Origin of the sequence: Micromonospora sp. WMMA1363 (assembly GCF_030345795.1) — a bacterium.
In the GTDB taxonomy this organism is placed as follows: Bacteria; Actinomycetota; Actinomycetes; order Mycobacteriales; family Micromonosporaceae; genus Micromonospora.
Window position 1 is genome coordinate 730,343 of the sequence record NZ_JAUALB010000001.1, and the last position, 57,671, is coordinate 788,013.

General features: G+C 69.1%; 42 protein-coding genes and 4 pseudogenes (2 of these 46 running past the window's edge). 33 read left to right on the forward strand and 13 right to left on the reverse strand.

Annotated elements, in window-relative coordinates; all coding sequences use genetic code 11:
• From QTQ03_RS03385 to QTQ03_RS03405, 4 genes and pseudogenes are all read left to right on the forward strand, one after another.
• Positions 1 to 242: the 3' end of an AMP-binding protein gene (locus tag QTQ03_RS03385; RefSeq protein ID WP_289276676.1), read on the forward strand. 1,312 nt of this gene lie to the left of the window's left edge; 242 of the gene's 1,554 nt are visible here — the last part of the coding sequence; the start codon falls outside the window, past its left edge; it ends in the stop codon at positions 240 to 242.
• Positions 239 to 1,506: pseudogene (locus tag QTQ03_RS30570) on the forward strand (cytochrome P450). The gene QTQ03_RS03385 and the pseudogene QTQ03_RS30570 overlap by 4 nt, the downstream one beginning before the upstream one ends.
• 168 nt (positions 1,507 to 1,674) lie before the next feature.
• A complete protein-coding gene (locus QTQ03_RS03400) occupies positions 1,675 to 2,208 on the forward strand; it encodes a hypothetical protein (RefSeq protein WP_289276679.1) in 534 nt (177 codons plus the stop codon).
• Between the two features lie 1,002 nt (positions 2,209 to 3,210).
• Positions 3,211 to 4,511, forward strand: a pseudogene (locus QTQ03_RS03405) (glycosyltransferase).
• Positions 4,512 to 4,752: 241 nt separating this feature from the next.
• On the opposite strand, the gene QTQ03_RS03410 reads toward QTQ03_RS03405, so the two are convergent.
• Positions 4,753 to 5,190 (reverse strand): hypothetical protein, encoded by a 438-nt coding sequence (locus QTQ03_RS03410; protein ID WP_289276680.1) that lies wholly within the window; start codon positions 5,188 to 5,190, stop codon positions 4,753 to 4,755.
• A complete protein-coding gene (locus QTQ03_RS03415) occupies positions 5,187 to 5,846 on the reverse strand; it encodes a helix-turn-helix transcriptional regulator (RefSeq protein WP_289276681.1) in 660 nt (219 codons plus the stop codon). The genes QTQ03_RS03410 and QTQ03_RS03415 overlap by 4 nt, the downstream gene beginning before the upstream one ends.
• A gap of 25 nt (positions 5,847 to 5,871) precedes the next feature.
• Between QTQ03_RS03415 and QTQ03_RS03420 the strand changes: the two genes are divergently transcribed.
• A complete protein-coding gene (locus QTQ03_RS03420; RefSeq protein WP_289276682.1) occupies positions 5,872 to 6,579 on the forward strand; it encodes a group III truncated hemoglobin in 708 nt (235 codons plus the stop codon).
• A gap of 82 nt (positions 6,580 to 6,661) precedes the next feature.
• Here QTQ03_RS03420 and QTQ03_RS03425 read toward each other — a convergent pair whose 3' ends face one another.
• Positions 6,662 to 7,918: an LCP family protein gene (locus QTQ03_RS03425; protein WP_289276683.1), complete on the reverse strand. Its 1,257-nt coding sequence runs from the start codon at positions 7,916 to 7,918 to the stop codon at positions 6,662 to 6,664.
• A 272-nt stretch (positions 7,919 to 8,190) separates the two neighbouring features.
• Entirely contained in the window at positions 8,191 to 8,358 is a 168-nt protein-coding gene (locus QTQ03_RS03430; protein ID WP_289276684.1) for a hypothetical protein, read from the reverse strand.
• Positions 8,359 to 8,838: 480 nt separating this feature from the next.
• On the opposite strand from QTQ03_RS03430, the gene QTQ03_RS03435 reads away from it, so the two are divergent.
• The 3 genes from QTQ03_RS03435 to QTQ03_RS03445 are packed head-to-tail and all read left to right on the forward strand — an operon-like array spanning position 8,839 to position 11,361.
• A complete protein-coding gene (locus QTQ03_RS03435) occupies positions 8,839 to 9,393 on the forward strand; it encodes a hypothetical protein (RefSeq protein ID WP_289276685.1) in 555 nt (184 codons plus the stop codon).
• 19 nt (positions 9,394 to 9,412) lie between these two features.
• Positions 9,413 to 10,861: a hypothetical protein gene (locus QTQ03_RS03440; RefSeq protein ID WP_289276686.1), complete on the forward strand. Its 1,449-nt coding sequence runs from the start codon at positions 9,413 to 9,415 to the stop codon at positions 10,859 to 10,861.
• Entirely contained in the window at positions 10,858 to 11,361 is a 504-nt protein-coding gene (locus tag QTQ03_RS03445; RefSeq protein ID WP_289276687.1) for a hypothetical protein, read from the forward strand. Before QTQ03_RS03440 ends, QTQ03_RS03445 begins: the two co-directional genes overlap by 4 nt.
• A gap of 381 nt (positions 11,362 to 11,742) precedes the next feature.
• Here QTQ03_RS03445 and QTQ03_RS03450 read toward each other — a convergent pair whose 3' ends face one another.
• Positions 11,743 to 12,948, reverse strand: a complete 1,206-nt coding sequence (locus QTQ03_RS03450) for an IS256 family transposase (protein ID WP_289280611.1) — start codon at positions 12,946 to 12,948, stop codon at positions 11,743 to 11,745.
• A 169-nt stretch (positions 12,949 to 13,117) separates the two neighbouring features.
• Between QTQ03_RS03450 and QTQ03_RS03455 the strand changes: the two are divergent.
• The 4 genes and pseudogenes from QTQ03_RS03455 to QTQ03_RS03470 all read left to right on the forward strand — a co-directional run.
• A pseudogene (locus QTQ03_RS03455) lies at positions 13,118 to 13,480 on the forward strand (transposase family protein); the annotation flags it as partial.
• 117 nt (positions 13,481 to 13,597) lie between these two features.
• The gene (locus QTQ03_RS03460; protein WP_502889681.1) at positions 13,598 to 15,016 is read left to right on the forward strand and encodes an IS1380 family transposase; all 1,419 of its coding nucleotides are present in this window, start codon (positions 13,598 to 13,600) and stop codon (positions 15,014 to 15,016) included.
• A 148-nt stretch (positions 15,017 to 15,164) separates the two neighbouring features.
• Positions 15,165 to 16,343, forward strand: a pseudogene (locus QTQ03_RS03465) (ISL3 family transposase); the annotation flags it as partial.
• 283 nt (positions 16,344 to 16,626) lie between these two features.
• Entirely contained in the window at positions 16,627 to 17,643 is a 1,017-nt protein-coding gene (locus QTQ03_RS03470) for a LacI family DNA-binding transcriptional regulator (protein ID WP_289276688.1), read from the forward strand.
• A 151-nt stretch (positions 17,644 to 17,794) separates the two neighbouring features.
• On the opposite strand, the gene QTQ03_RS03475 is transcribed toward QTQ03_RS03470, so the two are convergent.
• The 5 genes from QTQ03_RS03475 to QTQ03_RS03495 all read right to left on the reverse strand — a co-directional run bounded on the left by QTQ03_RS03475 (position 17,795) and on the right by QTQ03_RS03495 (position 23,193).
• Positions 17,795 to 18,763: a carbohydrate kinase family protein gene (locus tag QTQ03_RS03475; RefSeq protein ID WP_289276689.1), complete on the reverse strand. Its 969-nt coding sequence runs from the start codon at positions 18,761 to 18,763 to the stop codon at positions 17,795 to 17,797.
• Positions 18,760 to 20,037 carry an AGE family epimerase/isomerase gene (locus QTQ03_RS03480; protein WP_289276690.1) on the reverse strand — a complete coding sequence of 426 codons (1,278 nt, stop codon included), beginning with the start codon at positions 20,035 to 20,037 and terminating at the stop codon, positions 18,760 to 18,762. Before QTQ03_RS03480 ends, QTQ03_RS03475 begins: the two co-directional genes overlap by 4 nt.
• A 1-nt stretch (position 20,038) precedes the next feature.
• Positions 20,039 to 20,938, reverse strand: a complete 900-nt coding sequence (locus tag QTQ03_RS03485; RefSeq protein WP_289276691.1) for a carbohydrate ABC transporter permease — start codon at positions 20,936 to 20,938, stop codon at positions 20,039 to 20,041.
• Positions 20,935 to 21,831, reverse strand: coding sequence for a carbohydrate ABC transporter permease (locus QTQ03_RS03490; protein WP_289276692.1), 897 nt, complete (start codon positions 21,829 to 21,831; stop codon positions 20,935 to 20,937). Before QTQ03_RS03490 ends, QTQ03_RS03485 begins: the two co-directional genes overlap by 4 nt.
• A gap of 111 nt (positions 21,832 to 21,942) precedes the next feature.
• On the reverse strand, positions 21,943 to 23,193 hold the full coding sequence (locus QTQ03_RS03495) for an ABC transporter substrate-binding protein (protein ID WP_289280651.1): 1,251 nt from the start codon (positions 23,191 to 23,193) through the stop codon (positions 21,943 to 21,945).
• 334 nt (positions 23,194 to 23,527) lie between these two features.
• Here QTQ03_RS03495 and QTQ03_RS03500 point away from each other — a divergent pair, with 334 nt between their 5' ends.
• Complete coding sequence (locus QTQ03_RS03500; protein ID WP_289280652.1) at positions 23,528 to 27,796, forward strand: GH92 family glycosyl hydrolase; 4,269 nt, start codon at positions 23,528 to 23,530, stop codon at positions 27,794 to 27,796.
• A 177-nt stretch (positions 27,797 to 27,973) separates the two neighbouring features.
• Here the strand turns inward: QTQ03_RS03500 and QTQ03_RS03505 are convergent, their stop codons facing one another.
• Positions 27,974 to 28,660, reverse strand: a complete 687-nt coding sequence (locus tag QTQ03_RS03505) for a Tat pathway signal sequence domain protein (protein ID WP_289276693.1) — start codon at positions 28,658 to 28,660, stop codon at positions 27,974 to 27,976.
• A 796-nt stretch (positions 28,661 to 29,456) separates the two neighbouring features.
• On the opposite strand from QTQ03_RS03505, the gene QTQ03_RS03510 reads away from it, so the two are divergent.
• Both QTQ03_RS03510 and QTQ03_RS03515 read left to right on the forward strand, forming a co-directional pair.
• Positions 29,457 to 30,086: a DUF6230 family protein gene (locus QTQ03_RS03510; RefSeq protein ID WP_289276694.1), complete on the forward strand. Its 630-nt coding sequence runs from the start codon at positions 29,457 to 29,459 to the stop codon at positions 30,084 to 30,086.
• A 1-nt stretch (position 30,087) separates the two neighbouring features.
• Positions 30,088 to 30,525 (forward strand): DUF6114 domain-containing protein, encoded by a 438-nt coding sequence (locus QTQ03_RS03515; RefSeq protein ID WP_289276695.1) that lies wholly within the window; start codon positions 30,088 to 30,090, stop codon positions 30,523 to 30,525.
• Positions 30,526 to 30,680: 155 nt separating this feature from the next.
• Here the strand turns inward: QTQ03_RS03515 and QTQ03_RS03520 are convergent, their stop codons facing one another.
• Entirely contained in the window at positions 30,681 to 31,475 is a 795-nt protein-coding gene (locus tag QTQ03_RS03520; RefSeq protein ID WP_289276696.1) for an IclR family transcriptional regulator, read from the reverse strand.
• 92 nt (positions 31,476 to 31,567) lie between these two features.
• On the opposite strand from QTQ03_RS03520, the gene QTQ03_RS03525 reads away from it, so the two are divergent.
• The 8 genes from QTQ03_RS03525 (at position 31,568) to QTQ03_RS03560 (ending at position 41,782) form a co-directional block, all read left to right on the forward strand.
• Complete coding sequence (locus tag QTQ03_RS03525) at positions 31,568 to 32,674, forward strand: mandelate racemase/muconate lactonizing enzyme family protein (protein WP_289276697.1); 1,107 nt, start codon at positions 31,568 to 31,570, stop codon at positions 32,672 to 32,674.
• Positions 32,671 to 34,167, forward strand: a complete 1,497-nt coding sequence (locus QTQ03_RS03530; protein ID WP_289276698.1) for an aldehyde dehydrogenase — start codon at positions 32,671 to 32,673, stop codon at positions 34,165 to 34,167. Before QTQ03_RS03525 ends, QTQ03_RS03530 begins: the two co-directional genes overlap by 4 nt.
• Positions 34,168 to 34,193: 26 nt before the next feature.
• On the forward strand, positions 34,194 to 35,348 hold the full coding sequence (locus QTQ03_RS03535) for an iron-containing alcohol dehydrogenase family protein (protein WP_289276699.1): 1,155 nt from the start codon (positions 34,194 to 34,196) through the stop codon (positions 35,346 to 35,348).
• Positions 35,349 to 36,121: 773 nt separating this feature from the next.
• Complete coding sequence (locus tag QTQ03_RS03540) at positions 36,122 to 36,868, forward strand: ABC transporter permease (protein ID WP_353890561.1); 747 nt, start codon at positions 36,122 to 36,124, stop codon at positions 36,866 to 36,868.
• Complete coding sequence (locus tag QTQ03_RS03545; protein ID WP_289276700.1) at positions 36,865 to 38,070, forward strand: ABC transporter ATP-binding protein; 1,206 nt, start codon at positions 36,865 to 36,867, stop codon at positions 38,068 to 38,070. Before QTQ03_RS03540 ends, QTQ03_RS03545 begins: the two co-directional genes overlap by 4 nt.
• Complete coding sequence (locus QTQ03_RS03550) at positions 38,067 to 38,852, forward strand: ABC transporter permease (RefSeq protein WP_289276701.1); 786 nt, start codon at positions 38,067 to 38,069, stop codon at positions 38,850 to 38,852. The genes QTQ03_RS03545 and QTQ03_RS03550 overlap by 4 nt, the downstream gene beginning before the upstream one ends.
• A gap of 57 nt (positions 38,853 to 38,909) precedes the next feature.
• A complete protein-coding gene (locus QTQ03_RS03555) occupies positions 38,910 to 39,893 on the forward strand; it encodes a glycine betaine ABC transporter substrate-binding protein (RefSeq protein WP_289276702.1) in 984 nt (327 codons plus the stop codon).
• A gap of 395 nt (positions 39,894 to 40,288) precedes the next feature.
• Positions 40,289 to 41,782: an MFS transporter gene (locus QTQ03_RS03560; RefSeq protein ID WP_289276703.1), complete on the forward strand. Its 1,494-nt coding sequence runs from the start codon at positions 40,289 to 40,291 to the stop codon at positions 41,780 to 41,782.
• 105 nt (positions 41,783 to 41,887) lie between these two features.
• Here the strand turns inward: QTQ03_RS03560 and QTQ03_RS03565 are convergent, their stop codons facing one another.
• Entirely contained in the window at positions 41,888 to 42,808 is a 921-nt protein-coding gene (locus QTQ03_RS03565; RefSeq protein ID WP_289280653.1) for a LuxR C-terminal-related transcriptional regulator, read from the reverse strand.
• Positions 42,809 to 43,341: 533 nt separating this feature from the next.
• On the opposite strand from QTQ03_RS03565, the gene QTQ03_RS03570 reads away from it, so the two are divergent.
• The 10 genes in view from QTQ03_RS03570 to QTQ03_RS03615 are tightly spaced (at most 25 nt apart) and all read left to right on the forward strand, a layout consistent with a single transcriptional unit that may run on beyond the window.
• Positions 43,342 to 43,602 (forward strand): hypothetical protein, encoded by a 261-nt coding sequence (locus QTQ03_RS03570; RefSeq protein WP_289276704.1) that lies wholly within the window; start codon positions 43,342 to 43,344, stop codon positions 43,600 to 43,602.
• A 25-nt stretch (positions 43,603 to 43,627) separates the two neighbouring features.
• Positions 43,628 to 45,436, forward strand: a complete 1,809-nt coding sequence (locus tag QTQ03_RS03575; RefSeq protein ID WP_502889684.1) for an AfsR/SARP family transcriptional regulator — start codon at positions 43,628 to 43,630, stop codon at positions 45,434 to 45,436.
• A complete protein-coding gene (locus tag QTQ03_RS03580) occupies positions 45,436 to 47,619 on the forward strand; it encodes a TOMM precursor leader peptide-binding protein (RefSeq protein ID WP_289276706.1) in 2,184 nt (727 codons plus the stop codon). The genes QTQ03_RS03575 and QTQ03_RS03580 overlap by 1 nt, the downstream gene beginning before the upstream one ends.
• Positions 47,616 to 49,541, forward strand: coding sequence for a TOMM precursor leader peptide-binding protein (locus tag QTQ03_RS03585; RefSeq protein WP_502889685.1), 1,926 nt, complete (start codon positions 47,616 to 47,618; stop codon positions 49,539 to 49,541). The genes QTQ03_RS03580 and QTQ03_RS03585 overlap by 4 nt, the downstream gene beginning before the upstream one ends.
• A 9-nt stretch (positions 49,542 to 49,550) precedes the next feature.
• Complete coding sequence (locus tag QTQ03_RS03590; protein WP_289276707.1) at positions 49,551 to 51,134, forward strand: nitroreductase family protein; 1,584 nt, start codon at positions 49,551 to 49,553, stop codon at positions 51,132 to 51,134.
• Positions 51,131 to 53,860, forward strand: coding sequence for a lantibiotic dehydratase (locus tag QTQ03_RS03595; RefSeq protein ID WP_502889686.1), 2,730 nt, complete (start codon positions 51,131 to 51,133; stop codon positions 53,858 to 53,860). Before QTQ03_RS03590 ends, QTQ03_RS03595 begins: the two co-directional genes overlap by 4 nt.
• Complete coding sequence (locus QTQ03_RS03600) at positions 53,860 to 54,927, forward strand: lantibiotic dehydratase C-terminal domain-containing protein (RefSeq protein WP_289276708.1); 1,068 nt, start codon at positions 53,860 to 53,862, stop codon at positions 54,925 to 54,927. Before QTQ03_RS03595 ends, QTQ03_RS03600 begins: the two co-directional genes overlap by 1 nt.
• A complete protein-coding gene (locus QTQ03_RS03605) occupies positions 54,924 to 56,120 on the forward strand; it encodes a zinc metalloprotease (protein ID WP_289276709.1) in 1,197 nt (398 codons plus the stop codon). Before QTQ03_RS03600 ends, QTQ03_RS03605 begins: the two co-directional genes overlap by 4 nt.
• Positions 56,117 to 57,043: an ABC transporter ATP-binding protein gene (locus tag QTQ03_RS03610; protein ID WP_289276710.1), complete on the forward strand. Its 927-nt coding sequence runs from the start codon at positions 56,117 to 56,119 to the stop codon at positions 57,041 to 57,043. The genes QTQ03_RS03605 and QTQ03_RS03610 overlap by 4 nt, the downstream gene beginning before the upstream one ends.
• Positions 57,040 to 57,671, forward strand: the 5' portion of a protein-coding gene (locus QTQ03_RS03615; protein WP_289276711.1) for an ABC transporter permease. The gene runs 124 nt beyond the window's last position; only the first 632 of its 756 coding nucleotides appear in the window; the start codon lies at positions 57,040 to 57,042; its stop codon lies off the right edge, out of view. The genes QTQ03_RS03610 and QTQ03_RS03615 overlap by 4 nt, the downstream gene beginning before the upstream one ends.

The following is a 57,671-nucleotide window of genomic DNA, read 5'->3' on the forward strand; positions in this document are numbered from 1 at the left end:
GCGAGCCGGACGACGAGTACGGCGAGCGGGTCGTCGCCATCGTCGAGGTGGATTCGGCCCGGCTCGACCCGGAGCGGGGCGGGGAGGTGCTCGCCGCGTTCTGCCGACGTTCGTTGGCCGGGTTCAAGGTGCCCAGGCGGTGGCGTTTCGTCCCGGAACTACCCCGTGACGGCACCGGCAAGCTGCGCCAGGACGTGCTCCGCGGGCTGCTGGGCACCGGAGCGTCAGGAGGCCGGTCATGAGTATGGTCGTCGTGTCGACGGGCAACCGTGCGGACGTCGCGCACCCGGCGACCTACGCCGCCGGGGTGCCGTACGCGGAGTTCGCCCGGCTGCGGCGCGAAGAGCCGGTCAGCTGGGTGCCGGAGGCGGCGCTGTGGCGGCGCTCCGGTGAGGGGCGGATGCTCAGCCAGGGGCCCGGCTTCTGGGCGGTCACCACGCACGACGGGGTGGTCTCCGCGTCTCGGCAGCCGGAGGTGTTCTCCTCCGGCCGTCAGGGCGCCTTCCTGGCGGATCCGCGTACCACCGCGGACCTGGAGCAGGCTCGCCAGTTGCTGGTCAACATGGACGCGCCACAGCACGCCCGGGTCCGTAAGCTGGTCACCGCGGTGTTCACCCCCGGGCGATCCGGGCGCTCGGCGAGAGCGTCACCGCGCACGCCCGGACCCTGGTCGAGTGGGCGGTCCGGCAAGAGGAGTGCGACGTGGTCGCCGACCTCGCGGCCGAGTTGCCGTTGATGGTCCTCGCGGATCTGCTCGGTCTGCCCCGCGAGGATCGGCACCTGCTCTACCAATGGAGCAACAACCTGGTGGGCTTCGACGACCCGGAGTACGGCGGCGGCGACGTCGAGGCGTACCGGAAGACGTTCTTCGAGGCGTTCCAGTACGCGCTCAGCGTCGCCGGCGAGCGGCGTCGTGCGCCGCGCGACGACCTGATGACGCTGCTCGCCACCAGTGAGGTGGACGGTCGACGGCTGACCGACCGAGAGTTCTGCAACTTCTGGTTGTTGCTGGTGGTGGCGGGTAACGAAACCACCCGGCACCTCATTACCGGCAGTGTGCTGGCGCTGGTCGACAACCCGACGCAGCGTGAGCGGCTGGTCGCCGACGACACGCTGCTGCCGTCGGCGGTGGACGAACTGCTGCGCTGGGTCAGCCCGATCATGCAGTTCCGGCGCACCGCGATCGAGGACACCGAACTGTGTGGCACGCCGATCGCCGCCGGTGACAAGGTGGTGCTCTGGTACGCCTCGGCCAACCGGGACGCCGCCGTCTTCGAGGCCCCGGACGAACTGCGGCTGCACCGGAACCCGAATCCGCACCTTTCCTTCGGGATGGGCCCGCATTTCTGTCTCGGGGCGCACCTGGCCCGGCTGGAGGCGAGGACGATGTTGCGGGAACTGGCGCCGCACCTGTCACGTTTCCGACTGACCGGTCCGGTCGTCCGGTTGGAAAGCAACTTCGTCAACGGCGTCAAGTCCCTGCCCGGAAGCTTCACCGGACAGTGAACGTATATCGCGTGTGCGGCGTGTCTGTTGCCTGCCGGCAACGAACATGACATACTCCCGCTGGCCTCTGTCAAGAGGCCAGCCCAATCCGCTAGTCTGAACAAGCCGTTGGGCTGACCACACTGCCGATTGGTGTGCTGCCATGTGACCTTACGTGGAGGGTTGGCGATGGGTGACTACACAATCACCATCAGGGCCGAGGAGTCCAAGACAGAGACTGTCATCTCCGTCGACGTGGACGGTTCGACGCCGCGAATCGTCGAACTGGCCATGCGGGCCGGCAACGGCATCTCGGCACCGACCCTCCCGTCGTTCGATCTCAACCTGCTTCTGCGGGCGCTGTTCCCGTCCGCTACCACCGCCGTCCCACCGACTCCCGTCGAGGATGCCGTCGGGACGCCCAGCGAGGCGGCCGAGTCCGGTGCCGAGCAGGCGCCCTGTCCGGCGCGGAGCACCGACGGCAAGCGTGGGGCCCGGTCGGGCTCGGGCCGTGTCGGTGGGGCCGGTGCCGCACGTCGTCGCGCCGAGGCCTCGGTGCCGGAAGGTCGGGTCTACCGGCGGATGCCGGAGGACGTGGTCGAGGTTTTCAACCGCATCGGCACGGTGACCGCCGTCGCCGAGCACTACGGCGTGCCCCGGCACACCGCCCAGGGCTGGATCGGCCGACTGCGCCGCCGGGGCGACTTCTCCGCGGCCTCCTGACTCCGGCCCTCGTGTTCGAGAAACGCGACAGTGGGGTTGGACCGGATGGTCCAACCCCACTGTCGTCCGCGTGTTCTCTGGTGAACACCGGCGGATGTCCGCACGATGTGGTCTGAGTTGATCCTGGGGCACGGTCGGATCGACCCGGTCCAGTCCACGGTTAGTGAGGCTTCCTGCCCGGACGGTGTTGGGTCGTGTGCCCGGCACGTCCACCGGTGGCTGCGCCGACGGGAAACCTGCCACGGCGACCTTCGGGAAACCTGTCATCCAGCCATCGCATGTCGGCCGCACGCCGGTCACCGTCGCGGGCAGCGCACGGTGCGTCCGGCACCTGGGTTGAGTAGACCGGGGTAGGGGTGTGGGGACACCGCCCGCAGTGGGACTCTGGACAGACCGAGAGGTTTGTTGTGGCATCTCGGCCTCCTGCCGACACGGCGCGTTACGGCCATGATGGTCGTTTACGCGGCGTAGACGCTGGCGCCGACTGAGGGACCGTTTGCGCCGTGACGACGCGCCGTGCGGGTGCTGGTCCGGGCGGTGCGGTGTCGCCAGGCTGTCCGGGTGGCAGAACGAGGAGCGTGTCGATGACGACGTGGGGCGGCGGCTGCGGGTCGTAACATGGAGCGCCGCGGTTGTGCTCGGGTTGGTGGGGAACGAGACGGGGTGACGTGCGCGGCACGGGTGCCGGAGTCGATAGCCCTCCGAATGAGGCGGCTACCTATGGGGGCGACGGCGGTATGACGGCGTGATGCCGGGTGCGGGTTGACGCCGTAGGCGGCGGTCAGTGTGCTGAGCGGGTCGGGGTCAACGACCGGGCTCGGGCTGGCAAGAGCAACGGCGGGAGGTCACGCGCGGCCGTCCGACGGTTTCCCCTTCTCACGGCAGGGAATCCATCGCCAGTGTGAGTGGCCTGCGCCCCAGCATGGGTTCGTCGGGTCGAGCCGTGCTGACCACCGTGTCACTCCGCCGAACGTAGCGGCTCAGCCTGCTGGGAGAAGAGGTATGCGCATCGCGATGATCTCGGAGCATGGCAGTCCGCTGGCCGTTCTCGGTGGCACGGACGTGGGGGCCAGAACGCGCACGTCGCTGAACTCTCGGCTGCCCTCTCGGCCGCCGGGCACGACGTTCGGGTCTACACTCGCCGCGACGACCCGGAGCTACCGGTCACCGTCCACGCCACGGACGGTTACGACGTGGTGCACGTTCCCGCGGGGCCGGCAGAACGGTTGGCCAAGGACGCGCTGCTGCCGCATATGCAGGAGTTCAGCCGGTGGCTCGTCGACCGGTGGCGGAGTGGGGACTGCCAGCCCGAGGTCATCCACGCGCACTACTGGATGAGCGGGCTCGCCGCACTGACGGCCGGTTGGCAGGTCGGCCTGCCTGTCGTGCAAACCTACCAGGATCTCGGGGTGGTCAAACGGCGACACCAGGGGGCGCAGGACACCAGTCCGGCATGCCGGATCGACAGCGAGCGTGAGTTGGGCTGCTTGGTCGATCGCGTGGTCGCGCAGTGTTCAGACGAAGTCGGTGAGCTGGTCCGGCTGGGAGTGCCGCGGTCCCAGATCGTGGTCGTGCCGGCCGGGGTGAACCTGGACGCCCTGGCCGCACGATCGGATTCGGCCGTGGTGCGTGCGACCGGCAGGTTCCGGATCCTCACCGTCGGCCGCCTCGTGCGGCGGAAAGGCTTCGAGACCGTCATCCGCGCGATGGCCCTGTTGCCCGACGCGGAGTGCGTGGTGATAGGTGGTCCGCCGGGTGGCCTGGATGCTGATCCGTCGGCCCGACGCCTGCGGGACTTGGCGGAGACCTGCGGGGTCGCCGACCGGGTCCAGTTGGTCGGCTCGGTGCCTCGAGCGGCGATGGGCGACTGGTACCGCTCGGCGGACGTCCTGGTCGCCGCCCCCTGGTACGAGCCATTCGGGCTCACGTTGCTGGAGGCTATGGCCTGCGGTTTGCCCGTCGTCGGCACGGCGGTCGGGGGCTTGCGGGACACTGTGGTCGACGGGGTGACCGGTGACCTTGTGCCAGCCCGGAGCCCGCGGGCGCTGGGTGTCGCGCTCCGGCGGCTACTCGACGACGAACCCCGTCGATCCGCGTACGCTGGCGCAGCGCGCGAGCGGGCCCGAACGTACTCGTGGTCGGCCACCGCCGGGCGGTTGGCTGGGCTCTACGGCGAAGTCGTGGCGGTGCACCGGCCGGCTACGGGACGACCGTCGTCTCCGACGCGGAGTCGCCGGTCCACCGAGTTTCCCCCCGACGCATGGACAACCTGGTCTTCCTCGGGCCCGGTGGAGCCGGGTTAGGGATGAGGCTGGCCGGCGCGCTCTCCAGGTCTGGTAGCCGAGCTGGCTGGGTGGGGCGGGATCGCGCCACTCGCGCGATCCCAGAGCCGGATCCCGTGCCGGACCGGTCGCGGGGGGCGATGTGATGTTCCACGGAACAATCCGGAGCGGGGGCGCAGATCTCGCAGGGGATCGTCGAGTTGGAGCACGCAGGCCGACCTGCTCACCCTCCTGAGATGCTGACGCCGCCGACGCTCGGGGGTCAGCGCAGCAGCCGCTCGGCCAGCGCCCAGCCGAGAACCAGCAGAACGAGAATCTTGACGACCTCCAGTGCTACGTACCACAGGTGCAGCGACGAAGGGGGCGGCTGGAGTCCATCGATGATCATCTGGGCGCGTCGATCCAGCAGCGGGCGCAGGACGGCGGCCTGGGTGAGCAGAATCAGCCAGAGTGCGCCGATTCCCATCCACCGTCCAGCGCCGACGACGGTTCCGAACGCCGCCACCGTCAGCCCGGCCAGTAGGACGATCTCCGCCGCGTTGAGAGCGCGGAAGACGAGCCGTCCGATGCCCAACCCGATCGGCAGGGTGACACCCGGGGCCCGGAACTTCAGCGGAGCCTCGATCAGTGAGATGGACAGCACCATCCCCAGCCACAGGAACGGCACGGCCACTTGAACGAGGTCCCGGAATCTGGTCATCGGGGCATCTCCTTGTCGACGGCGGTGAGCCGGGCGACACACACGCCCGGGCGCGCGAACGGCACCAGATCGGTGGCGATGTGCGGCGTCACGGTCTCCACGACCTCCCGGAGCAGCCCGCGGTGCATACCGCACACCACGTCAGGGTGCCGCCGAGCGACGTCCTGGAACGGGCATGCGGACAGATTGATCACGCCGGCGTCCCGCGACGGTTGGAAACCCAACTCGCTGAAGACGGCGATGGCTCTCGTGGTGGCGACCTCGACGGTGTCGGCTCCGGGTGGCGGCGGCGCCGGCCGGCCGACGCTCCGCAGCCAGGACCGGCCGGCCTGCTCGGCGAGGTCGCCGGCCCTGCCACGGTCGAGCTGAGCGGCGAGCACCTCGCTGAGGAACTGGTATCCCGTGGGTGGCGCCGGTGGCGTCACCGCGCGGTAGCGGATCTGGGGGCGTCCTCGGCCATCCGGCGCTGTGCGCTCCCGGGTGAGGAGACCGGCGTCGGCCAGGACGTCGAGGTGGAAGCGGACCGTGTTCGGGTGCAGTTCGGTGGCCGCGGCGAGTTCCTTGACGCCCAGCGGGCCGTCGCCGGCGCGGAGCGCGTCGAGAATGTGCCGCCTGCTCGGCACGGCGAGTGCGTGGAAGCTCACGTCTTCGCTCACGGCACTATTTTATACGATGCTGATCGTGGAAATTGTAGACGGCCTGCCCGACATCACCGGCCGCGCCGACATCACCGCGTTGGTCACCGACTTCTACACCCGGGCGTTCGCGGACGACCTGCTCGGCCCGGTCTTCCTCGATGTCGCCCGGATGGACCTGGCGACCCACCTGCCGATCATGTGCGACTTCTGGGAGACCGTGCTGTTCCGCTCCGGTACGTACCAGCGCAACCCTTTGCGCCCGCACGTGGAGCTGAACCGTCGGGAACCACTGACCGAGCGGCACTTCCGCCGCTGGCTCGAGCTGTGGTGCGGCACCGTGGACGACCGGCACGCCGGCCCGAAGGCCGAGCTGGCCAAAGGTGCAGGCGAATCGGATCGCCGGCGCGATGCTGCGGCGGCTGGCCGGCGGCGAACACCACATGATCCGCTCGCGTCCGTCAAGCTGACCATCGTCGTCACGGCTCCGGACGGACGACGGTACAAGGTGCTCGGGAGACACCACAGTCGTCGGTGTCCACATCGGTGTCCGCTTGGACGGCGATGGGCTGCCCCGGCCGCCCTGACCCGCCTGTCTGCCCACCGACGCGGAGATCACCGCCGGCTTCCCCTCCCGGCGCCGAACGAATCCGACGCGGCTGCCGGGGGAGCTCACCGTCCCGGTGTACTCAACCGCGTCGAGGAGATGGTGGCGCCCGTCGGTCCGTACCGACGCGGGGTCTCACGGCACTGACATCGGCGGGTTTCGTGGACCGCCCGGTCCGTGCGTGACGGCGGCACTGGCGATCCGGCCGAGTCCGCTCCGACGACCGGGGTCAAAGTGTCGCCACCTCGGGTTGCGGATGTGCGGCAAGCCACTCGTCCGTCCGGTCGGCCCTGATCGCGGCGGCGAGTTCATCGACCCCTCCGGGATCGAGCGCGACGGACGATCCGGCGTCGGTTCGCATCGTTCCGAGGATCGGTGTGGTGGCGAACTTGATGTCGTTGACATCGATGTTGCGCAGCTCCAGCGCCAGGTCGGTGAGGTCCAGTCCATCATCGACGGTCAGTGATCTGGCGGCCGTGGTCAGCAGTGTGTTGAGTTTGGCCGGGTCGGTGAGCATCGAGCCCTGGTTCATCTTCGTCAGCACGCCGAGGATGACGTGCTGCTGGTTCTTGATCCGGCCCAGATCGCCACCGGGGGTGCCCTTGCGCTGCCGTACGAACTCTCCGGCTTCGACCGCGTCGAGGTCGTGACATCCTTCGTTCCAGGTCCTGCCGCTGCCGGAATGCACGGTGTAGGGTATGCAGACCCGTACGCCGCCAACTGTGCGGACCAGTTCCTGTACCCCGTTCAGATTGACGATCACGGCGCCGTTGAGTGGTATTTTCGTCAGTTGGTAAACCGTTTTCGCGGCGAGGTTGGCGCCGCCGAATGACATCGCAGCATTGATCTTGTTTTTCCCGCCTTTCCAGTTTCCGCCCGCAGGTACGTCGACATAGCTGTCCCGGGGGATGGAGACGACGAACGCGTTCTTGCGGTCGCCACTGACGTGGGCGATCATAATTGTGTCCGATCGCGATCCCCGAGCGTCGGCTGGCGCGGGCTGGTCGACACGGGAGTCGGTGCCGAGGATGAGGAAGTTGAGCGGCTCCCGTCGGCTACCCTGCTTGGACGCGGTGGGCACGCCTTGCAGGATGTCCTCCCGGGCGACCATTCCCTCGTAGTGGTCGCTTGCCAACTTCGCCGCGAGTAGGGAACCGCCGCCCAGGATCAGAGCAGACGCGGCGACGCCGATGGCGAGCCAGTGGTACCAGCGTCGCCGCGGTCCCGACGCGGACCGGGTCTTGGCGGCCGCCGTTTCGTCGGAGTCATCCAGGCTCAATGTGTCGTCCTTTGAGGTCGCTGTCGCGAGTTCCAACAGGTCCGCCGTCCACGCCTGTGGGCGACACGCCGTATTGGTGACCGGACGCCCTGACGAACGGGGCGGCGGTGGACGTCGGACCGGCGTCCGGCAACAGGTCGACCAGGGCGTCGCCGGGTGCTTGCGCGCGAGCGCCGTGCCCGTCGCAGAGTGCCGGATCTCGGGCATCCTATCCCGCGATATGCCATAAGTCCGGCAGGCCACCACCTTCTGCCGGGGCCGGTCGCGGCGGGTCGTCCCGGCGTTTGTGGTGGCGCCCTCGCGTTCCGACTGTGCCTGCCGGTCTGTGCCGTCTCACCGCGTCCTTGGAGACCATGGCGTGGTCACCAGGCGCGCTGCGAGTCGGCGTGGCCGCGGATCGAGGCTTGATCTTCAAGCGGTGGACGGATCGCCGGGGAAGGAATTCCTTCTCCGGCGATCTCATCATTTCGGGTGATCTGTCATGCGTCTCGTCGGCAGGTGTCGGTGATGGTGACGTCCGTGGCGCGGACGAAAGCCTGGCGGTGGTTGAACCAGATCTGGTGGTAGCGGATGCGTCCCGTGACGACGGTGCCGGTGCTGCCGAATGCCGTGGCGTAGTAGTCGGTGGGTACGCGGGTGGGGTCCATCGCGTAGCGCTGTCCCGCGGTGATGAGGTATTGCAGGGGAACGAGTGGCTGGGGGTATACGCCGGTGTCGCGGTAGGCGGCTTTCTCGGGGAACGGCCTGCCGTAGACGGGGATGCTGTTCTGGCCTTCGCGTGGCGAGACGACGAGTCCGCAGGTGGCGACGGCGGTCGGTTTGCGTTCCGGGTCGCGGAGCGCTAATGCGACTTACCGTTCACGTTCACGTTGTCGGAGGAATTACCTGGTGGTGGTCGTCTGCTTCAAGCGCGCATCGCCGAAGCCGTTTGCGAGCACCGCTCAGACGGCGCTCGGGGTGGCCAGGGTTGACCCGGCTGGCCAGGTTGAACGACTCCATCGGTGCACTGTTACGAATGAGACGTTGATTTGTCAGTTGTAAACTCTTCTTGTTGATCTTCCGGGATCTTACAGTGAGATTCGGGCGCCCCGCCAAAAATGTGAACCGGCATCACCTAGGAGGTCGCCGTGCCGTCACTGCAGGATGTCGCCGACCAGATCAACGCCAAACTTGACGAGTTGATCGTCAACACGGCCGTGACCGCACAGGTCAGAGACGGGGTAATCAACCTCAACAACTCGGTGTCCAACCTTGATGTGCACATGCAGGCAGGAATGGCGAATATCGCCGGCGGCCTGCTCGCGATCTGGGAACTGGAAAAGGCGTCACTGGCCGAGCTGCGCCATCACAGCGAGCAGAACGACACCGTTATCTGTCTACTGCAGAACGCCAACGAGCTGCTCTGCGGAATCACCCGCAAACTCACCATGGAGCTCCGGGTCAGCCAGGACACCAACGAGGCTGTGCGACGCATGGAGGGCATCGTGGAACGTGGCATGCCGGCCGCCGCCGGCGACTACGACCGCTTGCGACAGGTCAAGGACACGTTGGCTGAGTGTTGCCCACCGCAGCCCGTCGAACCCGAGCCCTGCCCGGAGCCGTGCCCGGTCCGCCAGCACAAGCCGTACCAGCCCAAGGGGCAGGACTGGAAGCCGGCCGCGCTCCCCAAGCCCGAGGGCTGACCACGATAGGGAGGACGCGGTGACGGTCTTCATCCAGAATGACGCGATCGGGGCCGGTGCCGGCACCATCCAGCCCGACCTGGCCGCGGTGCACCTGCTGGTGATCGCGAACCTCGATACCGGCTTCGGGCTGGGCGCGACCACCGGGAACCTCCAGGAGGTCATCTACACCCGGACCGACCCTGGGATCCCGCCAACCCGACTGGACACGTTGGTAAACACCGACTTCGGAATCAACCCGGCCGGCGTGGACATCATCGTGCTCGCGGTGGGCGGCAACTTCACCCTCAACGATGGCACTCTGATCACCAACAGGGGCGGCACGGCCCTGTCTCCGGCCGGGTCGGGCATGCCCGGGTCGACGCTCAACGGCACCACCTCCTGTCTGGTCATCTACGACACCAGCGACAACAACGGCAACGGCTACTGCCTGGCCCGGGAGGGCACCGGTGGAACGCTGGACCTGCGACTGCCCGTGTCGGTGATGACGTACCACGAGCTGTCACATGCCCTACGCATCGTCACCGACAGCCTGTTGGAGCTGACCGCCACCTGCGATCCAGCCTCACCAGAGGAAAACACGGCGATCACCGATGAGAACGACATGCGTACACAACTGGCCACCCTGCTCGGTGACCCGGTGGTGCTGCGGGATCCGAACATCCACTGCGGGACCAGTTGCGGTGGCGGGGGTGGCGGTTCCTGCTGCATCGTCGCGTCGGTCACCTCGGGCTCCCCACTCTCCGCCGAGGTCGCGGCGCTGCGGTCGCTGCGTGACGGATTCCTGCGTCGCAGTGAGTCGGGCTTCGCCTTCTTCGAGGCCCTACACCACGCCTACTATGCCTTCAGCCCGCAGGTGGTCACCAGCATGGCGGCGGACCTGCAGCTACGGGCGGTAACCCTGGACGGTTTCGTCCGGCCGCTGATCCGGATGCTGCAACTGACCCACGACTACGCCGTCGACGGCGTCGACCCGGTCGAGCTGGGCCGACGCTACCTCGACGGGCTCGGAACCGCCGAGCAGATCCAGGCCACCCAGGCGGTGGGTGAGAGGGTCGAGAAGATAGTTCGCGGCGGCGACCCGGCCGAGCTGAGCCCGACCGAGCAACGGGTGGCGTCGCTGCTGGTCGGGCATGCGCTGCCCGACCCGCACATCCGGTGGGCGCTGATCGAGCCGGTGCGCTCGTACCACCGCCTGTTGCCCGACGCGCTGGCCGGTGAACAGTCACCGCAGTTGGGGCGGCGACTTACCACGATGATCGTCGACTGGGCCGGTCGACTGCCGGTAGATCCATGCTGGGGCAGCATGGATCTACCCACCGCCAGGGCCGAGCTGGAGATGTTGACCGGCACCATGCTGCGGGACGGCGGCGCGCGGCGTCACTTCCTGCACCGGCTCGCAGCCGAGTACGGCTCGACAACCGCTGTACGCACCGCCGTCACCGAGTGCCTTGAGGGAGCGAGATGAGCAAGAGAGACGGGCCTGGCCAGGGCGGGCGCCGTGACCGGCCACGCCTGGAGATCGACATCGACTGGGTTAGGCGCCGCGGCGACACGGTCGAACTCGGCGTGCGGCTCCACAACCGCAACCCAGAGCGCGTCCTGCACTACATCTCGGAGGTACGGGGGATCGTCTTCGACACCGACCGGTTCGTCGTGCGACTGACCGACGAGGGTCGCGAGCTGATCCCGGGGGCGGTGGGACGGCTCCCCGCCATCGGCCGGATCGACCCTGGCGCCAGCGCGGTGCTGGCACTGCGGCTGCCCAGCTCGATCGTGCGGATGCGCACCCCGACGGTCCCGACGGCCGAGGTGGAGCTGGAGGAACACCAGTTGCGGCCGGACGCCGACATCGAGGTAGTGATCGGCTGGAGCGACACGCCGTACTACCCCGACCCACGCGGACGGCGGGAGGCGGCGGGCCTGACCCGCGACTGGGAGCAGGATCAGGCCCGCGCCCGCCGGTGACCAGCGGCCGGCGAACTGGCTGGCTGCCGGATCTCCATCGGCTTACCCACGGCCTACTCGCTGCTGAAAGGCAATCGCTTGTGGTGGGTACCGGCGTTCCGGGATCGGCAGCGTGGCCGCTCCTCGCCTCCGAGCAGCCAAGGTGTGCCGCCGCCGTCGGTGGTCTGCCGGCTGGTCGTCACCCAGGCGCTGTCATCACCACGTCGACTCTCTGTCTACCTGGACCCCGTTGGCGACCGGATCGCCGAGGCGGGGTCGCCGCCACCAGCCGCGCCCGTCTCCCTGCTGTGTTACCTGGGCTCCGCTGGAATTGGTAGGCACCACGACGCTCGCCGTAGGCGGGAGTGTCAAGTTAACGGCTGATCTTGGTTGTTGAGGTGGTCAGTTGTTGGCCGGGGTGAGCCGGCCTTCGAAGGCGATCTGGAAGGCGTTCAGTGGTGCTTTCCAGCGCATGGTCCAGCGTCGGCGGCCGGCTCCGGTCGGGTCGAGGCTCATCAAGGCCATGTAGACGCACTTGAGTGCGGCCTGCTCGTTCGGGAAGTGGCCACGAGCTCGCACGGCCCTGCGGATACGGGCGTTGACGGACTCGATCGCGTTCGTGGAGCAGATGACCTTGCGGATCTCCACGTCGAAGGCGAGGAACGGCACGAACTCCGCCCACGCGTTCTCCCACAGCTTCACGATCGCCGGATACTTACGGCCCCACGCCTCGGCGAACTCGAGGAACCGCTCGGTGGCGGCGTCCTCGGTCGCCGCGGTGTAGACCGGCCGCAGCGCTTTGGCGATCTTGTCCCAGTCCTGCCGGGCGGCGTAGCGGAACGAGTTGCGCAGCAGGTGCACCACACACGTCTGCACGATCGTGCGCGGCCACACCGTCTCCACCGTCTCCGGCAGTCCCTTGAGCCCGTCACAGACCAGCATCAGCACGTCGGCCACGCCGCGGTTCTTCAACTCGGTGAGCACGTGCAGCCAGTACTTGGCGCCCTCGCCGCCGTCACCGGCCCAGATACCGAGGATGTCGCGGTGGCCGTCGACGGTGACCGCCATCGCGAGGTAGATCGGCCGGTTCGCGACCTGACCGTCCCTGATCTTGACGTTGATGGCGTCGATGAACACGACCGGGTAGACCCGGTCCAGGGGCCGGTTCTGCCACTCGGCCATGCCGTCCATGACCTTGTCGGTGATCGTGGAGATGGTCTGCTTCGACACCTCAGCGCCGTAGACCTCAGCCAGGTGCGCGGCGATCTCGCCGTGGGTCAGGCCCTTGGCCGACAGCGACAGGACCATGTCGTCGACGCCGGTCAGACGCCGCTGCCGCTTACGCACGATCTGCGGCTCGAACGTCCCGGCGGCGTCGCGTGGGACCCGCACCTCGACCGGCCCGACGTCGGTGAGCACCGTCTTGGTCCGGCTGCCGTTACGGGTGTTCCCGCTACCCCGACCCGCCGGGTCGTGCTTGTCGTAGCCGACGTGGTCGGTGATCTCCCCATCCAACGCCGACTCGAGGACCCGCTTCGTCAGCTGCTGCAGCAGCCCACCCTCGCCGGTCAGCTTCAACCCGTCACCACGAGCCCGATCGACCAGCATCGCGATCAACTGCTCATCCGTGACCGCACCCACCGGCTCCACGGCCGGCTGTCCCACGGTGGTCTCGGTCGTCATCTGGCGTCTCTCCCTTGATCGGTCGATCAGCCGTTATTTGGGCCCTGTCTCACTTTCGGTGGTGACGGAGGGTGGCGGGTGTCGTTGTTCCTATGTGGAGGATGTCAACAGACTTGTACAGACGGTGTTCTCGGGGCTGTCCCCGCTGGTCATCGAGGACGTGACCGACGAGGGTGAGCGGATCGTGGTGCGGGCCCGGACGCCGCGTGACACTGCGGTCTGCCCGAGGTGCGGGGCCTCGTCCGGACGGGTGCACGGCTATCACTGGCGGACGGTCGCCGACGTTCCGGTCGACGGGCGCCGGGTGGTGGTCCGTGTGCGGGTGCGGCGTCTGGTGTGCCCCACGCGCGGCTGCCGCCACACCTTCCGTGAACAGGTTCCCGGGGTGCTGGAGCGATACCAGCGCCGCACAGCCCGTTTGAACAGGCAGGTCAAAGCCGTCGTCAAGGAGTTAGCCTGGGCCCTTCGTTAAGGGCGGTCCACATCGTGGATCATGAAAGGAAAGGTGCCTTCTGACCTGGGAAGATAGGACTTGCTGAGGGTCTCATCTATCCCGAGGGAAGGCACCTGTCAGGTGAAGAGTACCGGAACACGACCGAAGATCATCGTCAGTAGCGATGGACGTGGCGTGGTCGGCCACGCGGGTGCCCGTTTGCTGGCCGACATCGCGGACGTAACCGGGTTGACCGGCGGGTTCAGCGAGGCCCTGGCCAGGCTGCGGCAGCGGCAGGGCGGGCATGACCCGGGTCGGGTCGCCGTGGACCTCGCGGTGATGATCGCCGACGGTGGTGAGGCGATCAGCGATCTGGCGGTGCTGCGGGACCAAGCGGGGCTGTTCGGCGCGGTCGCCTCGGATCCTACCGCGTGGCGGGTGCTGTCTGGTGTGGATGATGCTGTTCTGGCCAGGCTGCGGATGGCCCGCGCTGCCGCGCGGGAGTTGGCGTGGGCGCAGTCGGCCGAGACCCGCGACGGGCTGCCGGTGTCGATGGCGGCTGGTGCGCCGGTGTCTGGGCTGGTGCTGGATCTGGACGCCTCGATCGTGATCTGCCACTCGGAGAAGGAGCAGGCGTCCAAGACGTGGAAGAAGACCTTCGGATATCACCCGTTGTTCTGCTTCCTGGACAACACCCGGGAGGCGTTGTCCGGGCTGCTGCGCGCCGGGCGGGCGGGGTCGAACACCACCGCCGATCACATCAGCGTTCTCGACGACGCCCTGGCGCAGATCCCCGACGTCCACCGGTACGGCACCGACATCCTCGTCCGCTCGGATTCGGCCGGCTGCACGTACGGGTTCCTGCGCCATATCCGGTCGTTGCGTGAGCACGGTATGAACACGTTCTTCTCCGTCGGGGTGGCCATCGGGGAGGCGATCCGCGACGCGATCAAGCAGGCTGCGGGGCACCCCGAGCAGTGGGTACCGGCCCTGAACGCCGACGGCCAGCCACGCGACGGCGCCCAGGTATGCGAGATCACCGGCCTACTACCGGCCGACCTGCGGGCCAACTACCCCGACGGCACCCGGTTCATCGTGCGCCGGGAACGCCCGCACCCCGGCGCACAACTGTCGCTGTTCGACACCATCGAAGGCTTCCGCCACCAGGTGATGGCCACCGACACCGGCCCCGGCAACGGATCCATCCAGCATCTGGAGGCCCGCCACCGCGCTCACGCCCGCGTCGAGGACCGCATCCGCACGGGCAAGGACACCGGGTTCGGCCGCTTCCCATCCCGGGTGTTCGCCATCAACGCCGCCTGGCTGGAACTCGCCTTGTGCGCCATCGACCTGCTTGCCTGGACCCAACACCTGCTGCTCGACGGCGACCTCGCCACCGCCGAACCCAAGACACTGCGCTACCGACTGCTGCACGTCGCCGCCCGCATCACCCGCTCGGCCCGCCGCACGAAGCTGCGCATCGCCGAAGGCTGGCCCTGGGCCGACCAGCTCGTCACCGCGTTCGACCGGCTGGCCGTGCTGCCCCAGCCCGTCACCTGAACCCCAACCCCACGCCCCGACGAGTACCCCCATGGAGGAACCCGGCCACCGCGTCGGGTCCTCGCCGTGCCCATACCCCGATCGATCACCAAATGAAGATCAACAAATGCAAACAGGGCCTTGATCAACAGTTAGCGAAAGACTGAGGTTAGCGGGCCGGGCAGGGTCGCGTCTGCTGGCGATACTCGCCATGGGCCTGTCCCGTCACACGGCCCTACGCGCCCTGCTGTGCATCCCGCTGCCCAATGAGCGGACGCCTCGGGTGATCGGCGTTGACGATTTCGCTCTACGCCGGCGGCACCGCTACGCCACCGTGGTGATCGACGCCGAGACCCATGAGCGGATCGACGTGCTACCCGACCGCACCGCCGACACCCTCGAAGCGTGGTTACGCGCACATCCCGGCGTCGAGGTCGTATGCCGCGACGGCTCGGCGACCTACGCCGAGGCCATTCGCCGCGCCCTGCCCGACGCGGTGCAGGTCGCAGACCGGTGGCACCTGTGGCACAACCTCTGTGAAGCCGCCCTCAGCGAGGTGAAGGCGCACAGTACCTGCTGGGCCCCCGTCCTGGACGCACCCATCTACGACGGCCCCCGCGCGCAGACGACCCAGCAACGCTGGCACCAGGTCCATGACCTGCTCGACCAAGGCGTGGGCCTGCTGGAGTGCGCCCGCCGTCTGCAGTTGACCCTGAACACCGTCAAGCGCTACGCGCGAGCCGACCGGCCCGAGCGGATGCTCCGCGTCCCCAAATACCGTGCCAGCCTCGTCGACCCCTACCGCGAACACCTACGCAAACGTCGAGCCGAGGACCCCAGCGTCGGCGTCAAGCACCTCTTCGACGAGATCAAGACCCTCGGCTTCACCGGCTGCCTCAACCTCCTGCACAAGTACATCAACCAAGGCCGCGCGGACGCCGACCACAGCCACATCTCCCCACGCCGCCTCGCCCGGATGATCCTCACCAGACCCGACAACCTCAAACCCGAGCGCCGAGATCTACTGGCACGGCTCACCGCAGCCTGCCCAGAGATGACCCAACTCGCCGCCGCTGTCGGACGCTTCGCCGAGCTCCTGACGCCTCAACCCGCAAACACCGACCGGCTCTCGCACTGGATCCTGCAGGTTCGCACGGTCGATCTACCTCATCTGCACGCCTTCACCCGAGGCCTGGAACGCGACCGCGACGCCGTGAACGCCGCGCTCACGCTCCCCTACAGCAACGGCCCCACCGAAGGCGTCAACACCAAGACCAAACGAATCGCACGTCAAATGCACGGACGAGCAGGCTTCACCCTGCTCCGCCACCGCATCCTCCTCGGATAACAGCACCCACCGTCACCACCGAAAGTGAGACAGGGCCGTTATTTGTACAGTCCCCGGATATCCGCGGGTGTACATACTCGTGGCGTGACAATCGGTTACCAACCGTGATGATGACCAGTTTGGCGGCCCGTAGAAGTGCTGTTACAGTGGACAAAGTCCATGCTGCCGACATTCGCGGCGGTCAGCTACGACGCCGCAGGGAGAGTCGGGGTTCAGACGCTCACGAACGCACTTTCGGTCCAGCCCCGCCGATTGGGCGACACGAGGCCGACAAGGACGGCGTATGCTGCATCATTCGGCTAGGCCCACCCCGCCTCGGCGGCCCACGATGGTGGACGTCGCCCGACGCGCCGGCGTAAGCCTCAAGACCGTCTCCCGAGTGGTCAACAACGAACCAGCGGTGGGCCCGGAACTGGTCGGTCGGGTGCTCAACGCCATCTCCGAGTTGGGTTTCCGTCGCAACGACATCGCCCGCAACCTCCGGTCTCGACGAGTCAGTGCGACGATCGGCCTGCTCATCGAGGAGATCGCCAACCCCTTTTACGCGATGATCGCCGGTGTCGCGGCGGAGATCGCGGCGACCCACCAGACGCTGCTGATCACGGCATCCTCGGAGGAGGATCCGGATCGGGAACACGCACTGTTGTTGGAGATGGCGCAGCGCCGGGTGGACGGCTTGCTCGTGGTTCCCGCCGGCATGGACCATTCCTTCCTCCGACGGGAGGTGGAAATGGGCATGCCAGTGGTCTTTCTGGACCGGCCGCCCGAACAGTTGCTCGCCGACGTGGTCCTTCTGGACAACCAGGGCGGAAGCCGCGCCGGAATCCGCTCACTGCTTGCGGCCGGGCACCGACGGATCGGCATACTGCTGGGTTCGTTGAGCGTGTACACGATGCGTGAGCGATTGGCCGGTGCGCAGGCCGAGTTGGCCGGCGCCGGTGTTCCCTACGACGAAAAGCTGGTGCGGGACGGAATAGAGGGTCCCGAACATGCCAGCCGGGCGGTGGCGGATATGTTCGAGCTGACCGACCAGCCCACCGCGTTCTTCTGCACCAACAATCGCATCACGCTTGGTGCGCTCCAGGAGCTCCATCGCCGGGGAAGCGATGCGGCGTTGGTCGGGTTCGACGATTTCGAACTGTCCCACCTCATGCCCCGACCGCTGACCGTCATCGCCTACGACCAACGCGAACTGGCGCGGGTCGCGACGGAGCGGTTGTTCCAACGCATCGACGGAGACCGATCATGGCCCTCGACCACGGTCCTGCCGACACATCTGGTCCAGCGCGGCCTGTGTTGACGAGCAGTCGTGAATCGATCCGGAAGCGCGACCGGCTTGGTCTGTCGGCAACAGCGGCGGGAACCCCGGGGCACCGCCCTGACCGGTGGGCTCTCGGTTCGCGGGAACTCACTGATCCGGGCCGGGTGCCCCCGTGGCCAGCCGGTCCGGATCAGTGAGTGGTCGGTTCGTCGCTCATCGCTGCGGCGGCGTGGGCGAGCGTTGGCGGATCGGCGCCCCGCCGGGCGCAGGTGAGCGCGGCAACGGTGCTGGCCAGGTCGAGGACCTGTCGCCACTGCTCCGGGGCGACGGCCGTGAGGCGGGCGCCGGGTCGGTCCCCCAGCGCTCCGACGTCGGCGAGGGCTGCGAGTAGGCCCCCGGTGAACGCGTCGCCGGCCCCGACGGTGTCGACCACGTCGACCCGCCTGGCTGGCTGCCGGTACAACCGGCCGTCCGGCGCGAGCAGGCAACTACCCACGGCGCCCAGCGTCACCACCGAACAGGCCGCTCCCGCCGCACGCCAGTCGGCCATGACCTCCTCAACAGCGCGGCCCGGGTAGAGCCAGCCGAGGTCCTCCTCGCTCGCCTTGACGATATGAGCGGACCGTACCTGCCGCTCGACCCGCTGCCGCTCACCGTCGCGATCGGCGACGATGGACGGGCGCAGATTGAGATCGATCGACAGGGTGAGCGCACCGCGTCGTCTTTCCCGGGCGAAGAGGTCTTCCAGGACCGTCGCGCCGGGTGGGAGGGCGAGTGCCAGTGAGCCAGAGTGCAGGGCGGTGACCGGTGCGGCGGCCAGGTTCGGTAGTTCCGACGCGGTCCACTGCCAGTCGGCGGTGCCGTTCAGGTAGCACTGGTAGCTGGCCTGACCGGAGTCGTCGAGCGTGGCGACCGCCAGCGAGGTCGGCTCGTCAGCGGACACCGCCCAGGCCAGGTCGACCCCGTTGTCCCGCAGGTGGGCCCCGATCCGCTGGCCGAAACCGTCGCCGCTGAGCCGGGCGAGCAGACGGACCGGCTGCTCCAGCCGGGCCAGGGCCAGTGCGACGTTGGCCGGCGAGCCGCCTGGTACGGCGCGATAGCCACCCACCCTGTCCTCGGCGACCAGGTCGACAAGTGCCTCACCGATGACCGCGATCACCGGTTCACCTCCTCGGGATTCGCTGGCACGGGGTCATAGAGACCCGCGAGGCTCGGCGCGATCGGTGACTGGGACAGGAGCACGGCCTGGTATGCGTGGTAGAAGTCGGGCCGGCCGTGCCAGACCATGCTCGACGGCCGGTTGGCCTCGTCCAGTTCGTGACGCCAGTGTCCGGTGGCCTTGTCGATCAGGTGGCGGACCGCGTAGTCCCAGAAGACGTGGTACCAGTGCTCGTAGAACTCGTCGCCGGTGCGACGCCACAGCGTGGCCGCGGCCCCGATCGCCTCGGCCAGGACCCAGTGCATCCGGGACCGGACGACCGGCCGGTCCGCCCAGTCAAGGGTGTAGACGAACCCGTCCGCCCCGTCGGCCGCCCAGCCTCGGGCGACCGCGGCGGCGAACAGCGCACGGGCGTCGTCGAGCAGCCAGTGGGGCGGTGCCGTGAGAGCGGTCTCGAGGTGAAGCAGCAGTCGAGACCACTCCAACCAGTGGCCGACCGTGGACCCGTATGGCCGGAAGGGGTCCGCAGGGCGGTCCAGGTTGTAGTCCAACCGGGGTTCCCAGGCGGAGGTGAAGTGTTCCGGCAGCCGCCAGTCGTGACGGGCGGCCACGTCGTGCACCAGGTGGGCGCAGATCGTCAGGGCGCGTTGCGCCCAGCGGCGGTCCCCGGTGACGTCGCCGGCGGCCAGGAACGCCTCAACCATGTGCATGCTGCTGTTCGCGCCCCGGTAGGGCTCTGACTCGGACCAGTCCCGGTTCCAGGATTCGCGGGTGCGCCCGACGGTCTCGTCCCAGAACCGGTCGTTCACCACGTTGAGAACCTCGTCCAGCAGGTGCTCGGCACCCGGTCGGCCGGCGCGGGTCGCGCTGCTCGCGGCCAGCAGCACGAAGGCGTGCTCGTACGCGGACTTCCGGTCGGTGACCGGTTCGCCGCGCAGGTCCACCGCCCCGAACCAGCCGCCATGCCGCTCGTCGCGCAGCGAGCCGCGCAGCGTGGCGACGCCGTGATCGACCGCGTCGGCGGTGCCCGGGACCTGTCTGAGCTGGGCGAGGGCGAATACATGGGTCATCCGACAGGCGATCCACGTGTGGAGCGGCTCGCGTGGGTCGGGCTCGCCGCTGTCGGTCAACCACCAGAATCCTCCCTCGGGCCGGATCGAGGCGCGGGCGGCCCGGAGCAGCGCGTCGCCCTGCCCGGTGAGGAACAGTTGGTGGGGGGTGTGCTCGCCCGGACGGGTCGACACCGGTCGTCGGGTGGGGAGCTGTTCGGCCATGTCAGCTTTTCACCGAGCCCGCCATGAGGCCACCGATGAACCAGCGGCCCAGTAGCACGTACACCACCAGCGTCGGCAGCGAGGTGATCAGCGCTCCGGCCATCGAGGCGGCGTAGTCGGGTGATTGGGCGCCCGCGAGTGCGTTCAGCGCGATCGTGATCGGCCCGTTGCGCGTGTTGGACAGGAAGATGGCGAACAGGTAGTCGTTCCACGCGGAGGTGAACTGCCAGATCACGGCTACCACGAAGCCCGGAATCGACACCGGCAGGATGATCGACCAAAAGGTGCGGAGGAGACCCGCGCCGTCGACCCAGGCGGCCTCGATCAGCTCCACCGGCACGGTTGTGGCGTAGTAGTTGCGGAAGATGAGCGTGCAGATCGGGATGCCGTAGATGCAGTGCACGAAGATCAGCGTGGGGATGCCCGGCGGGACTCCGAGGGTGGTGACGACCTCCCGCAGCGGAATCATCACGGCCTGGTAGGGGATGAACATTCCGAACAGGATCAGCGTGAAGACGATGTCCGCGCCGGGGAACCGCCATCGGGACAGTACGAGTCCGTTGGCCGCACCGATCAGGGAGGAGATGAGCGCGACCGGTATGGCGAGCTGGAACGTCCGGACGAACGACGGGCCCAGGGATGCCCACGCCTTCGCCCAGGAGTCGGTGGTCCAGCGATCGGGCAGGTTCCACTGCCCGCTCACCCCGATGTCGGAACCTGACTTGAAGCTGGTCACGACGAGGACGTACGCCGGCAACAGCACGATGAGCAGGAAGAACAGCAACAGCGCGTACCGGATGGTCCGGGCGATCGTAGCTCCGGCGGTGGGGCTTGGGCGGCGCACCCGGGACGGCGACGCGACGGTCGGTGGAGGTGTGCGCTGGATGGTGGTGCCGGTCACGAACGTCGCTCCGTTCTCATCGTATGCACCAGGTACGGCACGATGACCACGGCAACCAGCAGCAACAGGATCACCGAGACCGCCGAGGCCTTGGCGTAGTCGCTGGTCAACAGGGTTTGCCAGACGTAGACGGCCGGTACCTCGGTCAGCCACTGGGCGCCGGAGACTGACATGATCAGGTCGAACATCTTCATCGACATGTGTCCGACGATGATCAACGCAGACAACGCCACCGGTGTCAGTTGCGGGAAGATGACGTGTCGGTAGAGCTGGAAGGTGCTGACGCCGTCGACTGCGGCGGCCTCGCGCAGCTCGGCGGGGATGCCCCGGAACCCGGCGAGGAACAGTGCCATGACGTAGCCGGAGAGCTGCCAGATCGCCGGCACCGCCATCGCGGCCATGCCCCATTCCGGATCGGTCCACCAGGGATTCTGCAGGAAGTCGAGGTGGAGCTGCGCGAAGATGGCGTTCAGCCCGCCGGCGTCGTCGCCCTGGGCCGAGTTCATCAGCCATCGCCAGACCACTCCGGAGGCGACGAACGAGACGGCCATGGGAAACAGGTAGACGGTCCGGAAGACGCCTTCCGCCCGGACCCCGCGTTCCAGCAGGAATGCCCAGAGCAGGCCGAGCAGCATCGTGCCGAGCAGGAACACGACGGTGAAGATCAGCAGGTTCCGCAACGAGTGCAGGAAGCGGCCGTTGATGTCATCGGTGAACAGGTTGGCGTAGTTGTCGAGCCCGACGAACCCGTCCGACTCCGCGGCGGTGTGCCGGTCCGACATCGAGACCTTGATCGTCCAGCCGATGAGGCCGTAGACGAACACTCCAAGCAGGAGTAGCGAGGGGGAGATCAGCAACAGGCCGGGTCCCCATCGTCTGACGCGAGTATGCATGGCAGATTCCTGTGCGGGTGCGGGCGGGCCGGTACGTCGACGAGGCCGGTAACCGCACGGTCGGGTGGGTCACACCACGGCCGTGCGGCTACCGGGGCCGGCGGTTCGTTTCTAGTTCTTGCCGAACTGAGCGGCGGCGGCGGCCATTGCCTTCTGCAACCCCGCCACGTCCTGGTCGCTGGAGAACTTGCCGATCGCGGAGTTCGCCGCCTCGCCGAAGCCCTGCGAGCAGGCGGCACCGTGGGCGCACGACGGCACCTGCTTGGCGGTCTTCCATGCCTTGATCGCGGACTGCTGGTAAACGGGGTAGTCGGACTCGGTCACGTCGGTACGAGCGGGAATGGAGCCCTTCTTGATGTTGAACGCCTGCTGTCCCTCGGCACTGCCGACGGTCTTCAGCCAGCACTTGGTGCCCTCAGCGTTCTTGGCGTCCTTGGGAAGCACGAACGAGTCGGCGAGCCACTGGAAGGTGTCTCCGTTACCCGGGAACGCGACGTAGCCGTAGTCGGTGAATCCCTTGGCGTCGAAGTCGGCCGGGGCCCAGTCACCCATCAGGAAGAAGCCGGCCTTGCCGTCCTTGAGGAGCTTCCCGGCGTCGGTCCAGTCGAACGTGTCCCGGTCCGCGTTGGTGTAGGTGAGCAGCCGCTTGTAGTCCTCGATGCCTTTGGTGACCTCGGGGCTGTTCCAGTCGGTGTCACCGTTCCACAGACCGGTGAACTGTTCCGCGCCGAGGTCGCTGATCAGGACGGCCTCGAGCAGCATCAGCTGGGTCCAGTCCTTGCCGACCGCCAGGGGCGTGCCGACGCCCTTGGCCTTGAGCGCGTCGAGTGCGGTGAAGAAGTCCGCCATCGTCGTCGGTTCCGCCGGGACGCCGGCCTCGCTCAGGAGGGTCTTGTTCGTCCAGAGCACGTTCGCCCGGTGGATGTTCGCCGGCACAGAGTAGATTTTGCCGTCCACGGTCAGATTGTCGATCAGGCCCGGCGGGAGCGCCTCGCTGAGGCCCCACTCCTTGTACAGGCCGCTGAGATCCTCGACCTGGCCGGCCGCGATGTAGTCCGACAGTTCGGCGCCCGCGTGGGCCTGGAAGGTGTCCGGCGCGTCGCCCTGCTGCAGCCGGGACGCCAACACCTGTTTGGCGTTCGACCCCGCGCCACCGGCAACGGCGCCGTTGACGAACGAGTAGTCACCGCACTGGGTGCCGAAGGTGGCCACCAGTCCGTCGAGTCCGGCCTTCTCGCCTCCGTCGGCCCACCAGGTGAAGACCTCGACGTCCTTCTGGTCGGCGCCGCTGTCGGCGCCGCCGCACGCGGCGGGCGACAGCAGCGCGAGCGCCCCAACCGCGGCGACGGCTGCCCTTCGCACCTTGCCCATGCTTCCTCCCGCTGTGTCGGTATGACATCGTTGTCTCGAGGTCACTCACCCTCCTGCCCGCGCTGAGGTCCCGTCAATATTGCCCTGGTAACGAAACAATAACGACCATGTTTCGGGCGACTGGGCAGGCGCTGGTTGATCTCACGGTGGGCGCCAGCGCGTTGTCCCGAGTGTCGATCTGGGCGCCACCCGATTGATCACCCCTGCCGTACTTGATGTTGACAACGTTGTCGCCCGCACGACACGCTTGCGCAATCTCCATCCGAGCGTGGCCCCCATCACGTTCGGCCGACCCCCGGGAGGACCTCACGTGGGCAGACACAGAGTGGCGATCGCAACCGCGCTCGCTGTTGGCCTGGCGGTTTCGGCCACGGCGCTGCCGGCGGCGGCGGCGCCGACGCCCGACACCGACTTCTTCTCCTCGTTCGAAACCGACGACCCGCCGCTGACGTGGACCAACGTCGTGGAAACGGATGCAGGCGGACGTCCCAAGATGTCCGGCGTCACCGGACGACCGCAGTCCGGCGGTATCCCTGGCAACATCAGTGACAAGATCATCGAGGTCACCGCCAACGGCGACAACCCCCCGAACGAAACCGTCCAGCGCGTCGTCGACGGCGACGAGAACACCAAGTGGCTGGTGTTCGAATCCACCGGCTGGGTGCAGGTCCGGCTCGACACACCCGTGGCCGTGGTGCACTACGCGCTCACCTCCGCCAACGACGTACCGGACCGTGACCCCAAGGACTGGACGCTGCAGGCCTCGACCGATGGCCAGACCTGGGTCACGCTCGACACCCGGACCGGTCAGGACTTCACCGACCGGTACCAGACCAAGGAGTACCGGTTCAGCAACGACACCGAGTTCCTCCACTACCGTCTGAACGTCACGGCCAACCACGGAACGGACATCGTCCAGCTGGCGGAACTGCAGCTGTCGGACGGTGACACCACCCCCAAACCGCCGGCACCCATGTACAGCCTCGTCGACAACGGTCCGGGTGGGAGCCCCACCGCCAAGGCCAACGCCGGTTGGAGCGGGCGGCACGCGCTGCGGTACTCAGGCGGACAGACCGTCGACGGACGTGGGTACGCCTACAACAAGGTCTTCGACGTCGACATCGCGGTCACGGCGCACAGCGAACTGTCGTACCTGGTCTTCCCGGAGCTGACCCAGAGCGATCTCGACTATCCGAGCACCTACGCCGCGGTCGACCTGGCCTTCGACGACGGGACGTACCTCAGCGACCTCGGCGCGGTCGACCAGTACGGCTTCGGTCTCAGCCCACAGGCGCAAGGCGCCAGCAAGTCGCTCTACGCCGATCAGTGGAACCTCAAGCGATCGTCCATCGGTAAGGTGGCCGCCGGCAAGCGGATCGACCGGATTCTGGTCGCCTACGACAGCACAACAGGCACCGGCTCGTTCAAGGGCTGGGTGGACGACATCCGGGTGACCGGGAACCCGAAGCGGGCCACCTACGACCGTCTCTCCGACTACGCGCTGACCACCCGGGGCACGAACTCCACCGCCGACTTCTCCAGGGGTAACACCTTCCCGGCGACAGCGGTACCGCACGGCTTCAACTTCTGGACGCCGATGACCAACGCCGGCTCGACCAGCTGGCTCTACCAGTACCAGCGCGACAACAACGCCGACAACCGACCGGCGATCCAGGCGTTCACCGCCAGCCACGAGCCGAGCCCGTGGATGGGTGACCGGCAGACCTTCCAGGTCATGCCGTCCGCGGCGACCGGGCAACCGAACGCCAGCCGGTCCGTCCGCGCGTTGTCCTTCGACCACGCCAACGAGGTGGCGAAACCCCACTACTACGGGGTGACCTTCGACAACGGGCTCAAGACCGAGATCGCTCCCACCGACCACGCCGCCATGTTCCGGTTCACCTTCACCGGGGAACGGGGCAACCTGATCTTTGACAACATCAACAACCAGGGCGGCCTGACCGTCAACGGGGACGGCACCGTCACCGGCTTCTCCGACGCCAGGCTGGGCGGCGGCGCGACCCGCATGTTCGTCTACGGCAGCGTGGACCGACCCGTCGTCGCCCACGGCAAGCTGACCGGCGGCGGCGGCAGCAACGTGACCGGTTACCTGGCCTTCGACACCTCGACGTCGAAGTCGGTGACACTGCGGATCGCGACCTCGCTGATCTCCGTTGACCAGGCTCGGAAGAACCTGGGGCTGGAGATCGCCGACGGGGACACCTTCGACGCCGTTCGCGCCCGCGCCCAGCGTCTCTGGGACGACAAGCTCAAGGTCATCGAGGTCGAAGGCGCCAGCGAAGAGCAACTCGTGACGCTGTACTCCAATCTCTACCGGCTGTTCCTCTACCCGAACTCCGCCCACGAGAACGTCGGAACCGCCAGCGCTCCCGTGTGGAAACACGCGGTGCAGTCGTCCACCTCGGGCACCATCCCACCGGGAACCACCCCGACCGAAACCGGTGCGGACGTCGTGGACGGCAAGGTGTACGTCAACAACGGCTTCTGGGACACCTACCGCACCACCTGGCCGGCGTACACGTTGTTCAGCTCCGACACCGCCGGCGAACTCGTCGACGGGTTCGTCCAGCAGTACAAGGACGGCGGGTGGGTGTCGCGGTGGTCGGCTCCGGGTTACTCGAATCTGATGACCGGCACCAGCTCGGACGTGTCATTCGCCGACGCGTACGTCAAGGGGGTGCGCAACTTCGACGTGCGCGCCGCGTACGACGCAGCGGTGCGCAACGCCACCGTCGTACCGCCGGGCAACCCCAACAACAGCAGCGTCGGCCGGAAGGGTCTGCAGGACTCGATCTTCCGCGGGTACACGCCGTCGACAGTCTCCGAGGGCGTGTCCTGGGCGCTGGAGGGCTACATCAACGACTTCGGCATCGCGAACATGGCAGCCGAACTCGCTGACGACCCGGCGACCCCGGAAGCTGAGCGGTCCCGCTACCGGGAGGAGGAGAAGTACTTCCGCAGCCGGGCGCTGAACTACGTGCACATGTTCGATCCGAACATCGAGTTCTTCCAGGGCCGCGACCGGTCCGGGCAGTGGAAGTCGACACCGGAGGCCTACGAGCCGCACGTGTGGGGGCACCACCACGACTACACCGAGACCAACGGGTGGAACTTCGCCTTCCACGTCCCGCACGACGGCCAGGGCCTCGCCAATCTGTACGGGGGCCGCGAGGCGCTGGCAGAGAAGCTGGACGAGTTCTTCGCCACGCCGGAGACCGGGACCTTCCCCGGATCGTACGGCGGGGTCATCCACGAGATGCGTGAGGCGAGGGACGTCCGCATGGGTATGTGGGGCTTCAGCAACCAGGTGTCGCACCACATCCCCTGGATGTACACCTATGCCGGCCAGCCGGCGAAGACGCAGCAAATCGTGCGGGAGGTGTTGTCACGCATGTATCTCGGCAGTGAGATCGGTCAGGGATACGCCGGGGACGAGGACAACGGCGAGACCTCGGCCTGGTACCTGTTCGGCGCGCTGGGACTCTACCCGCTCCAGGTGGGCAGCGAGAACTACGTGATCGGCTCCCCGCTGTTCACGAAGGCCACCGTGCGGTTGGACAACGGAAAGAAGATCGTCGTCAACGCGCGGAACAACAGCGCCAGCAACGTGTACGTGCAGAGTCTGAAGGTCAACGGGAAGCGGCACGACCGGACCTGGATCTCGCACGACGAGTTGACCGGGGGAGCGGTGCTGGACTTCACGATGGGCTCCCGCCCATCCTCCTGGGGCACCGGGGAGAAGGCCCTACCAACCTCGATCACCCCGGCGGGTGAGGCCGCCCGGCCGCTGTCGGACACCAGGGTCTCCGGCGGTCCGGCGGCACTGTCCGACGACACCTCCACCACCCGGGCGGCCGTCGACGCGCCGGTGCAGTGGACGGTCGAGGATGCGCCCGAGAAGGTCACGCACTACACCCTCACGTCCGGGCCGGACAGCGGTACCGACCCACAGCGCTGGAGCCTGCAGGGGTCGTACGACGGTGACACCTGGACCACGATCGACAGCCGGGACGGCGAACGGTTCACGTGGCGGCTGCAGACCCGGTCCTTCATGGTGGACCGGCCAGGGCGGTACCTGCACTACCGGCTCGAGCTCGACGGCGGCGACTCCAGCCCGGTCCTCGCCGAGGTCGAGCTGCTCGCCACGCCCACACCGGCGTGTACGAAGACGGTGAGCGGCGAGGTCAAGGGGCAGCTGGAGGTGAAGTCCGGAGTGACGTGCCTTGCTGAGGCGACCGTCAAGGGTCCGGTGAAGGTCCGAACCGGTGCCGCGCTGTACGCGGTCGACTCGACCATCTCAGGTCCGGTGTCCGTCAACGGGGCCGACGCGGTGGTGCTGCGCGGGGTCCGGATCGACGGGCCGTTGGTGGTTTCCCACGTGACGGGTGAGGTGGGCGTCGAGGGCACCGCGATCGGTGGGCCGGTGAGCCTGTCGCACAACGAGGCGCCGGTGATCGCGGCGGGGTCGGTGGCCGGACCGCTGTCGTGTTCCCAGAACACCGTCGCTCCCTCCGACAACGGTTTGCCGAACGTGGTGAAGGGTCCGACGTCGGGGCAGTGCCGGAACCTGTGAACGACGCCCGAGGCCGGCCGCCGTGTTGGCGGCCGGCCTCGGGCGGCTACCGAGCCCGGATCGAGCGCCGCTCCGCGTTCGCCAGCGTCTCCGGCTCGGGCGTCATCGCGCCGGGGCGAGGCGGAGCTGACCCGGGCCGGCCCGACGAGTCGTCGGATGCCGGCCCGGCAGCGCCGGTCAGTTCACATAGGTGATCGGGCTGTTGGGCACGCTGGTGTCCCGTACAGGGGCGTACGTCGCGGAGAAGTACGCGGCGCGGAAGCAGAGGCCGGGCCCGGCGTGCTTCGTGAAGTGCTGGCTGGTGAAGGTGATGGAGGTTGTGGCGTTTGACGCCGCGCCGACGAGGGTGTTGCCGCTGGCCCGGTAGACGCAGGTGATGGTTCCGAGCAGCGTCCGCAGCTTGACGGTGCTCTGGATCGGCCCGGCACTGTCACCGGTCAGGGTCACTGTGCCCGCACTGGTGACGGCGGCCAGGTAGGGGAGGTTGTCGACGGCGACGCTGTTCACCGCGATGGTGCCCAGCACGTTCGTGGTGCAGTTGTCGAAGCCCTGTTCGCTGAGGCGCTCGGTGGCGGTCCCTGGGGCGGTCGGGTTGGTCAGGACGGTGGCGTGGAAGTTGGACGAGGCGCACTTCACGCCGAGGCTTCCGGCGCTGGAGAGGTAGAAGGTGGCGTCGGTGCCCGTCTTCAGGCTCGCCTCGAGGACGTCGCCGACCGACACGTCGGTCCCGCCCGCGCTGTCGTAGGTGAGCACGCTCGGGGTCAGGGACGTGGCCGGAGCGGCGGCGGTGGGCGCGGCTCCGACCAGGGAGCTGAGCAACGCGACCGCGGCGAGACCGACGGCGGCGCGTCCGTACCTGGGCATCATGTGTTCCTCTCGATGGGTGGTGGTGGGGCGATGGCCAACATGGGCGGTGGGCCGCGGGGTCGTCGGTGGGACGACCGCCCGGGCGAGGCAGGCGATGCGCCTGCGCCGACCGGCAACCCACCGCTGGTGATGGCCGGCAGGGTCTCCGCTGGCCAGGAACGGCGGTCAGCAGGGTGGCGGACGCCGGCGGGTCGGGGCCCGGTGGGGAACTGACGGGCGGTCGGCCGGTCAGTGCTCCTGACTGGCTGTCGCACTGCGGCGCAGCCGCGTCACCTGGACCCTTCCGCCCTCGGAGGCGCCGGGGCGTCCGGCGGTGATGGCGACCATCGATTCCTCCTTGGGCGCTAGTCGACGCGGAAGCCGGCAAGGTCAACCGTCGGTGACGTAACCAGAACCCTGTGATGAGGTTATAGACCCGGAAGGGCCAAAGCGTCAACGTGGTCCCAATAATAAGACCGATATCAATGTTATTGATCGGTGGCCGATGATCCGGGAGGGGCTGCGGTAGGTCTTCGACGGTCGCCGCCGTATCGGGTGCCGACCGGTCGGGCCGGCCTGCTGCGTCGATCTTACCTCCCGGACCTGTGGGGATCGTCCCGCCGCAGTGGCCTCCGCCATTGGCCGCATTTTGCGGATTAAACAGATTGTCGCCCTCCAATCTTGAATCCGCTCCTACCTGGCGGTAACTTTGAGTCCGCGTAGTTATTGATCTACGCACCTCGGACCTCGGCCCCGACCCATGACGAGCATGCTGGCAATGTCCTGGGCGCATCGATCTCGACAAGGAGCTGTCATGTCGGATGACACCGCACCCATCGAGCCGGCGCAACCGCAAAGCGGTGTGCGCTGGCGTCGGTTCGCGACCAGCCTGGCGGCGGTGGGTGCGGCCGCTGCCGGAATGGTGCTGCTGACTGCTCAGGGAACGCTCGGCGTGCAGTTCGCGATCTCCGGGTTGCCCTTCGTTATCACTGCTGACAAGCTCAGCGGGACCGGGTTCGAACAGTTCGCGACCATCGACAACATGATCGAGAACAGTCCGAACGAGGGCGACACCGGCGGTCAGGTCGTGGTGACCGTGTCGGCGATCGACAGGGCCGAGCTGACCAACCTCTGTCAGAGCGTGAACATGGGTGGCATGTATCTGAAACTGACCGCTGGTGGTGATGGGAGACCCGTGACCGCCCGCACCATGGTGGTGGACTCCGACGAGGTCGCCGGCGACGCCACGTTCGGACAGATCGACATCGGTCAGGACGCCAGCACGCTGGACAAGGTACCCGGCGTCCGTGGCTACCCCGGTGTCTTCGCCCAGCAGGCCGAGACGGTCACCATCGTGAACCTGAGGCAGAACAACTACGCCGCCACGGCAGCCGTCTTCACGCTGCCGAATCTGCGGATGCGGTTTGCCTCCGACGGCTGCTGACGTGGTCCCGAGGAGTGCCTGGGTACGGGGGGATGGCCGGCCGGCGGGCCGGTGGCGGACGTGGCGCCGTAGTCGTCCCTTCTGGGGTGGTCTGTTGGTCCTCCTCGGTGGTGCCGAGATTCTCGTGACGCTACGCGTGCCGCTGCCGGTGGCTCTGCACGTTGGGCTGCAGGGTCTGGCCGGCTATCTCGCGCCGGTCATTCTGTTGCTGTGTGGTGTGCTGTTGATAACCCATCCGTTCCAGCGGGTCTTCTACGCGCTGCTCTCCGTGGTGCTGGCGCTGGTCACCTGGGTGACCAGCAACCTGGGCGGATTCGTCGTGGGGATGCTGCTCGCGCTGGTCGGCGGTTGCCTTGCGCTTGCCTGGACCCCGGCCAAGACGACCGCTCGGCCACGGCCTGCCCGGGCCCGGCCTGACGCCGGGCCCGGTGACACCTGAGGCTGCGAAGCCGTAGTCGCCCGTGGGATGGGCGAGGGTGCCGAGCCCGGGGCTATCCCGCCGCGCCACGCCGCAAGCCGTGCCTAGCGGGTTGCGAGCGAGCGTCAACTATCGTCCTCGCAGGTCGTTCGGTATCCCGGGGGGCGGCCAGCGGGTCAGCTCCCCCGGCCGGTGCCCGCGGGAGCCATCCCAAGCTGCTCCGACAGCCCCGTCGCCACCCGCATCGTCAACCGACCGGCGCCCTCCAGCCTGGTCCCGAGCCGCCCCTTCGGCGCGACCACGTTGATCGCGGCAGTGATCCGGCCGGTGTGGTCGCGCACCGGCGCGGAGACGCCGACCAAGCCCTCTTCGAACTCCTCCTCGACCCGGGCGTAGCCGTTGGTCCGGATCGCCTCGATCTCGGCTACCAGGTCGGCCGCGGTCCTGAGCTGTCGCCGGTCACCGGCCGCCTCGGTGTCGTCGATGAACCACTCGCTGAGTGCCTCCGGCTCCCAGTCCGAGATCAGGACACGGCCGGCGGAGGTCTGCGAGGCGGGGACGATGACGCCCTCCCAGCCGAGCCCGCGGAACGCGTGCGGCGCCGGCTCGGTTGCCACGGTCAGCACGCCCCGGCCGCGCAGGACGCAGAGGTGGGCGGTCTCCCGCAGCTGGGCGACCACCTGACGTAGGTACGGCTGCGCGGTCCGGACCAGGTGTGCCTCACGGGTCACCGCCGCGAGGGCGTACAGGCGCCAACCCGGCCGGTACGCCTGGGTCGCCGGGTCGCGGTCGACGAGCCCCGCGGCGGCGAGCGATGCGAGTGCCCGGGAGACCTGCGACTTGTCCCGCCCGGTGAGTTCGGCCAGACGCAGCACGCCGAGACCGCCGCGGGCGGTGGCCTCCGGGCCGCCCAGCGCGTCGATCAGTTCGAGGTCCCGCGACAACCCGGCCGCGTTGATTCTCACACCCATGACCGTCATGTTGCCATATGCGCAACCGGTGTTGGTGCAGTGTTACGGTGGGCCCGGCCAGCGCAAGAAACGCCAGAGGGAAGCCACACCGCATGAAAATCACGAACATCCGGTTGGACCGACTGCGGCTGGACCTCGACCCACCCTTCGCCGCAGCCTGGGACCCCACACCACGTCGACACTTCGACGCCACCGTCGTACGCGTGGAGACCGACGAGGGGATCGTGGGCGTCGGCTCCGGCGACACGATGGACGGGTTCGCGGCCCACCGCGACCTGTTCATCGGCCACGACCCCCGGAACATCGCCCGGCACGTCCGCGCCATCGAGACCATCAATTTCCATGGGGGACGGTGCTGGCCCCTCGAGGTCGCACTCTGGGACATCATCGGACAGGCCACCGGCCAACCGGTCGCCACGCTGTTCGGCAACGCCCAGCAGCGCATCCGCGCCTACGCCTCCAGCGGTGAGCTCAAGCCACCCGCCGCGCGCGTCGAGTCCGCGCTGGCCCTACGCGAGCAGGGCTTCCGCGCCATGAAGATCCGCATCGATCGCGATCGCCTCGACGAGGGCGTTGCCACCGTCGCCGCCACCCGCGAGGCGGTCGGCGACGACTTCGACATCATGGTCGACCTCAACCAGTCCTGGCGTATGGCCGGCGACGTCGACCCCGCCCTGGACCTGACCGCCGTACGCCGTGTCATCGCTCAGCTCGACCAACTCGGCGTCTACTGGGTGGAAGAACCGCTGCCCTACCCGGACCGCGCTGGCTTCAAGACGCTGCGGGCCGGCACCACAACCCGCATCGCGGCCGGCGAGATGCTCGACTCCGTCCGCGACGTCGTCAGCTACCTCGAGGAGGACATCCTCGACGTCTACCAGATGGACGTGGTGCTCGCCGTCGGCATGTCCCGTGCCCGTACCCTGGCCGAACTCGCCCAGTTCAAACACCGCACCTTCACCCCACACACCTGGACCAACGGCATCGGGCTGCTTGCCAACCTGCACGTCGCGGCCGGCGTCGGCGGTAGCGGCTACCTCGAATACCCCTACGACCCACCGGGTTGGACGCCTGAGCGCCGGGACTTCATGTTGCGCCAGCCCGTGCCGATCAACGACGGATACGTCGAGGTGCCGCAGGCTCCTGGAATCGGCGCCCAGCTCGACGAGGAAGCAATCTCACGGTGGAGGCTGCAGTGACGACGAACGCGCCGATCGACTGGGTCGCACGAGCCGCCCAGCTTCGCCCGCAGGCCCGGCTCTTCATCGACGGCGACTACGTCGACGCCGCCTCCGGGGAAACATTCGCCACCGTCACCCCTCGCGACGGCTCCGTCCTCGCCCACGTCGCCGCCGGCTCCGCACCCGACATCGACCGTGCGGTCCGCGCCGCCCGACGTGCGTTCGACGACGGAGTGTGGCCCAACACCCCACCCAAGCAGCGTAAGCACATCCTGCTGCGCTTCGCGGAACTCGTCCGCGAACACGCCGAGGAGCTCGCCCTGCTGGAGAGCCTCGACGTCGGCAAGCCTATCGGAGAGGCCCTGCGAGTCGACGCCGGCAAGTGCGCCGAGACGATCCAGTGGTACGCCGAGACGCTGGACAAGACCTACGACGAGATCGCCCCCACCGGCCCAGGTGCGCTCGCCCTGGTCACCCGTGAGCCACTCGGGGTGGTTGGCGCCGTCGTGCCCTGGAACTACCCGCTGATGATCACGTCCTGGAAGATCGCACCAGCGTTGGCGATGGGTAACTCCGTCGTCCTCAAGCCGGCCGAGCAGTCGCCGCTGTCCGCGTTGCTGCTCGCCCGTCTGGGCAGCGAGGCCGGCTTGCCCGACGGCGTACTCAACGTCGTGACCGGGTTCGGTGAGACGGCCGGCGCGGCGTTGGGACGGCACCCCGACGTCGACAAGATCGCGTTTACCGGATCCACGCAGGTGGCCCGGACGTTCCTCGGCTACGCCGCCGAGTCCAACGGCAAGCAGGTGTCCGTCGAGGCCGGCGGGAAGTCGCCGCAGGTCGTCCTTTCGGACGTAGCCGACCTCGAGGCAGCCGCGTCCGCGATCGCCTGGGGCATCTACTACAACGCGGGACAGACCTGTAACGCCGGATCCCGGCTGCTCGTCGACGAGTCGATCAAGGATGCACTGCTCGACGCCGTCCTGAAGGCCACCGCCACGTTCACCGTCGGCGACCCCTTCGACGCCGGCACGACCATCGGCCCGATCATCGATGGCACCCAACTCGACCGGGTCCTCGGCTACATCGAAGTCGGCCGCGAAGAAGGCGCCGAGGTGATCTGCGGCGGCCGGCGCACGCTGGTCGAGACCGGCGGCACCTACGTCGAACCGACGATCCTCGACCGGGTCGGCAACGACACGCGGGTCGCACAGGAAGAGATCTTCGGCCCGGTGCTGACCACGACCACGTTCCGCGGCGAGGACGAAGGTGTACGGCTCGCGAACGCCACCCGGTACGGACTCGCCGCCAGCGTGTGGACCCAAGACGTGACGACCGCCCACCGCGTCGCCCGGCAGCTCCGTGCCGGCACCGTGTGGGTGAACACCTTCGACGCCAGCGACATCATCACCCCGTTCGGCGGATTCAAGGACACCGGTGCCGGCCGCGACAAGAGTCTGCACGCGCTCGACGCCTACAGCGCCCTCAAGACCACGTGGCTCGACCTCGGCTAGTCCTCGACGACCGAAAGGAGACGTTCGTGCTGTCCTCGACCACCTTCTCGATCACCACGCCCGCGCGTGTCGACTTCGGCGACGGTGCGATCCACAAGCTTCCCGACGCCCTGGCCACCGCAGGTAAGACCAGAGCCTTCGTGGTGACCGACCCCGGCGTCCGGGCTGCGGGCATCCTCGACGACGTGCTGGCCGTCCTCGCCTCGGCGGGGGTCGACACCGACGTCTTCGACGGCGTCGAGGCCAACCCGTCGCTGGCGACGATCGACCGGGCTGCTGAAGCCGCCCGCCGAATCGACGACGCCGCCGTGGTGGCCCTCGGCGGCGGCTCCAGCCTGGACGCGGCCAAGTGCGTCGCACTGGCCTTCACCAACCCGGTTCCCGCCGCCGCGCTCGCCACCCTCCAACAACCCAACCCGGGGCTGCCGGTCGTCGCCGTTCCCACGACCGCCGGGACCGGCGCCGAGACCAACGGATTCGCCGTGGTCGAGGACCACACCAACCGACGCAAGGTCTACCTCGGACACGCGTCCGTCGTTCCCCGCGCGGCCATCCTCGACCCGCGCCTCACCATCGGCCTTCCGCCCCGGGCCACCGCCGCGACCGGTGTTGACGCCCTCGTGCACGGGGTGGAGTCGTTGACGTCACGCTCCCGTAACCCGGTCAGCGAGGCGTACGCCCGGCAGGCCGTCAAGCTGGTGTACCGCTGGCTGCCCAGCGCCGTCGCCGACGGCGGTGACATCGAGGCACGTGCGCAGCTCATTCTTGGTGCCCACCTCGCGGGCCTGGCGTTGAGCATCTCCGGGCTCGGACTCGTGCACGGACTCGCGCATGCCGTCACCGCGCACACCGGCGCTCCCCACGGGATAGCGCTGGCCTCGGTCCTCGATCGGGTGCTCGACTTCAACCTCGCCACCAGCACTACCGAGTACGCCGCGATCGCATTGGACCTCGACATCAGCCGCTCCGACGACGAGACCACGAGAGCCTGTGCCACCGTCGCCGCGTTACGTGCGTTCACCGTGGCGGTCGGGGCCCACACCCGACTGCGGGATCTTGGCGTCGACAACGCGATGGTGCCGTCGTTGACTCGCGCCGCACTGGCCGACCCGGTCACCCGCAACACCCCACGGATGCCCACCAGCACCGAGCTGACCGACCTTGTCAATTCGGCCCGGTGAACCGTCTCCGGCTCGCTCAGTCGCCGCCACCCACCGCTGTTGGATGATCACGAGATGCCGTCGGGTTCGGGGTCGCCCCCTCGCTCACGTGTGGGGCGGAGATCGCCCGCGACGACGTGGCCTTGATCGGCCGAGCTGAGGGCGCCCGTTCGGCCACCTCCGGGCCCATCACCCGCTCGCGCCTGGCCCGGACCTTCGCCGCCGGTCCCACCCGGGCTGCTTGGGCACTCCTCGCGGTGGTCCCGCCGGGCCGGACAACCGACGTCGGCGTCGCGGCGATCCTGTCGACCGCCGGGCGGTAACCCGGCCACGTCGCGTGCCCCGCGCGGCCGCCCGGGTGACCTGCCCGACGCCGTCTCCGGCCTCCGGGGCCGACCGGCGCGCCTCCGGGGCGGGCAACCGATCGGCGCTGAGCGTCCGGGAATTTTGCGCCCCGGCGTGGGCCTGCTACTTTCGGTACATAACCCCAGTTCAGCAGGTGGATCGCGACAGGTCGGGATCGATGCGGTAGCGTGGCTTCCGCGATGGGATCTCGTCTGCAGCGCTTACGGCAATGAAGGGAGGTATGGCACGGCGTCGGCACTGTTCCGGCGCACGCATGCACCACCGACCGGCACCTCATCCCCCGGCTCGGGGGTTTTTTTTATCTGCCCGCCGTCGGCTGACCAGGATCCGCACCGGTCGCTGATGCTTGACCTCGCTCCGCTACGGCCGCCCGGCCGCACCGGCGTGAGCGGCACGGCAAGCCGCAGCAGGAGTTGACGAGGTGATACATGACGTTCCTCGAGTACCTACAGAGTCGGCGCGAGTTGCTACTCGCTCAGACTCTCGAACACGGAACCATCGTACTGATGTCCGTCGCGTTGGCGACAGTCATCGGTGTTTTGATCGCCGTCGCCACCTACCGCAGCCCCGGCGCTCGGGCTACCGCGACGGGAATCGCCGCAGCGCTGCTCACAATCCCGTCCTTCGCGCTACTCGGGTTGCTGATCACCCCGCTGGGGCTGGGATACGCACCCGCCATGGTGGCACTGACCATGTACGCGGTGCTGCCGATCCTGCGTAACACCGTCGTGGGCCTGGCCGAGATCGACCCTGCCCTGACCGAGGCCGCCAGGGGGATCGGGATGGGCCGGCTCCGATCGCTGGCCACGGTCGAGATGCCCCTGGCGTGGCCGGTGATCCTGGCCGGAATCCGGGTGTCCACGCAGATGACGATGGGGATCGCCGCTATCGCCGCGTACGTCGGAGGCCCGGGACTGGGCAACCAGATCTTCTCCGGCCTGTCCAACCTCGGCGGCGTGAACTCGCTGAACCAGGCCTTGGTCGGTACCGCCGGAGTGGTGGTCCTCGCCGTCGTCGTCGATCTGGCTCTCGCGCTCTTGGGCGTGCTCACCCGGGCCGGGAAGGGCCCGACGTGGTTCCGCCTCGGCCGGTATCGGCGCCCGGCTTCGCCCGATACGCCCGTCAGCGCGCCGGCTGCAGTGATCCCTTCGCCCGCCCTCGGAGGCCGAGAATGACCCACGACGTGATGATCGACCTGCAACAGGTCAGTAAGTTCTACCGCGGGCAGAAGGCCGCAGCGGTGGATAACGTGTCGATGACGATCCGCCGGGGTGAGATTGTCGTCCTGGTCGGCCCCTCCGGATGCGGCAAGACCACCACCATGAAGATGATCAATCGGTTGATCGAGCCCAGCAGGGGTCGGATCATGCTCGATGGGTCGGACGTGACCTCGCTGGACGGCAACGAGCTGCGTCGGCGCATCGGCTACGTCATCCAGCAGGTGGGACTCTTCCCGCACATGAGCGTCGCTACCAACGTGGCGCTGGTGCCCAGAATGCTCGGATGGGACCGCAAGCGGATCGAGACCCGCGTCGACGAGCTGCTGCACCTGGTCGGGCTCGACCCGGCGCTGTTCCGCAACCGGCTGCCTCGTCAGCTCTCCGGCGGACAACAACAGCGCGTCGGCGTCGCCCGCGCGCTTGCCGCCGACCCACCGGTGATGTTGATGGACGAGCCGTTCGGCGCTACCGACCCGCTGACCCGGGACCGACTGCAGAACGAGTTCCTTCGTCTGCAGGAGCAGCTGCGCAAGACGATCGTCTTCGTCACCCACGACTTCGACGAGGCGATCAAGATGGGTACCCGGATCGCCGTCCTCGGCGATAGGTCCAGGATCCGGCAGTTCGACACCCCGGAACGCCTGTTGACCAGCCCCGCCGACAGCACCGTCGCCCAGTTCATCGGTGCTGGGGCGACATTGAAGCAGCTCAACCTCCGCCGGGTCGACACCATCCGGTGGGACGACGTTCCGCTGGTACGGGTGGACGACTCACCCACACACGCGCTGCGCCGTATCGATGAGACGCAGGAGTCGGCAGCGCTCACCGTGGATGGCGAGAACCGGCCGTTGTGCTGGGTCGGTCCGCGCGACCTGGGCCCCCACCAGGACAGCCTGTCGGGCGCCGGGCAGCCCGTGACGACGGTGGAGCCGCGGGCGACACTGCGCGATGCGCTGGATGCCATGCTCGCGTCGAGCCACGGCGCCGCCGTGGTGGTGGACGACCAGGGCCGGTACGCCGGCGCGGTGACGATCGACGACCTGATGCTGGCGATCCACCGGATGCGGGAGTCGGCGCGGGACAGTGAGCGGCCGATTCCAGAGATCCCCCACCAAGGAGCGGCCGTGTCCCGGCCGGCGACGCCGGAGAAGCGATGAGTACCGGCACGGAGTCCCGGAGCCCGCAGACCGTGCTCGCCCCGCCGTCCCGCTGGCACGGGCTGCTACGGCGGCACTGGGTGATGCCGGTGATTCTCGCTGTGGTGCTACTCGGCACGTATCTCTGGGTCAGCTCTGCCGACCTGGACGACATCGAACGGCGCTCGCTGAACGCCGAGTACCTGCTGCGGATGACCACCGAGCATGTGACGCTCACCGCCCTGACCACCCTCCTCGTCGTGGCGATCGCAGTGGGCGGCGGCATCCTGCTGACCCGCCGAGCCATGCGTTGGCTGGCGCCGTTCGCCACTGGCCTGGCCAACATCGGCCAGGCCACCCCCGCGATCGGACTGCTCGTGCTGCTGAGCATCGTGCTCGGCATCGGTTTCTCGACCGCGCTGATCGGCCTGGTCGCCTACTCGGTCCTACCGGTGCTCCGCAACACCATCGTCGGGATCGGTCAGGTGGACCGTCATCTGATCGAGGCGGGGCGGGGAATAGGCATGTCGCCACTCGCGGTCCTCGTGCGGATCGAGCTGCCGTTGGCCGTCCCCGTCATCCTCGCTGGCGTGCGGACCGCGCTCGTCCTCGCCGTCGGTGTTGCCACCCTCGCCACGTTCATCGACGCCGGAGGCCTCGGCGCTCTGATCGTGACCGGAATCAAGCTCCAGCGCGAGACCGTGCTCGTCACCGGGGCCATCCTGACCGCGGCGCTGGCCCTGACCCTGGACTGGTTGGGGGGAGTCATCTCCGACCTGCTGCGGCCGCGCGGGCTCGACTGACTTCGCTCCGTGACCCCCGTTTCCATAGGGCACCAGGTGGTGCCAAGGAAGGTAATGATGCGAAACCGTACTGCGTTCATTCGCCTGGTGGCCGGCTCCACGCTGGCCGCCCTCGCGCTCAGCGCCTGCTCGGTAACCACCGAGGACTCCGGCGCCGACGTATCCGTCGGCAAGGGGTCGATCAAGGAGGACGCCGCGCTGAAGGGACAGACCATTGTCGTCGGTTCCAAGGACTTCACCGAGAACATCGTCTTCGGGCACATCACCCTGCAGGCGCTGACGGCCGCAGGTGCGAAGGTCGAGGACCGGACCAACATCAAGGGATCGGTCAACGTCCGCAAGGCGCTGCTCAGCGGTGACGTCGACGTCTACTGGGAGTACACCGGAACGGCGTGGATCACCTACCTCAACCACACCGACCCGATCCAGGACTCGCAGGAGCAGTACGCGGCCGTGGTGAAGGAGGACAAAGACAAGAACGGCGTGGTCTGGGGGACGATCGCCCCGGCGAACAACACCTACGCCCTCGCGATACGCGAGGAGAAGGCCGAGGAGTGGAACCTCAAGACGGTCTCCGATCTGGCCGCGTTCGCCAAGAGCAACCCGCAGGATGCGACCTTCTGTCTGGAGAGCGAGTTCACCGGGCGCAACGACGGTTGGCCCGGGCTGACGAAGGCGTACGGGATGGACGTCCCCGCGGACAACGTCAGGGTGGTCGACACCGGGGTCGTCTACACCGAGACGAAGAAGGGTGAGTCCTGCAACTTCGGCGAGGTCTTCACGACCGACGGCCGGATCAGCAACCTGAACCTGCGGGTGCTGGAGGACGACAAGAAGTTCTTCCCGATCTACAACCCGGCGCCCACGCTGAACGGTGAAACCGCCGCCACCTATGGCAGCATCCTGACGATCCTCGAGCCGGTCGTGGCCAAGCTGGACGACGAGACGCTCCGCGAGCTCAACGAGAAGGTGGACGTCGAGGGCCAGCCGGTGTCGCAGGTTGTCTCCGAGTGGTTGAAGGCCGAAGGCTTCATCGCCTGACGGGCCTGAGGTCGACTCCTGGGCGGTCCACGGAAGGCGTGGACCGCCCAGTCCGTTCCTACCGTGGCCCCGGCTCCAATTGCCCGCGGCCCGCCGCGCGTCCGCAGGAGTTTCCCGGAACGCGGCAGACAGGTATGCATGCTCTTGCACCAGTTGGGGAACCCGCTTCCGGTTGGGCCTTGTGGTGGCAGGGGAGCGTGCGAAGGTATGGAGGGCGGGGCGAACCGGGCCGATCGGACCGCCGCCGGGCCGGCGAGCGTTGGAGACGACGCGCGCCGAGTTATCCGTGGTTTGGTGTCGGCGTCGCGGACATGTCTTGAGGTGCTGGCGTGGCATCGCAGGCACCTCCCGCTCGGCCGTGACGACCCCGCCAGTCTCCAGGGGGCGCGGGTTACGTGAGCGCCGTCGGGCGGTCCGGACACGAGGCATCCCGGACAGCGGCGGAGTCATCGGTCCGCCGGGTGTCGGTGGTGGCCGTCGGCATCCTCGTCGTCTTCATGGTGGTACTGAACATCTCGTTGGTCGCGCTCGCGATACCAACCATCAATAGGACGTTCGGGGCCAGCAGCACCCAACAGCAGTGGCTGGTCTCCGGGTACTTCCTGACGCTCGGAACGGCGCTGATGCCCGCCGGGAGGTTCGGGGATGCGCGTGGCAGACGTAACATCTTCGTGGCCGGCACCCTGTTGTTCGTGGTGGCTAGTGGGGTAGCCGGTCTCGCCCCGTCGATGGGGTGGCTGATCATCGCCCGACTGTTCCAAGGCCTGGCGGCCGGGATGGTCACACCGCAGGTGTACGGGATGATCCAGGTCCTCTTCGCCCCCGACGAACGTGCGCGTCCGCTCGGGTGGCATGCCGCCGGGGTCGTGTCCTCCAGGGTCGTCGGTCCACCGCTCGGCGGCGTGCTACTCACAACCGGTGGACCCGAGCACGGGTGGCGGTGGATCTTCCTGGTGAACATTCCGATCGGGGTCGTCGCCGCCGTCTGGGGATGGCGGTTGATTCCCACCGTCAGGCGGGCCGAGAGACCTGACCTGGATCCGGTGGGAGCCCTGCTGCTCATCGCCGGGCTGGTGCTGTTGTGGCTGATGCAGGGGGAACTGTGGGGGCCGTTCCTCCGGTGGCTGCTCCTCTTGCCGGTGGGGCTGGGAGCTCTGGTCGGTTTCGTCGTCTGGGAGCAGCGCTACGTCCGGCAGGGCCAGCCACTATTCGACCCGCGACTGCTTCGGCTCCGCTCGTTCGCGCTGGGAACGTTCGTCGCCACGTTCTACTTCGCCGGCTACAACGCGATCTTCTATGTGTTGTCGAAGTACCTGCAGGAGGGACTTGGACACGACGGGCTGGAGGCTGGTCTCGCCCTTACTCCGCTGGCCCTGGGAGTAGCCGTCACGTCGTTCTTCGCCGCCACCAAGACAAAGTGGGTCGGCCGACCGCTGGTGATCTTGGGGCTTGTCCTGGGGGCGATCGGGTTGGCCGCGCTGGCGATCGGCGACGCCTTCCTACCCGGACCCGACTCGCCGCATGCTGCCGCACTGCCACTGCTGCTGTCCGGGCTTGGGGGTGGTCTGGTTGTCACCGGAGTGGGCGCGGGCCTGGTCATCGCCCCGAATCAGACGCTGACGCTGTCCGAGGTGCCATCGAGCGAGGGTGGTAGTGCCGGCGGCATGCTTCAGACCGGACAGCAGTTCGGTGGCGGCCTCGGGGTCGCCGTAGCCGGTAGCGCCCTTCTTGCCAGCCTGGGAAGTACGGGCAACTGGCTGACCGCCTTTCGCGTGTCGTGGTCGATCATCGTCGGCTTCCTTGTCGTCGCGCTCGTCGCGTCCCTGATCGACCTGTACTACCAGGCGTACCAGGTGACCCGGACGCTGCCGCCCGGCTGCTCGCCCTGACTGTCGCGCAGTCTGATGCGTGGGCTGCTGCCCGGACGAAGTTCCCGTTCACAGACCACCGTCACGGGATGCCGTGCCGACGGGGCCCGGGATCGGTCGGTGGGATCAGATCCAGCGGCGCAGCGCCGCCTCCACCCCGGCCTGGAAGCGGCTCTCCGCGTCGAGGCGCTGCATCAGGTCGCGGACGGTGCGGCGCACGGTGCGCTCGGAGAGCCGCAGCTGGCGGCCGATTGCCTCGTCGGTGCGCCCCTGGCGGAGTAGCCGCAGGATGGCGACGGCCTGGTCGGTCAGGCCGTGCTCGTCCGCGGTGGGCGGCCGTGGGAACGGCGTACTTCTCTCCCAGAGCATGTCGAAGAGCAGGCACAGCGCCGAGACCAGGCGGTTGCCGCGGATCTCCAGCGCGCCACGGCCGGAGCGCGGCTCGATCGGGACAAGCGCGAACTGCCGGTCGACGAGGGTCATCCGCACCGGCGCCTCCGGCATCACCCGGCTCTGCTCACCCTGCTCGGTCATCAGCTCGGCGTACGCTCGGGAGGCGACGTCGCGCAGCGTGCTCTCCTGATAGATGTGTCGGATCATCACCCCTCGGGAGAGAGCGATCCGGGTCAGCGTCTTGCCGGTTTCGATGGCCTCCGGCGGCATCGCTCGGCCGGCCGTCAGCGTCATGATGGTTTCGGAGGCGGTGCGGGCGTGCTCGGCGAGGCGCTCCCGCACCGCGTCGACCCCCTCCAGCCGGACGATCTCCTCCCGCTCGCGGTGGGTGTCGTGGCTGGCGGCGCGGGCGAGGACCGATGCGCGTGCCGCCTGGAGTTTCGCCTGCTGCGCGATCATCTGCTGCTCGGCCTGGTCGAGCAGGGCGAGCAGACCGATCTGTGGGCTGACCGCGCGTAGGGTGGCCGGTCGGCTGGTCGGCGGTGTGATGAGCGCCCGGTCGGCCAGGGCGGCAAGGGCGTCGTGAACGACCGTCTCCGGCATGTCGAGGTTCGTGACGAGTTCGTCGACGTCCCACGTCGGATGATCCAACATCGCCCAGTAGACGGCTTCGGCAGCTGCCGACACACCCAGCCGTTCGAGCAAGGTCTTCTCCTCCACTTGTGTTCACCGCGTGATCACACTAGTGGAATCCGGATCCTCCGCAAGGTTTTGAAACTGTGTTCGTTTGTCGACATGACCCTGGCCGAAGGGGGGCGAAACGGTGAACCTGAGCAAGCAGACCCGTCAATGAGACAAGTGGGGTCTACCGAAAACGAAGTCGGCAATCGTTGATTTCTGCTGCCGCCGGCGCTGCCGGAACCGGCCATGGCCGGTTCCGGCAGCGCCCGGGGTGATGACGCGGACGACGCCCGGACCGCACGCTCATCCCGACACCGCAACGAGGCGGGTGGCAGACGAGGGAGGTGCCCGATGCGCGTCGGACGGGAGTGGACAGTCGATGCGTTCGCGACCATGGCGGCGAACCCGTCGCGGATCCGATTCATCGGGGTGCCCGACCGTCGCATTGGGTTCGGCTCACAAGGGCACGCGCAGATCTGGTCGGACCGGTTCAGCGGAGGCGCGCCGTGCTGCTCACCCGGATCGCGCTGCGACCGCCGCGTGAAAACTACGACCTGTCCGCCGGCGAACTGACGGACCTGCTGTGGCTCAACGCAGCCGTGGCCGACGGTATCCGACACATCCATGCCCGCACCTTCGCCCGACAGGTGGAGATCGCGGTCTTCACCATCGCCTCCGAGCAGGCGATCTCGGACTACATCGTGCAGCGGGTCTGCCAGCGCGCGATCCGCAGTGTGCCGGCACTGCGAGGCTGGACGCTCACCTAGCGTCCGTCCGGACGGGAAAGCCGCGATGGAACGTGGCGTGGTGAGCATTCCCGGGTACGACGCGGCGGCCAGTCCCGCGGCGTTCCGGGTGCTCGGCCCGCTGACCCTGACCAGCGGCACGGACGCGCTGGTCCTGCCGCCGTCGAAGGTGACCTCGCTGCTCGCGGCGCTGCTGCTGCATCCCGACGAGGTGGTCTCGGTCGGCGCGTTGCAGGAGGCCGTCTGGGGTGACGAACGGCCCGCCTCGGCCAAGGCCGCCCTGCAGACCTGCGCGCTGCGGCTGCGGCAGCTGTTCAGTCGGCACGGCATCACCGGAAACGTGATCAAGACCGTGCCGGGGGGCTACCGGATCACCGCCACCACCGGGACCGTCGACCTGATGCGCTTCCGCGACCTGATCGGCCGGACCCGCGACGAGTCAGACCCGGAGGCGGAGCTGGCCACCCTGGAGGAGGCGCTCGGGCTGTGGAGCGACCCGATGTTGGCCAACGTGCCGTCGGAGGTGCTGCACCGCGACGTGCTGCCCCGGATCAACGAGGAGCGGGTCCGAGCGATCGAGCGGGTCTGCGACCTGAAGATCGGCCTGGGCCGCGATCGCTCCGTACTGACGGACCTCTGGACCGCGACCCGCGCCTACCCGGCGAACGAGCGCTTCTCCGCACAGCTCGTCTCGGTGCTCTACCGCACCGGTCGGCAGGCCGACGCGCTGGCGGAGTTGCGCCGGATCCGGGAACATCTCGACAACGAACTCGGCGTCGCCCCAGGCCCGGCCCTGCGCGGGCTGGAGCTGACCATCCTGCGCGGTGAACCACCCACCCCGGCCGGCCCGTTGGCCCGATCCGCAGCCACGCCGGCCCGGCACCCGGTCGCGCCCGGCTTCGTCGGCCGGGAGACGCTCGGCCGTACCATCGCCGACCGGCTCCGCGCGGGCTGCCCGATCGTGGCGCTCAGCGGCCCGCCCGGCGTCGGTAAGACCGCGCTGGCGGGGCATGTCGGACAGCTCGTGGCGGATCACTTCCCCGGCGGCCAGCTCCGGGTGGAGGTGGCCTCGACCGCCGGGTCGGCGTCCCTGCTGGAGCACGCCGAGCGACAGCTGCTCGCCGCGCTCGACCGGGGCGACGTTGCCCCGGGCGGCCGGCGGCTGCTGCTGGTCGACGACGTGATCGACGCCAGCCAGGCGCGGGACCTACCCGCCTTGTTGGTGCCCGGCGACGCCCTGCTGCTGACCAGCCGGCAGAGCCTGTCCGGTCCGGTCGCGCGGCTCGGCGGCTGGTTGCACAGGGTGGAGCCGCTCGACCCCGTCGATTCGCTGCGGGTGCTCGGCGCCGCGCTCGGGCCCGAGCAGGTCGACGCCGACCCGCGGAGCGCCGCGGGGATCGCGGCGCTCTGTGAGCACCTGCCGCTGGCGCTGCGCATCGCCGCCACCCGGATCCTGCTGCGCGCCCGGATGAACCTCGCGGAGGCGCTCGGGTGGCTACGCGCAGACCCGCTGGGCCGGCTGAGCCTGCCCGGCGAGCCGGACATGTCGCTCGGCTACCGCTTCGACGAGGCGCTGTCCCGTACCGGCGAGGCGCTCGCGGCGGTGTTCGTGCAGCTGGCCACTGCGGCACCCACCCCCATCACCGTGGGCCGCACCGCGGAGCTGCTCGGTGTCGATCCGGCCACGGCCCGCGACCTGCTCGACGGGTTGGTCGACCACAGCCTGGTGGAGGAGGCCGCGGACCACTACTGGATCCGAGGCCTGCTGCGGCACCACGCCCAGGCCGTCGCTGACCGGCTCGCGTCCCGCCCCGGCCCGCCACCACACCCGTACCAAGCGAAGGGATCCCCGTGATGAGTACCGCCTACGACGCGGTGGCGCAGACCCGGCCGCGGGTGCGCCACGACGTGCTGTTCACCCGTACCGAGGACGGGGTGGTGTTCCACAACGCCAACAGTGGCTTCCGGTTCTCCTCAGCGACCGCGTACCGACTGGCATCGCTGCTCGTCCCGCACTTGAACGGGCGCAACCAGGTCGCGGACATCTGCGCCCGGCTGCCCGCCGGGCAGCGGGCGATGATCGGCGAACTGGTGAGCGCCCTCTACGCGCGCGGCTTCGCCCGCGACATCCCCGAGGCCGAGGGCGACCCGGCGGCGATCCTCGGCCCGGCGGTGGCCACTCACTTCGCCACCCAGGTCGCCTATCTCGACCACTACACCGACCGGGCGCCGCAGCGCTTCGCCGCCTTCCGGGCCACCTCGGTCACCGTGCTGGGTGCCGGCCCGGTCGCGATCGCATGCGCCACCGGTCTCCTCCGCAACGGCGCCGCCACGGTGACCGTCTCGCCGGCGATCCTGCCGACGCTCGCGCCGGAGCTGGCCGAGCTGGACGCCGCGGGCTGCGCCGCGACCACCGTTGCGTTGCCCGCCGCCGACGGCGAGGTCGGCTGGGCCGACCTGGCCACGGCGGAGATCGTCGTGGTGGCCGCCGGTGGAGACGCGCCCCGCGCCACCCTGCGGCTGCTCGAGGCCGGCATTCCCGCCGACCGGCTGCTCCTGCCGGCCTGGGTCGCCGGCGGACGGATGTTGGTCGGCCCGGTGCAGGGTGCGGGCCGTACCGGTTGTTGGTGCTGCGCGATGCTGCGGCTCGGCGACAACGACGAGACCGGCGCCACCGGGCAGGTGTGGCAGGCTGCGGCGTTGCCGTCCGGGGCCGTGCCGGGCACCCCCGAACTGGACGGTCCGCTTGCGGCGATGGTCGGCAACCTGCTGGCGTACGAGGTGTTCCGGCTGACCACCGGAGCGTTGCCCGCCGAGACCGACGGCAGCGTCATCGTGCAGCACCTCGCGTCACTCGACGTGCTGACCGAGCCGCTGCTCCCGCACCCGCGGTGCCCGTTCTGCCAGCCGAGGGCTCCGGAGCCGGCCTGGACCGCCGTTGAGCTGGACGGGGCAGTTGTCGGGGCCGACGAGCCGACGGACCAGTCCGCGCTGGCGGAGGCAACGCTCGCACAGCTCACTGCCCACCAGCAGCTGCTCCAGCCCCATCTGGGGGTGTTCCGCCGCTACGACGACGAGCGGTGGGACCAGACCCCCATCAAGATCGGCACAGTCGAGTTCACCGACGGCAGCGGCCGGCGCCGCACCGTGAGCGCGTTCGACGTCCACCACGTCGCGGCGGCCCGGCTGCGGGCGCTACGGGTGGCGGCCGTCTCCGCCACCGGTCACACCGCGGTCGGCGCCGTCGCCGCGGACGGCGCGCCGCGGGTCGGCGCCGTTCGCCTCGGTCTCGCCTCGGGTTGGGGCGACACCGCCGCCGACGTGTGGGCCGCGGCCCGGTCACTGCTCACCGGTGAGGCGGCGGCGGTGCCGGCGGCGGTGCTGGAGCCGTTCGGGGCGGCCAACCACCGTCGTGGCGCCGAGCCGACCAGCGCCGGTGGGGGAGCGGGTGGTGATCTCGCCGAGGCCGTCCGGTCCGGGCTCGCCTCGGCGTTCGCCGGGCACGCGTTGCGGCAGGTCGTCGCCGGCCGGGTCACCGCCCGGCGGATTCGCCTCGACGCCATCGGCGCCGACCCCGAGCTGGTCTTCCTGACCAAGGCAGCCACGAATCTCGGCGTCGCCGTGGAGCTACTCGACCTCGGTGGGCAGCCCGACACCGGGGTGACGGCGCTGCTGGCGCGTTCCTTCGACCCCACCCGCGGCCAGTGGTCGTTCGGGCTGGCCGCCGATCCAGCGTGGACGGTGGCGGCTGTGGCGGCGCTGCGCGACGTGCTGGGCCAGGCGCAGCTGCGCGCCCAGGACCCCGGCGCGGTACCGGACATCGGTGACCCCGTGCTCGTCGACTTCGATGCCGGCACGGTGCCGGTGCATGGCGAGGCGGACACCGCCGCCGGGCTGGTCCACCGCTGGGCCGACGTGCTGGACCGGCTGCGGGAGCACGGGTGCGACGTGCTGGTGGCGCCTGTCGGCGGCCCGGACCTGGCCGCGGGCGGACTGGTCGCGGTGAAGGTGCTGCTGGCTGTCGGGGACCTCCGATGACGGAAGGTGATGCCATCGACGTTGGTCGGTCCGCGACCGACGAGCTGGTCTGCGCCGGGCTGGCCCGACTCCTCGCCGAGCGGGGCGACGACGCCGAGGTGGTCGCGCTGGGGGTGCGCGACGAGCTGAGCGCACCCGCCCGGCCGGCGCGTGCGCCCCGGGTGTTGCTCTACGGTCAGCTGGCGCTGCTCGGGCCGATGCCGCCGGCGGCGGCCTGTCCGATCTGCCTGGCGCGGCGCTGGCAGACGGTGCGTCACCGCGATCTGCGCGACGCGATCGAGTTGGGCGGTGACACCGTCGCGGTGGGCCCCTGGCCCTACGCGACTCCGTTCGTCGCGGACTTCCTGCATGCCCTGATCGAGGCGCACCGCACCGCAGGAGGCGCCTCGGTCGGGCCCGGCACCGCCGATGCCGCGGCGGGGGAGGGCGGCACGGTACTCCAGGTCGACCTGTCCACGCTGCGGGTGCACCGGGCTCCGCTGCTGCCCGACCCCGAGTGCCCGAGCTGCGGCAGCGGGCTCACCGACGCGCCGGAGCTGGCCGCGATCGAGCTGCCCGCCACCCCGAAGCTGGCGCCGGGTACGTTTCGCGGCCGGGACCTGGACGACTACCCGCTGGACGTCGAGGCGTTCGCCAACCCGGTCTGTGGCGCGCTCGGCGCGACCCTGTGGCAGGACGTCACCTCGCTCTCCACGTCCCCGGCGGTCGGCTCGTTCACGTTGCGCAGCGGCCGTTACCTGCGGGAGACGCTCTACGGCGGGCACGCCGACGGCTACCGGCGCAGCGCCCGGATCGCGGTGCTGGAAGGACTCGAGCGCGCCGCTGGCCTGCGCCCGCGCCGCAAGCGCACCGCGGTCACCGCGACCCTGCGGGAGCTGGGCGGCGACGCCCTGGACCCGCGCGAGTGCGGGCTCTACACCGACGCGTTCTACCAGGCCAATCCATACCTCCACCGGTTCGACCCGGACCGGCCCATCACCTGGGTCTGGGGCTGGTCGCTGCGCGACCAGCGCGCGTTGCTGGTGCCGGAGATCCTCGTCTACTGCCACGCGGCGAGTGTCGAGGAGCGCTTCGTCCAGGAAACGTCGAACGGCTGCGCGTCCGGCGGGTCCCTGCTGGAGGCGGTCTACCACGGCCTGATGGAGGCGATCGAGCGGGACGCGTTCCTGCTGGCCTGGTACGGCGGCCGGTCCTTGCCGGAGATCGACCCGGTCAGCATCGACCGGCCACAGACCCGGATGATGATCGACCGGCTGGCGATGTACGGCTACCGAGCCCGGTTCTTCGACACCCGGATGACCTTCGACATCCCGGTGGTGACCGCGGTGGCCGTCCGCGAGGACGGCGGCCTCGGCACCCTTGCCTTCGGCGGTGGGGCGAGCCTCGACCCGGAGGCCGCGATCACCGCGGCGCTGTGCGAGATCGCCACCGACTCGGTCATGGTGCGAGTCCGCGCCAGCGCCGACGAGCCCCGGCTGCGCCGCATGGTGACTGACTTCACCCAGGTACAGGGCCTGCACGACCATCCTCTGCTCTACGGCCTGCCGGAGATGGCGCGGCACGCCGCGTTCCTGCTGGAGCACGGCCCGCCGGTGGTCCCGATGGCCGAGTTGTACGGGCGGGACCGCCCCGCCCCGCCGGTCGCCGCCGACCTGCGTGACGACCTCGAACGCTGCCTGAAGACGGTGACCGCGCAGGGCTTCGACGCGATCGCCGTCGACCAGACCTCCCCCGAGCAGCGCGAGCTGGGCCTGGCGACGGCGAGCGTGGTGGTCCCGGGCCTGCTGCCGATCGACTTCGGCTGGCTGCGCCAGCGCGCCCCGCACGCACGGCGGCTGCGGACCGCGTTCCGCGCCGCCGGGCTACTCGACCGCGACCTGCGCGACGACGAAATCCACTCCGTTCCCCACCCGTTCCCGTGAGGTGCTGCCATGACGCCTGCCAATCCCGGCCTCGCCCACGCCTACGCGACCGCGATCCTGTGCCGCAGCCGCGAGCCGATGCCTCCGGTCGACTTCACGCCCAACTGGGACGACGCGCCCCGCCGCGGCAAGTACTACCCGCAGGCGAGCGCTTTCGGGCTGCCCGCCCCGCCGAGCGCCGGCGTCGACCTGGACACCGCGCTGCGTGGCCCGGGCGACGCCGACGAGCCGTTCACGCTGCCGCTGCTGGCCGGTCTGCTGCATCATTCGTACGGGCTGCTCGGGCGGCGGCTCGGCATCCAGGCCAACTCCGACCTGCCGGTGCTGCCGTCGTACGCGTACGCCAACTGGCACCGCGGCACCGCTTCCGGCGGCGGGCTGTACCCCTGCAGCGTCTACTGGGTCGCCGGACCCGGCGCCGGGGTCACCCCGGGTGTCTACTACTACGCGCACGCCCGGCACGCGATGCAGCGGCTGCTCAGCGGTGACGTCAGTGCTCAGGTGAACGCGGCGGTCGACCCGCCCCGACCCGCCAGCCAGTTCCTGGTCATCGGGGTGAAGTACTGGCAGAACGCCTTCAAGTACAACAACTTCTCGTACCACGTGGTATCGATGGACGTGGGTACGCTGCTGCAGACCTGGCGCCTCTGGGCCGGTGCCCAGGGCCGGCGGATCCGGCCGGTGCTCTGGTTCGATCAGGCCGCCGTCGGCGATCTGCTCGGGCTCGCCTCCGACGACGAGGCGCTCTTCGCCGCCGTACCCCTGACCTGGGCCGCGCCCGCCCCCGCCCGTCGGGAGGAGCCGGCGATGGTCCGGGTGCGGCACCGCGACCAGGAACGGTCCCGGACGCTGCTCAGCTTCGACACCCTGCAACGGATCAACCGCAGTACCGCCGCGGCGGTCGACCGGCCCGCCACCGGGGCGCTGGCACCCGCCGCCGCCCACCCGGCGTCGCGGGGTGGTACCCGCGTGCCACTGCCCGCCGCCGCGCCGCTGACGCTGTCCGTCGAGGCGGCCCTCACCGCCCGCCGCAGTAGCTTCGGCCGGTTCCTGCACCGCCGGCCGATGGCGGCGGAGCAGCTCGCGGCGCTGCTGCGGGCCACCACGGCCAGCACGGTGCCGTCCGAGATCGACGGCCCCGTCGACGGCCCGCTGGCTCGGATCTATGCCTTCGTCAACGCGGTGGCGGGTGTGCCCGCCGGGGGGTACGCGTACGACCCGCAGGAGCACAGCCTGGTCGCCGTCACCGGTGACCCACCGGGGGCGTTCCTACAACGCAACTACACGCTGGCCAACTACAACCTGGAGCAGGCCGCGGTCGTGCTGGTGTCGACGGTGCGTACGCACGCGGTGCTGGACGCCACCGGCGACCGGGGTTACAACCTCGTCAACGCCACCGCCGGTGCGATCGCCCAGACCTTCTACACCGTCGCCGCCGCGCTACGTCTCGGCGCGGGGGTCGCGCTGGGCTTCGACGGCGTATCGTACGTCGAGGAACTGGGGCTCCTCGAGAGCGGCGAGTTCCCGCTGCTCATCATGCTCGCCGGCGAGGAACGCGGGCAGCTCGGCGACTACCGTTACGAGCTGCGGTGACCTCGTCCGTGCTGTCGCAGAGTCCGCTGCCGGGCGCGGCCCCCGCCGGCTGGCGCACCGGCGCCTACTTCACCGCCCGGATCGCCGGCCTGCCCCTGTCGACGGTGAGCCCGTTGCGCTGCCCCACGGCGTGCGCCTGGGCCGACGACGTGCTCGCCCTGGAGCACCGGCTCGCGGCCGACGGTGCGCAGCTCAGCCAGCTCCTCTACGAGCTGGTCAACGACAACGAGGACGAGTCGGCCCGGCGGCGACTGTTGACGCTGCGCCGACAGATCTTCAACAACGTCCTGCCGGCCGCGCCCGAGCCGGCGCTCGCCGCGGTCGAACAGACCCGACCGGAGGCGCTACCCACCGTGCGGCGCTGGCTGGAGCGACGGGCGCGGCTCGCGCGGCGGCACGACGAGGGGAATGCGATCTTCGCCGCCGACGTCACCCGGGCCCGCGCGCAGCTGTGGCGGCTGGCCGACGAACCGCGCCTACGCGGCGGGCTCCAGCTCGCCTCACCGACCCTCGACGAGCAGCTCGACGCCGGGATCCCGCCGGAGCTGACCCGGCCCGCAAACAAGCGGACCCGTCGCGTCGAGCGCTCGCTGCTGTCCTACCTGTACCGCACCGCGTGCAAGACCAGCCCGTTCAGCACCTTCACCGCGGTCGCCCTCGGCCGGGTCGCCGACACCGGGTCGGGGCTGCGGATCACCGTCGGCGAGCAGTGGCAGCGGCACGTCCGGCTCAACGTCGTCCTGGTCACCCGGCTCGCCGACCTGATCAGCTCCGACCCGCAGCGGCGCGGCGACCTGGCGGTGGCGCTGAGCCCGGGGTGGCGCCGTGACGCCGACCGGATCCGCTACGTGCGACACTGGGTCACGGTCGGCGACGACAGCGCCGCGGTCAGCTTCGACTCGGTCCGCGACGGGCTCTTCTTCCTGCGCCGCAGCGGCGTGTTGGACGAGCTCACCGCCCTGCTCCAGGACCGCGGCACGATTCGCTGCGCCGACCTGGTGGACCGGCTCTGTGCGGATACCGGGGCCGACCGACCCGACGGCGAGGCGTATCTGTCGACGCTGCTGCGGCTGGGCATGCTCCGACTGGTCGGCCTCGACACCGACGTGCACGTCGCGGACCCGATCCGGGTGCTTGCCGATACCCTCGGGCAGCTCGACCGGCCGTGGGCCGAGCGGCTCGCCGGCCGGCTCCACGAGATCACCGAGCTGGTCGACGCCTACCGGCAGGGTGACCTCAGGCAGCGCCGTGAGCTGCTGCATCGGCTGCGGGCAGCGCTGCACGCGACAATGCGGTCACTGGGCGAGGAAGATCCGACCCTGCCGCAGACGCTGCTGTACGAGGACAGCCGGGTCGCCGGCGAACCCGTCGCCATTGCTGCCGGGCTCTGGCAGCGACTGGTCGGTGCGGACCTCGCCGCCGTGGAGCGGGTGCTGCCCGCCTTCGACCAGAACCTGCCGCACCGGATCATGTTCCACGGGTTCTTCCTGGCTCGGTTCGGCGTCGGCGGTCGCTGCGACGACCTGTTGCGGCTTGTCGAGGACTTCCACGACGACCTCTACGACCAGTACTCCTCCTACACCGCGGGGCGCCGCCCGTTCGCCGAGGACGGCAGCTACATCCCGGAGGAGAACTGGCTGGGCCGGCCCGAGATGACCGCGCTCGACCAGGCCCGGCAGCTCTTCGCCAGGCGGCTGGCCGCGCTCGCCGACGCCGATCCACAGCGCACCGAGCTGTCGCTGCCGGCCGAGCTGCTCGACGAGGTGGGGGCGTTGCTCGGCGACACCACCCGCGGTGTCCACCCGCAGGGGCACTTCGTCCAACTGGCGCTGCGCGAACCCGATCCGCTGCTGGTGCTCAACCAGTCCTTCGGTGGGCTCTCCTTCCCGTTCAGCCGGTTCACCCACTGCTTCGATGCCGACACCCCGACCCTCGCCGAACGGCTGCGCGCCCAGGCGGCCGAGATCACCCCGCCGGGCGTGGTCTTCGCCGAGCTGACCGGCGGCGCGGCCACCACCAACCTGAACCTGCATGCCCGGCTCACCGACTACGTCGTCGTCTGTCCCGGCGAGACCAGCAGTGTCCCGGTGGATCGGCAGCTCACCCTCGACGACCTCTATCTGGCGCACGAGCCGGAAACCGACCGGATCGTGCTCCGGTCGACCCGCCTCGACAAGGAGGTCGTCGCCGTCTACCTGGGCTACCTGGTGCCGATGGCGCTGCCGCAGATTCCGCGTACTTTGCTGTTGCTGTCGCCAGCGTCGATGGTGCGCCTCGACGTGTGGCGCGGGGTGCCCGCCGTGGCCACCGCCGACGGTGTCACCACCCGGCCGCGGCTGCGTGCGGGCAACGTTGTGCTCAGCCGCCGCAGCTGGTCGGTACGGGTAGGCGAGCTGCCCGACACGGGCGACCCCGGCGCCAGCCCGGCGGCGTTCCTCGACTGGCGTCGGTGGCGGGCCCGGCACGGCGTGCCCGAGCAGGTCTTCGCCACCGTCTACCCGGCCGACCCGGGCCGGCTGGTGAGCAACCCGAAACCGCAGTACGTCGACTTCGGCAGTCCGCTGTCGTTGCAGGCGCTGCGGGCTGCCCCGAACGGGCCGGACGACCAGGTCGTCCTGCGCGAGCTGCTGCCCGCCGCCGACGAGCTGGCCGCTCACGGTGAGCGCGGCGGGCACGTCAGTGAGCTGGCTGTGGAGACCTTCCGCACCGAGGAGAGGGACACCTGATGACCTCGTCTGCCGCCGCGCCCACCGCCGCCGGGCACACCGCCGACCGGCGAGGACAATGGCTCGCGCTGCACGTCTTCTACGCGGCAAACCCGCAGCCGCTGCTGGTCGAGTGCGTGGCACCGCTCATCCGGGAGCTGACCGCGCAGAACCTGCTCGCCGGCCACTTCTTCATCAACTACTGGTTGGAGGGGCCGCACGTGCGGCTGCGGCTGCGGCCGCGTACTCCGGCCGACGAGCCGGCGGTGCGGGCGGGCGCCGAGGCGGCGGTCAGCCGATTCCTCGCCACCCGCCCCGCGTTGTACGCGATGGGCACCGGCTACCTGCGTGAACTCTACGACATCCTCTTCGCGCTGGAGTTCCCCGACGGTCGGCCGGCGGAACTGGTCGACGCGAACGGACAGATGCTGCTGAGACCCAACAACTCCTACAGCTACCGGCCCTACGAGCCGGAGTACGGCAAGTACGGCGGGCCGGCGGGCATCGAGGTCGCCGAGTGGCACTTCCAACACTCCAGCGACACGGTGCTGCGGGCCACCTCGTCGATGAACCTGCACCTGCGACCGGTGGTGCTGGGCACCGCCGCGCAGCTGATGACGGTGCTCGCCGGCACTTTCCTGGCCGACCGGGAGGACCTGGTGGACTTTCTCGACCGGTACCACCACTACTGGCATCGGGCCTTCGCCGGCACCAACCTCATCGGAGTCGACGAGTACACCCGGATGTACGACAGCGTCGCCGGGGAGTTGGGCCGTCGGGTGCGGCGGATCCTCACCCTCGTCGCGCGCGGTGAGACCCAGCGCCTCCCCGGGTTCCTGCGCGGCTGGGCCGAGCACGCCGTCCAGCTCCGGAGGAAGGTGACCGCGCTGGCCGCCTCCGGTGAGCTGGTCGTCAGCGCGTGGAGCGGCGGCGACCGGGTCATCACCGACCCCGGGGAGGCGCTCGCGTCGCTGCTCTCGCCGTACCTACACATGACCAACAACCGGCTGCAGGCCACCATCCGCGACGAGGCGTATCTTTCCTATCTGCTCGCCCGGGTGCTACGTGAGTCGGCGGTGTCGGCGTGACACATTCGGGCCTGCTGGCCAAACGTCCCCGGCTGCGCGAAGATCTGATCTTCTCGCGGCCGTTGCGGCGTGGCCCCGACACGGTCTACCTGCTCAAGGATCGGCGCAGCGGCCGGGCGTTCGAGATCGCTCCGAAGGAGCAGTTTCTGCTGCGACGCCTCGACGGCGTCCGGTCCCTCGGAGAGGTCGGCGCCGAGTACGCCGAAGAGTATGGTCGCCGCCTCGGCGACGCGCACTGGACCCGTCTACTGTGGCTGCTGCACGAGCGTGACCTGCTGTCGGCGCACTCTGCGGGTCCGGCTACCGCGTCCGGCGGCGGCGAGCGTGCGGCAACCGGCCGGGGACCGTCCGGCGCGCTGGGATGGTGGGCGCACCGGCTGCGGTGGCTGCTGCGCCCGGCGGTCTTCGCGCTGCTCGCGGTGCTCGTCGCCGCCGTGCTCGCGGTGGTTGGGCTGCGGCTCGGCCCGCTCTGGCAGACTGCCCGCCCGGCCTTCACCGACCCGGTCAGTCTGGTGGCACTGGCGTTGCTCGCCTGGATCAGCGCGGCGCTGCACGAGTTCGGTCACGCGTTGGTGGCCGTCCACTTCGGTGCCACCGTCAACCGGATCAACCTGGTCACACTCACCTGCAGAATCGAGGACTATCTCTACCTTCCGCGTCGGTCCCAGCAGGTGATGATCGCGGCGGCCGGCGCGGTGGTCAACGGGCTGGTCCTGTTGCTCGCCGGCGCTGCGCTCATTGCGCTGCCGGGTGCCTTCGTCAACCAACTCCTCAGCGCGGTCGTGCTGGTCAGCGTCGTCCAGACGCTGGTCAACATCATCCCCCTGCCGCCACTGGACGGCTACAAGATCGTCAGTCACCTGCTGGACCTGCTGGACCTGGCCCCGGAGAGCCGCCGCTACCTGACGACCGTCCCCCGGCGGCTGCTGCGCCGGCCCGGCCAGCGCTACCCGCGACGGACCGCGGTCTGTCTCGGACTCTTCGCCACCTGGTGGCTGCTCGCGATCGCTGCCGCCGCCGGCGTCGTGATCTTTTCCGTGGGCGCCCTGCTCCGGCCTGCTCTCGGCGCGCTCGCCTATGTACTGCCGGCCGCTGCCGTCGGCCTGACGTTCGCCGGCTGGCTGGCCCGGCCACGTCGGCGGCGTCCGGCGGGCCGGGCCCTGTCGCAACCCACCAGTGAGGACAACCAGTGAAAGGCGAGCCGATGTCACCCACCGACGGTCCAGCAATCGTGCTGGACGCCGTGAGCAAGTCGTATGGCGAGGTGAGGGCGGTCGATGGGATCTCCCTCTCGATCGGCCGCGGCGAGTTCTTCGGTCTGCTCGGCCCCAACGGCGCGGGCAAGACCACACTCATCGAAATGGTCGAAGGACTGCGTACCCCCGACACTGGCAGCATCACCGTGCTGGGCATGTCGCCGGCCCCGCGCGACCTCGACCTGCTGCCGCTGATCGGCGTGCAGACCCAGCGATCGGCATTCTTCACCCGACTGACCGCCCGCGAACACCTGGTGACGGTCGCTGCCCTCTACGGCCTCCCCCCGGCCGCCGCCGAGCGGGCGCTGGAGCTGGTCGGGTTGACTGGCTCGGGTGACGTCCGGGTCACCAAGATCTCCGGCGGTCAGCGCCAGCGCCTCGCCATCGCCTCGACGCTCGTCCACGACCCTGAGGTGGTCTTCCTGGACGAACCCACCGCCGCGCTGGACCCGGAGGCCCGCCGCGACCTCGGCCAGATGCTGCGCAACCTCAAGACGATCGGCAAGACCATCGTCTACACCACCCATCACCTCGACGAGGCGCAGACACTCTGCGACCGGGTCGCGATCCTCTCCGCCGGGCGCATCCTCGCGCTCGACAGCCCCCGCGAGCTGATTGCCCGCTCGAGCATCGGCACCCGACTGGTCATCCCCGCTGGCCGGCTCAGCCCGGAGCGGGCCGGCAACCTCGACGGCGTCGACGGCGTCGACGTCGAGGACGGGATGCTCGTGCTGCGTACCGCGCACACCGCCCGGGTGCTCGCCGCCCTCGGTGGCGAGGCCAACCTGGACGACGTGGAGACCCGACCGGCCACCTTGGAAGACGTCTACCTCGAGCTGATCGGAGCCCCGCAGGCATGAGCGCATACGTCGCACTCTCCCGAGCCGTCTACAAGGCGACAGTCCGGGACGCCACGACACTCTTCTTCACCTTCGCCTTTCCGCTGATCTTCCTGGTCATCTTCGGGCTGATCTTCCGAAACCAGGAGGTCGCCGATACCGGCCGCGGATACGTCGACTACATCGCCCCGGGCGTGCTCTCGTGGGGGCTGGCCAACGCCGCTCTCTTCGGAGTGGCGTTCACCCTCATGCAGTGGCGCAACGACGACCTGCTGCGCATCATCCGGCTCTCACCGACCAGCATCTGGTCGGTGATCGGCGCCCGTTACGTGGTCGCGTTGGGCATCGGAGTGGCGCAGAGCCTGCTCTTCGTCGGCGTCGCCATGCTGCCGGTCTTCGGCATGCGCCCGGATCCGACGTGGCCGCTCTCGATCCCGATCATGCTGCTCGCGGTGACGTCGTTCCTCGCCTTCGGCCTGATCGTCGGCTCCGCGGCCAACACCCCGGAGGGGGTTGCCGCAATCGCCAACTGTGTCGTGGTGCCGATGGCCTTTCTCTCCGGCTCGTTCTATCCCCTCGAACTGATGCCGGGCTGGCTACAGGAGGTCTCCCGGGCGTTGCCGCTGCGGTACGTCAACGACGGCATCAC

What these genes read in the sequence shown, in the direction of transcription:
- QTQ03_RS03580 (WP_289276706.1), top strand. Translation starts at nt 45,436, where the DNA reads ATGAGTACCGCCTACGACGCGGTGGCGCAGACCCGGCCGCGGGTGCGC.
- QTQ03_RS03490 (WP_289276692.1), bottom strand. Translation starts at nt 21,831, where the DNA reads ATGCATACTCGCGTCAGACGATGGGGACCCGGCCTGTTGCTGATCTCC.
- QTQ03_RS03430 (WP_289276684.1), bottom strand. Translation starts at nt 8,358, where the DNA reads ATGGACCCCACCCGCGTACCCACCGACTACTACGCCACGGCATTCGGC.
- QTQ03_RS03600 (WP_289276708.1), top strand. Translation starts at nt 53,860, where the DNA reads ATGACCTCGTCTGCCGCCGCGCCCACCGCCGCCGGGCACACCGCCGAC.
- QTQ03_RS03545 (WP_289276700.1), top strand. Translation starts at nt 36,865, where the DNA reads ATGACCCACGACGTGATGATCGACCTGCAACAGGTCAGTAAGTTCTAC.
- QTQ03_RS03550 (WP_289276701.1), top strand. Translation starts at nt 38,067, where the DNA reads ATGAGTACCGGCACGGAGTCCCGGAGCCCGCAGACCGTGCTCGCCCCG.
- QTQ03_RS03425 (WP_289276683.1), bottom strand. Translation starts at nt 7,918, where the DNA reads ATGCCCGAGATCCGGCACTCTGCGACGGGCACGGCGCTCGCGCGCAAG.
- QTQ03_RS03445 (WP_289276687.1), top strand. Translation starts at nt 10,858, where the DNA reads ATGAGCAAGAGAGACGGGCCTGGCCAGGGCGGGCGCCGTGACCGGCCA.
- QTQ03_RS03510 (WP_289276694.1), top strand. Translation starts at nt 29,457, where the DNA reads ATGTCGGATGACACCGCACCCATCGAGCCGGCGCAACCGCAAAGCGGT.
- QTQ03_RS03450 (WP_289280611.1), bottom strand. Translation starts at nt 12,948, where the DNA reads ATGCTGGTCGATCGGGCTCGTGGTGACGGGTTGAAGCTGACCGGCGAG.
- QTQ03_RS03525 (WP_289276697.1), top strand. Translation starts at nt 31,568, where the DNA reads ATGAAAATCACGAACATCCGGTTGGACCGACTGCGGCTGGACCTCGAC.
- QTQ03_RS03480 (WP_289276690.1), bottom strand. Translation starts at nt 20,037, where the DNA reads ATGGCCGAACAGCTCCCCACCCGACGACCGGTGTCGACCCGTCCGGGC.
- QTQ03_RS03410 (WP_289276680.1), bottom strand. Translation starts at nt 5,190, where the DNA reads ATGACCAGATTCCGGGACCTCGTTCAAGTGGCCGTGCCGTTCCTGTGG.
- QTQ03_RS03520 (WP_289276696.1), bottom strand. Translation starts at nt 31,475, where the DNA reads ATGGGTGTGAGAATCAACGCGGCCGGGTTGTCGCGGGACCTCGAACTG.
- QTQ03_RS03575 (WP_502889684.1), top strand. Translation starts at nt 43,628, where the DNA reads ATGGAACGTGGCGTGGTGAGCATTCCCGGGTACGACGCGGCGGCCAGT.
- QTQ03_RS03590 (WP_289276707.1), top strand. Translation starts at nt 49,551, where the DNA reads ATGACGCCTGCCAATCCCGGCCTCGCCCACGCCTACGCGACCGCGATC.
- QTQ03_RS03505 (WP_289276693.1), bottom strand. Translation starts at nt 28,660, where the DNA reads ATGCCCAGGTACGGACGCGCCGCCGTCGGTCTCGCCGCGGTCGCGTTG.
- QTQ03_RS03585 (WP_502889685.1), top strand. Translation starts at nt 47,616, where the DNA reads ATGACGGAAGGTGATGCCATCGACGTTGGTCGGTCCGCGACCGACGAG.
- QTQ03_RS03540 (WP_353890561.1), top strand. Translation starts at nt 36,122, where the DNA reads ATGACGTTCCTCGAGTACCTACAGAGTCGGCGCGAGTTGCTACTCGCT.
- QTQ03_RS03555 (WP_289276702.1), top strand. Translation starts at nt 38,910, where the DNA reads ATGCGAAACCGTACTGCGTTCATTCGCCTGGTGGCCGGCTCCACGCTG.
- QTQ03_RS03470 (WP_289276688.1), top strand. Translation starts at nt 16,627, where the DNA reads ATGCTGCATCATTCGGCTAGGCCCACCCCGCCTCGGCGGCCCACGATG.
- QTQ03_RS03400 (WP_289276679.1), top strand. Translation starts at nt 1,675, where the DNA reads ATGGGTGACTACACAATCACCATCAGGGCCGAGGAGTCCAAGACAGAG.
- QTQ03_RS03565 (WP_289280653.1), bottom strand. Translation starts at nt 42,808, where the DNA reads ATGTTGGATCATCCGACGTGGGACGTCGACGAACTCGTCACGAACCTC.